The following is a 57,273-nucleotide window of genomic DNA, read 5'->3' as shown; positions in this document are numbered from 1 at the left end:
ATTGTATTTAAAATCAGTCTGTCGCAAGCGGCGCTGTCCATTCCGCCCTACAGCGAGGTACTGAGCTTTGCCGATGAGCAGCTGCAGATTATTCTTAATTTTGGCAATTATCTGTTTCTGCTGAGCGACAGCTTATATATACAGTCTTACCTGCAATCTCTGAAAGTCGCGGCTGTTTCCACATTATTATGTCTGCTGATTGGCTTTCCCATGGCCTGGGCCATTGTTCACTCCAAACCCTCTACCCGCAATGTGCTGCTGATGCTGGTGATATTGCCGTCCTGGACGTCGTTTCTGATCCGCGTTTATGCCTGGATGGGCATACTGGGTAATACCGGCTTTCTTAATAATGCGCTGCTGTGGCTGGGAGCCATTGACGAGCCGCTGCAAATTCTCAACACCAACACCGCCGTTTATATCGGCATTGTGTATGCCTATCTGCCTTTTATGATATTGCCGCTTTATACCGCCTTGATGCGGCTGGACTACTCCCTGGTGGAAGCCGCCGCCGATCTTGGCGCCCGGCCCATGACAACCCTGTTTACGGTGATAGTACCGCTGGTGAAAGGCGGCATTATTGCCGGTGCCATGCTGGTGTTTATTCCGGCGGTGGGGGAGTTTGTGATTCCTGAACTGCTTGGCGGCCCTGATACCCTGTTGATTGGCCGAGTGCTGTGGCAGGAATTCTTTAATAACCGGGACTGGCCGGTAGCCGCGGCGGTGGCCAGTGTGATGCTGTTGCTGCTGATGGTGCCCATTATGTGGTTCCACCGCATTCAACGCCGCGAAATGGAGGGCTGAGCCATGAATATGATTCCTGTCAGCCGCTCTCGTTTGCGGCCCCTGATCCTCTGGCTGGGCTTTGGGTTTTTGTATGCGCCCATGCTGTTGCTGATCATCTACTCCTTTAACAGCTCCCGGCTGGTCACCGTATGGGCGGGCTGGTCCGCCAGATGGTACGGCGAGCTGCTGGCCGACGACATGATGATGCAGGCGGTGGGCTTAAGTCTGACCATTGCCTTTTTTGCCGCCAGTGCGGCCGTGGTACTGGGCACGGTGGCGGGGTTTGTGCTCACCCGCATCGGCCGCTTTCGTGGTGAGGGCGGATTTGCTTTTATGATCACGGCCCCGCTGGTCATGCCTGAGGTGATCACCGGTCTGTCCTTGCTGCTGTTGTTTGTGGCCATGGGGGATCTGGTGGGCTGGCCGGCCCAGCGCGGTATGAGCACCATCTGGATTGCCCATGTGACCTTCTGTACCGCCTATGTGGCGGTGGTGGTCAGCTCCCGTCTGCGTGAGCTGGACCGCTCGCTGGAGGAGGCCGCCATGGATCTGGGCGCGCGGCCGCTCAAGGTATTTTTTGTGATCACCCTGCCCATTATTGCGCCGGCCATTGTTGCCGGCTGGCTGCTGGCATTTACCCTGTCGCTGGACGATCTGGTGATCGCCAGCTTTGTGTCCGGACCCAATGCCACTACCTTGCCCATGGTGGTGTTTTCCAGTGTACGGCTGGGAGTCAGCCCCAAGATCAACGCCCTGGCCACTATTATCATCGTGATAGTGTCGCTGGTGACCTTTATCGGCTGGTGGCTGATGGCCCGGGCCGAAAAGCGCCGGGCACAGGAAGCGGCCGCTGCCCGGGCCGGCTGAGGAGGTTGCCATGGATTTACCCGAGCGACTGAAATGGCTGCGCATCCGGCATGGCCTGACCCAGCGGGAGCTGGCCAAGCGGGCCGGTGTGAGTAACAGCCTGATCTCGCAAATAGAGCAGGCGGCGGTAAATCCGTCGGTGGCGACGTTAAAAAAAGTGCTGGATGGCTTTCCCATCTCCATGGGGGCGTTTTTCAGTCTGGAGCATAACGCCGGCAGGCCCGTTTTCTTTCGCGCCGATGAACTGGTGAAGCTGGGCAGTAATGGCGTCACCATGTGGCTGCTGGGGCCACCGGGCAGTGATCGCAAGCTGGCGCTGCTGCGGGAGCATTATCCGCCCGGTGCCGATACCGGCCCGGAAATGCTCAGTAATGACGCGGAAGAAGCCGGCCTGGTGCTCAGTGGTGAGATTGAAATTACCGTGGGGGAGGAATGCCGCCTGCTTAAGGCCGGTGACGGCTATTACTTTGATACTCATCAGCCACACCGTTTTCGCAACCCGGGTACTCAGGCCTGCGAGCTGATCTCCGCTGCCACACCGCCCACCTTTTAGTTACATGGTCTGGGGCTGGCTGGCAGAAACAATATGCAGCTCCTTGTCGCCAATATTCACGAAACGGTGAGGCTCTGTGCTGTCGAAGTAGTAGCCGTCGCCCGGGCCCAGTTCAAAATGGCGTTCGCCTACTACCAGTAACAGTCTGCCCTCAATCACCACACCGCACTCCTGGCCCGGGTGGCTGATCATGTCCGGGCCGGTATCGGCACCAATGGGCATGGTTTCTCGCAGCAGAGTAATATGCCGGCCCGGAAAACGGCTGCCAATCAGCCGGTAGCTGATATTACCGGTACCACGCTCGGGCTGATCTTCAGCCCGGTACACCACAGGTTTAATGGCATCAGCGGCTTCTTCCTCGGCAAAAAAGTCCGCCAGTGTCATGGGAAAGCCGTCCAGCAGCTTTTTCAAAGAGCCAATGGACGGGCTGACCTGGTTTTTTTCGACCTGGGAAATAAAGCCGTTGGTCACGCCGGAGCGTTTGGCCAGCTCCCGCTGCGACAGTTTAGCCTGCAGGCGAATGGTTTTAAGACGAAGGCCAATATCCATAACGGCGGTGTACTCCCTAAGTTGCAATTGAATCTTTATTATTGCGCAAGCAGAATGTCGCTCCGGCTTCTATAACAAAAGAAGCAACAACAATGAATGCAAGCGGCCGTGTAGTGACCGCATTCTACTCTAAAACAGGTACGCACACAGGGGTTGAACATGGATATCGCAGTACCCAAAGAAATCAAGAATCATGAATACCGGGTGGGGATGACGCCGGGTGGTGTGCGCGAGCTGACCAGAGCCGGGCATACAGTGCGGGTGCAAACCGGTGCCGGCGAGGGCGTGGGGTTCAGTGATGAGCAATATGCCGCCGCCGGGGCCGAGCTGGTGCAGGACGCCGGTGCTTTGTTTGCCGGTGCCGAGCTGATTATTAAGGTAAAAGAGCCACAGCCGGAAGAGTATCAGCGGCTGAGACCCGGTCAGGTACTGTTTACCTATTTGCATCTGGCACCGGATGAAGCTCAGACCAAGGGCCTGCTGGCTTCGGGCTGCACCGCCATTGCCTATGAAACCGTCACCGACGATCACGGCGGTTTGCCGTTGCTGGCCCCCATGAGTGAAGTGGCCGGCCGCATGGCGGTGCAGGCCGGTGCTCACTGCCTTGAGAAAGCGCAAGGCGGACGAGGTGTGTTACTGGGAGGCGTGCCCGGCGTGGTGCCGGCCCGGGTGCTGGTGCTGGGCGGCGGGGTAGTGGGCGTGAACGCGGCCCGGGTGGCCATGGGGCTGGGGGCCGACGTCACTATTTTTGACAGATCCTTGCCCCGGCTCACTCAGCTCGACGCGCTCTATGGCCCGGCCATTAAAACCCAGTATTCCACTGCCGATGCCATTGAGGCCGAGCTGTCACGGGCGGATCTGGTGATTGGTGCCGTGCTGATCCCCGGTGCTTCTGCGCCCAAGCTGGTGACCCGGGATATGCTAAAAAAACTGCCCAAGGGGGCCGTGCTGGTGGATGTGGCCATTGATCAGGGCGGCTGTTTTGAAACCAGCAAGCCCACCACTCATCAGCAGCCTACCTTTGAGCTGGATGGCGTGGTGCACTATTGCGTGGCCAACATGCCCGGCGGTGTGGCCCGCACCTCTACCCTGGCGCTTACCAACGCCACGCTGCCTTTTGTGCAGGCTTTGGCCAACAAGGGCTGGCGCAAGGCCATGCAGGCAGATCCGCATCTGGCCCGCGGGCTGAATATTCACAACGGCAAGCTGGTGTATCAGGCGGTGGCCGAGGCACATAATCTGACTCATCAGCCACTGGAGCAGGTGCTGGCTGAACAGGACTAAGCGGATAAACAGACATGAATGAGCTGGCCGCCGAGTTGTGGCGTGATCATCAGGCACTGGTGCGCCTTGGTATTGCCCTGTTACTGGGTGCCCTGATTGGTATTCAGCGGGGCTGGCAGTGGCGCAAGGCCGAAGCCGGCCAGCGTATTGCCGGCATTCGTACTCACTCGCTGACCGGTCTGCTGGGCGGACTGATGGCGTTGCTCGGACAAAGCACCAGCCATTGGCTGCTGGTGGCAGGACTGGCGAGTGTGGTGGCCATCAGTCTGGTGGCTTACCGGGCTCAGGTGCGCACCATGAATGACTTCAGCATTACCGGCAGCATTGGCCTGCTGCTGACGTTTTGCTTTGGTGCTCTGGCGGTGGTGAACAGTCCGGCCATTGCCGCCACGGCGGCGGTGATCACGGCCTTTATTCTGGATAACAAACAGGAAATTCATGGCCTGCTGCGCAAGCTGCAGGAGCATGAGCTGGACGCCGGCCTTAAACTGCTGCTGATTACGGTGGTGATGCTGCCGCTGCTGCCCAATCAGGCCATGGGGCCGGGTGGCGTGATTAATCCCTTTGAGATCTGGTGGATGGTGGTCTTGATCGCCTCCATTTCCTTTCTGGGTTATTTTGCCATTCGCGTGGGCGGCACTGAAAAAGGGATTTTGTTCACCAGTCTGTTTGCCGGACTCAGCTCCTCTACCGCCCTTACTCTGCACTATTCAAGGCTGTCAAAGGAGTCACCTGTGCTGTCGCCCTTGCTGGCGGCCGGTGTGCTGCTGGCCTGTGGCACCATGTTTCCCCGTATTCTGGTGTATTGTGCATTGATTAATCCGGCCTTGCTGCCCATTTTGTGGTGGCCGGTGCTGGTGATGACCTTGCTGCTTTATGGCCCGGCGGCGGTGATCTGGCACCGGCACAGCGCCGGCGGCAGTGTGGAGCAGCCCAGTCTGAATATGAATCCGCTGGACTTGAAGGCCGCATTGTTGTTTGGCGGTCTTATTCTGTTGATTATGGTGCTGGGAGAATGGCTGAAAAAGGCGCTGGGCAATGCCGGTGTGCTGTTGCTGGCATTGGCATCGGGAGTGACTGATGTGGATGCCATTACCCTGTCGTTAACCCGCATGTCCCAGAGCAGTCTGGATGCGGGAACCGCTGTGCTGGGAATCGTGCTGGCGGCATCGGTCAACAATCTGGTCAAGGCGGGCATGGCAGTCAGCCTGGGTGACAGCGCGCTTGGCCGGCGGGTAGCCTGGCCCATGGGCATCTCCCTGATCGCCGGCCTGCTCACCGCCTGGAGCCTGAACTAAAGCTTTCAGCCGTAAGCTGTCAGCTATAAGTTGTACAGAAGAGGCTGTGGAAATTGCGGTAGTGATGAAGTGATTGTGGTGTCTGAAAAGAAAAAAGCAGCGTTGCCTGATACACGCTGCTTATTAATATTTTATAGCTTATAGCTTATAGCTTATAGCTTATAGCACCGGCCAAAGGCCGGTTTAAGCCGGCAGCAGTTCTTTGTGCAGATCGGCAATGACCTGAGTAGCCTTGTCTTCTTCCACCAGAAAGCAGAAATTATGGGGGCTGGCACCGTAGCAGATCATGCGAATATTCACATCGCCAATGGCCTGGAATACGCGGCTGGCGGTGCCGCCCGACTCGCTCATGCGGTTACCAATCAGTGCCACCAGCGCCAGACCGTCTTCCACTTTCAGATGGCAATGCCGGCCCAGTTCGGTTTTCACTTCCTCGGTCAGCAGCTCGGCACCGGCGTCCAGTGTCAGGGATACGCTGATCTCAGAGGTGGTGATCAAATCCACCGAGATTTTGTGCTTGGCCAGAATCCCGAATACTTCTGCCAGAAAACCGTGAGCCTGAAACATGCTCTGGCTGGTGAGGGTCAGCAGCACCTGATTGCGGCGCAGGGCCAGGGCCCGGAACAGCGGCTGACTGGGGGTGCTGTTGCGAATCCAGGTGCCGCCTTCTTCCGGTGCCCGGCTGGAGCCGACAAACACCGGAATCTGACAGCGTACCGCCGGCTGCAGGGTGGCCGGGTGCAGCACCTTGGCACCAAAGGTGGCCATTTCCGAGGCTTCACTGAAGCTGATTTCAGGAATGGCGCGGGCCTCGCTTACCAGGCGTGGATCCGTGGTGTAAATGCCGGGCACATCGGTCCATATTTGCACCGCTGAGGCGTTCAGGGCTTCGGTCAGCAGAGCGGCGGAAAAATCACTGCCACCCCGGCCAAGGGTAGTGGTGCGGCCATCGGGGGCAGCACCAATAAAGCCCTGAGTGACCACCAGTTGTTTGTCGCACAGGGGCTTGAGTTCTTTTTCCACTTCTGCCTTCAGGGTGACCAGATCCGGGGTGGCGCGGCTGAAGCGGTCGTCGGTGCGCATTACCTTGCGCACATCAAACCAGACTGCATCGGTGCCGCGGCTGCGCAGTAATTCCACAAACAGCTTGGTGGACATCATTTCGCCCTGGGCCACAATCTCATCGCTCAGCGCTTTGGTAGGGCTGATGGCGGCACTGTCAGCCAGCTCACGAATATGGTTGAGAATGTCTTCAATATGCCGGGTGAGCATTTCCGGACGCTGCAGGCTGTCGAGAATGCCTTGCTCAATGGCGGTTAATTGCTGCAGCATCTGTTCCCGCTCGGCCGGACCGTGATTGCCCGATGCCAGTGCTACCAGCAGATTGGTCACGCCGGAGCTGGCACTCAGCACCGCCAGACGAGTGTCGGGGTTTTGTTCAAGAATGGCGGCGCAGCGGCTCATGGCATCGGCGTCGGCAACGCTGGTTCCACCGAATTTGGCTACAACGGTTTGGTTCAAGGCAAGCTCCTTGCTTTGCTTATCAGTTCAAATTACGGGGGAACGGCTGAGAAGACATTGAAAAGGTCATCAGGAAGCACTCCACCCAACAGGTGACAGCCCGAAGGATTCAGCCTTCGCAGCCGACCAAAAGCGCAACGCCCACGCTCTCAATCTCGGCGTTATTCCCCTGACCGGCGATCATCGGAGTGGCGACTCCTGCTGCCGGCTGCCTGAATAACGCGCCTCTTCTTGCTGTATCAGCACATTGTGCTGATGCGGCCCTATAACTACTGATTTATGGCATCACTGTCAATGACGGTGAGGTTAAATCGTTCAGTTAAGCGCTTTAATCATGATTTTGGAGCGGCGTTGAAAGTTATACAGCTTCTGTTTACCCATGGGCAGCGCATTCACATCATCCGGCTTGAAGCCCCGCTCCTGAAACCAGTGAATGGAGCGGGTGGTCAGAATAAACAGCCGGCTCATTCCCCGTTTACGGGCCTGCTCTTCAATTTTTTGCAACAGCATATCGCCCCGGCTGCCCTTGCGGTAATCCGGATGAATGGCCACACAGGCCATTTCTGCCATGCCATCTTCCGGAAACGGATAAAGGGCAGCGCAACCGATAATGGCACCGTCTTTTTCGATAATGGTGAACTGGTCAATTTCCATTTCCAGTTGCTCCCGGGAGCGGCGCACCAGTACCCCTTCTTCTTCCATGGGCCGGATCAGATCAAGAATGCCGCCAATATCATCAATGCGGGCCTGGCGGGCCTGCTCGGCACTGAGGCTGACAATTTGGGTGCCCAGGCCATCACGGGTAAACAGCTCCTGAATAAGCGCGCCGTCTTCCCGGTAGCTCACCAGGTGGCTGCGAGGCACGCCACCGCGGCAGCTGGAAATGGCAGCCCGCAGATAACGGGCTGTGCCAGACAGGCTCTCGCCGTCTTCCAGCAGTTGTTGCAAGTGTGCTTCTGCCTGCTCGGGGAAGAGTTCGGCAATGGCTTCACCGTTTTCATTGAGTACACCGCGCTGAGAGCAAAAGCCGATTAACTTATCGGCCTTGAGCTCAATGGCCAGCCGGCGGGCCAGCTCTTCCGATGACAAATTAAAACTTTCACCGGTCACCGAAAAACCGATAGGGGAGATAAGCACGGTAGCGCCATTGGCCAGCTGATGATGAATGGTATCGGTGTGAATACGGCGCACACGACCAGAATGAATGTAATCCACACCGTCATCCACCCCCAGAGGCTGGGCAATCACAAAGTTGCCGGTCACCACATTGATACGGGCGTTTTGCATGGGGGTGTTTATCAGTCCCATGGACAGACGGGCGGTAATGTCCATCTGCAGGCCGCCGCACACGTCCTTGATCACGCGAAAGCTGGGTTCGTCGGTCACCCTTGTGTGCTTGTGAAATACGCCACTCAGACCCGCTTCGGTCAGGCCACGGTCGATCTGGGGGCGGGCGCCAAACACAATTACCAGCCTCACACCCAGGCTGGTCAGCAGAGCAATATCACTGATGATATTGGGAAAGTTGTCCTGATCGATGGCTTCACCACCGAGCATGATCACAAAGGTAGAGCCACGGTGAAGATTCACATAGGGGCTGGATTGGCGAAACGCCTTGACCAGGGCGGCATCATTTTCGCGCACGGGCTTGTCCTTGCTTGCCTGAAAAACACCGGATTATCATCGTGAAAATTCATGCAAAAAACAAGACTAATTATCCATTTTGTAATGTGTGTGACGGCGTTAGGCTTTACCCGCATGTATCGGGCGGATGGTGGCTTGTTTTAAATGCAAAACTGAGAGCCGTGTCGGGAAACCGGTCTGCGCCGAGGGCTGCCTTTATGTTAGCCTTTTTAAGGGCTTTGCTCGGTCACGAAAAAAGCCTGTAACTATAGTCAAAACAATATAAAAGCGAGAATAACAATGACAAGGAAACTGTGCCTGTTACTGGGCGGCCTGGCGGCATTGGTAAGCGCGCCGGCCTTTGCTGCTGCCACCGGGCAGCTGGATCTGACCAGTACCGGGGTAGGGGTGTTTGCGGTAGGGATCTTTGTGGTGGCTTATTTGCTGGTGATGGGAGAGGAATACCTGCACCTGCGCAAATCCAAACCCGTGCTGGTGGCGGCCGGTGTGATCTGGACCATGATAGGCTGGACCTACATGAACAACGGCATTCCCGGAGTCACGGAAGCCGCTTTTCGTCAGAATTTGCTTGAATATGCAGAATTGCTGCTCTTCCTGCTGGTGGCCATGACCTATATCAATGCCATGGAAGAGCGCAGGCTGTTTGATGCCTTGCGGGCCTGGATGATCCGCAAGGGATTCAGTTACAAATCACTGTTCTGGCTGACCGGCTTTTTATCTTTCTTTATTTCCCCCATTGCCGATAACCTGACCACGGCCCTGCTGATGTGTGCTGTGGTGACCAAGGTGGGTGAAGGTGACAGACGCTTTATCAATTTGTGCTGTGTCAATATTGTTATTGCCGCCAACGCCGGTGGTGCCTTCAGCCCCTTTGGTGATATCACAACGCTGATGGTCTGGCAGGCCGGTATCGTGAAATTTAACGAATTTTTTATTCTGTTCATTCCTTCCCTGGTGAACTATCTGATGCCGGCGCTGGTGATGAATTTCTTTATCGAGAATCGCAAACCGGCCGCACAATACGAAGAAATTGAACTCAAGCGCGGTGCCATTCGCATTGTGATGCTGTTCCTGCTGACCATTGCTTCTGCCGTGGCCTGTCACAGCCTGCTGCACCTGCCGCCGGTGCTGGGCATGATGACTGGCCTGGGTTATCTGCAGTTCTTCGGTTACTTTCTGCGTCGTACCCTGCCGGGCTCACTGGCACGCAAACGCGCCATGGCCCGCAAGCGGGGTGATGATGAAGCCCTGAAACGCCTGGGAAGCGTGGTGCCGTTTGATGTGTTCAACCGGGTGGCCCGGGCCGAGTGGGACACGCTGCTGTTCTTTTATGGTGTGGTCATGTGCGTGGGCGGACTGGGATACATGGGCTACCTGGCACTGGTCTCCGATCTGCTCTATACCAGCTGGGATGCGGTATACGCCAACATTACCCTGGGTGTGCTGTCAGCCATCGTAGATAACATTCCGGTGATGTTTGCCGTGCTGACCATGCAACCGGAAATGTCTCATGGCAACTGGTTGCTGATCACCCTGAGCGCCGGTGTGGGCGGCAGTTTGCTATCTATCGGCTCGGCGGCCGGTGTGGCGCTGATGGGCCAGGCAAGGGGCATGTATACCTTTGCCGGCCATCTTAAATGGACCCCTGTGATTGCGCTGGGCTATGTGGCCAGCATCATGGTGCATTTGTGGCTGAACGCCGACAGTTTCAGTATTTACGGCTGACAGCTGACACGCCCCGCTGAGCGGGGCGTTTTCGTTATAATGGCCACCACAACGTAGTAATCCCCAGCACCAGAAAAATAAGTGCGCTGATACCATGTACCCAGTGCATGGGAATACGCCCGCTGCCTTTGTGGCCGGCCAGCACCACCGGCAGGTTGGCCGCCATCATGCCCAGCGTTGTGCCTGCCACCACCCACCAGAAATCATCGACGAAACGCGCCGCCAGCAGCGTGGTGGCAATTTGGGTCTTGTCGCCGATTTCCGCGATAAAGAACAGAATAAAGGTGGCCATAAAAGGGCCAAGGCGATAAAAGCGGCTGTCGGTATCATCGGCCTTATCCGGAATCATCATCCATGCCGCCATTACAAAAAAGGACGCGGCCAGCAGCCAGCGCAGCCAGTCAGGGTCAAGCCAGCTTTGCAGCCAGACGCCCACAGTACCGGCAAGAGCATGGTTAATCACGGTGGCCAGCAAAATGCCGGCGGCAATCAGCAAAGGTTTTTGATAACGGCAAGCCAGTACCAGCGCCAGCAGTTGGGTTTTGTCACCAATTTCGGCAATGGCTACGGCAAGGGTTGAGGTGGTGAGGGCTTCCAATGTGCTTCCAAAGGGGACAGGCTTGTAATGAGGCCGAATAACAGACGACTGGCCGCCCGTCCCCGGTATTGGCACTCGTCTGTCAAAGGTCTCGTCAAACCGGTCAGGGTCACGGCCGCCATGGTGATTTTGCACCAACTATGTTGACGACCGTCTTCAGGCTGATTGCCCGATAGTGACTACTCCCCCTTGAGCAGGGAATCCGCATTATAGTAATTTGGGCTGCAAGTTCAAGTCTCAGCCGCCCACCTGCTTGACCGTAAAGCCGGCTTTTTCCAGCCACTGCTTGATCTGCTCCAGCCGATCACCCTGAATTTCAATCACCCCTTTTTTAACGGCACCGCCAGTACCCAGCTGTTTTTTCAGCTTTTTGGCCACGTCACCTACTTGATCCGGTGCCAGACCATACACACAAATCACGCCCGCGCCCTTGCGGCCCTTGGTTTCCCGGCGCAGTCGTATTGTGCCATCTTCAGGAAACCGGCCAGCCTGTTGCTGTTTTTCTGACGCCGGCTGCCAGTCCGGATCGGTACTGAATACGATATTACTCATGATTTTTTCTCCAGAATACGTTGCAGCAGTTCACCTTCCAGCAGCGCGCGTTTAACCAGCGCCAGACCGCCGATGGTTTGATCATGCTGAAAGCGGGCTTTCATGACCGGCTGGCCCTGATGAAAGCCGGGCAGAGACTGATGACTGATGGCCTGATTAATAATAGGAAAAACGATATCTTCCGCCTCACACAAGGCCCCGCTCAGCAATACCCGCTGCGGATTAAACAGGTTCACCACGATGGCCAGAGCCTGCCCCAGTCGCTCTGCGGCACGGCGTAAAATGGTCAGTGCCAGATGGTCACCTTCATCAGCGGCCCGGCACAGAGCGTGAATGGACAGGGTCTGATTTGCCAACGAGCTGCGATAGCCCTGGCTCAGCATACGCTTAGCCTGGCGCAGCAGGGCCGCGTCGGCCACCATGGTTTCCAGGCAGCCCACATTGCCACAGTCACAACGCTCACCCAGAGGGTCCATATGAATATGACCCATCTCGGCGACATCCCGGCCCTGGCTTTTGAAAATACGGCCTTCGGTAATAATCCCGGCACCCACGCCGTGGTGTACCCGCACCAGCACCGAGTCGAGACAATCGGCAGAAGCGCCGAAATAATGCTCGGCAAGTGCCTGAGCCCGCGTATCGTTACCAATAAATACCGGCAGTTTAAGCTGATGGCCCAGCTGCGCTGCCAGTGGCACTCCCGCCAGCGGATAGCTGGGGTGATAAACTACCTGTCCATGCTGCGCATCAGTCAGGCCGGGCATAATCACTGCCACCGCAATAATCTGCTTGCCGCTGCCAAACGCCTGCATAAAATCGTCTATATGGCGATGTAATGCCGCCAGCAGATTGGTCGCTTCGCGGCTGGGAAAGGGCAAAAGCCGGCGGCCGAATTCGTCTCCGGCCAGATTATATAAGGTCAGTCTCAGCTCTTCCCGGCCCAGTTTTACCGAAATCAGGTAAAAGGGCTGAGTAACGGTAGCCAGTGATATTGCCCGCCGGCCACCGGTAGAAGCCTGATGCGCCAGCTCCTGAATTAATCCGTGCTCCAGTAACGCGCGGGTGATTTTGGTGACACTGGCGGGTGCCAGATGGCTGAGCTCGGCTATGCGCACGCGGGAGATGGGGCCGGCATGGTCAATGAGCCGGTATACGGCGGCACTGTTTACCTGTTTAACCAGATCCACATTGGCTATTTTTCCGTGAGTCATACTGAAAACCGTCCGTTTACCATGGTGGCGATCACCTGCAGGTTTTGATCAAGCGCCACCAGGTTAGCCAGCCGGCCGGCCTGAAGCAGGCCAATATGCTGCTCAAGTCCGAGTGCACACGCCGGATTGCAGCTGGCCATGGCCAGCGCCTGCTCCAGCGAAAGACCGGCATGTTTTACCAGGTTGCGGACACCTTCTGCCATGGTCAGTGCCGAGCCGCCAAGGGTGCTATTTTCATCCACACACTGACCGTTGCGCACATAAACGGTGGCACCACAAAAGTTAAATTGATCAAACCCTTCAGGAGCACCGGCGGCAGCGGTGGCATCGGTAACCAGACATAAACGCGTGCCCAGCAGGCGGTGAGCAAGGCGAATATTGGCGTAATGTACGTGATGACCGTCGGCAATAATGCCAGCACCCACAGTAAGTGAGTCATACACGGCCCCGACGGCCCCGGGCAGACGACCATTGGCGGTGGGGGTCATGGCATTATAAAGATGAGTCGCAAAGCCGATGCCGGCAGCAAAGCCTGCCATGGCTTCTTCATAGCTGGCTGCGGTGTGTCCCATGGACACCCGAATACCTGCCTTGCTGAGCCGGGTGATGGCCGAATCACGGTTGACCTCGGGTGCCAGGGTCAGCATGGCTATGTCGGCGGCATGTTGGCACAGGAACTCAAGCATGCCGTTATCCAGAGGGCGTATCTGCGCTGCCGGATGTATGCCTCTGCGGGCCAGATTGGTATAAGGCCCTTCCAGATGCAGGCCTGGCACACGATAAGGGTGCCGAGCACGGTATTCACTGACCACCTTTATCGCCTGGCGCATATCCTGATCGGTACTGGTGATCAGGGTCGGTAAAAAACTGGTAGTGCCGGATTTAAGGTTGGTCGCGTGCATGTGGGTCAGGGCAGCGGCACTGATATCATGGTTGAACATAACGCCGCCACAGCCGTTCAGCTGCAGATCAATAAAGCCGGCACACAATAGAGCACCGGGCAGGGTGTGCTGTCTGATACTGCTATCCAGCTCCGCCACGGGCACCAGCCCGTGAACCCGTTCACCCGCAATCACCACAGCGGTGTTCCGGTGCAGCACCTTGCCATCAAAGACAGAATCAGGGGTGAGAGCAAACATCAATCAGACTTCCGGCTGGTTTTCACGTTGTTGAAAATAGCGCAGTGTACCCACTTTCAGCTCCAGCGTGGCTTCATCATCACAGAAAATCAGGCTGTTCGGATGCAGTTGAAGTGCCGATACTGTCCACAGATGGTTTACCGGACCTTCCACCGCTGCCTGCAGCGCTCTTGCCTTGTGAGCTCCGGTAACCAGCAGCACGATTTCTTCTGCTTCCAGCAAATTGGCCACGCCCACCGTCAGAGCGTGACGCGGAACCTGTGCCGGATCATGTTCAAAGAAACGGGCATTTGCCCGGCGGGTAGAATCGGTCAGGGCCATTACCCGGGTGCGTGACGCCAGTGAAGAGGCCGCTTCATTAAACGCAATATGGCCGTCACTGCCCACACCTCCCAAAAACAGATGTACCGGCCCGAATTGCGTCATCTTTTGCTCATAACGACGACATTCGGTCTGCAGATCTTCCGCCATGCCATTCAAAAGGTTGATATTTTCGGGCGCAATATCAAGGTGCTGAAACAAGTTGTCATGCATAAAGAAATGATAACTTTGCGGATGCGTTTGGGGCAGACCGGCATATTCATCCATATTAAAGGTCACCACATGGCGAAAGCTGACTTCACCGGCCCGGTGCAGACGTACCAGCTCCCGGTAGGTGTCCAGCGGCGTGCTGCCGGTGGGCAGCCCCAGCACAAAGGGCCTGTCTGCTGTTGGTGCAAAGCCATTGATACGATCGGCAATATAGCGGGCCGCGCGGCGGCCCAGTTGTTCAGGAGTGGCCAGAGGGATCAGGCGCATGTTCAAACCTTTAGTGATGATGTTGTTTCTATCATAAAAAAACTGTCGTTTTCTTACCATGGGCCATTGGTCTGTCACAGCCTGATTCAGGAGCGCACCATGAAATGTCTGGGATATCTGCAAACCCTTGGCAAGGCACTGATGCTGCCCATTGCCACGTTGCCGGTGGCGGCGCTGCTGCTGCGGCTGGGGCAACCGGATCTGCTGAGTATACCTTTTATGGCAGCGGCAGGCGGTGCCATTTTTGACCAGTTGCCGCTGCTGTTCGGGTTGGGCATAGCAGTGGGGCTGGCGCGGGATGATGCCGGTGCGGCGGCGTTGGCGGGTGCTGTGGGTTATTTTGTGCTGACCGGTGCCGCCGTCACCATTAATGAAGATCTTAACCTGTCGTTTTTTGGTGGCATTATCGCCGGTATTATTGCCGGCCACAGCTATAACCGCTTTCAGGGAGTCAGGCTGCCGGAGTATCTTGGTTTTTTTGGCGGCAAACGGCTGGTTCCCATCATGACAGGATTATTCTGTTTGCTGGCCGCTGTTGTGGCGGGCTATGTCTGGCCTTATGTACAACAAGGGATAGATGCGTTTGGTCAGGCTGTCGCCAGTTCCGGCCCGGCGGGGCAGTTTGCTTATGGTGCACTGAACCGGGCGCTGATCCCGGTAGGGTTGCATCATGTGCTTAATTCGCTGTTCTGGTTTGGACTTGATGAGTGCGTCAAGGTCAGCTACGAAGCGGCCGGCAGCCTGCATAATATCTGTCTGGCACCCGCACTGGCAGAAAACCTGAGTGTGGGCGGTGCCGTGCCCGGCATTAATAGCGGTGAAATTACTCAGATCGCCACTGAGATGACCCGGGGTGATCTGAATCGTTTTTTTGCCGGTGATCCCACCGCCGGTGTGTTTATGGCCGGTTTTTTCCCGGTCATGATGTTCGGGCTGCCGGCGGCGGCACTGGCCATGATATTGGCCGCCCCTGAAGGTAACCGCGCCAGGGCCGCAGGCCTGCTGCTGTCGGTGGCGCTCACCTCTTTTCTCACCGGTATTACCGAGCCGCTGGAATTTACCTTTATGTTTCTGGCTCCGCTGCTCTATGGCCTGCACGCGCTGCTGACCGGTTTGTCTTTGGTGGCAGCCAACTGGCTGGGCACATTGCACGGCTTTGGTTTTTCTGCCGGCCTGTTTGATCTGATACTGAACTGGGGACTGGCGACCCACCCCTGGCGGCTGCTGGCTCTGGGACTGGCCACCGGCGTGGTTTACTTTTGTTTATTTTATATGCTGATCCGTACGCTCAACCTGGCCACTCCCGGCCGTGAGCCGGAAGCTGTGGTCTCATTCACTGAGCCTGATGCACATCAGGCAGATGATACCGACGCCTTTATTGCCGCGCTGGGCGGAGCCGAAAACCTTGAGCATATCGACGCCTGTATTACCCGGTTGCGGCTTACAGTGGCAGACAGCAGCCTGGTTAACGAGCAGGCATTGCGTGCGCTTGGGGCCAGGGGAGTGGTGCACCTGGGTGATCATGGGCTTCAGGTGGTCCTGGGTGCCAGAGCAGAGACGCTAGCAGCAGCACTGCGAAAGCGAAAAAAATGATCTTTTCAGGGGGTTTGCGCGCTCGTGTATACGAGACGCGTTAAAAGTCATGCAAACTGGCGGATTATCTCGCTTTGATGAGAATAATGTTTGTAAAAATACAAGATGTTACCCCGGGGGCTGTGAACTTTGGCGATAAAAAAGGTTCTGGCCCGTTCGACACTCCTTTTATCCCGGGTTATGCACAGCAACGGAAAGCCTTGTCTGCCAAGGGGTAGACAGGGTTATCCACGTTTTCTGTGGATAAGGTTGTGGATTTCATGATTGAAACCAGTGAGAAGCCAGACAGGACGCGGCTTTCAATTGAACCGGTAAAAAAACAGACAGAAAATAAGTGCTGTAAAATCAATGGATTAAAAAATGCAACAGAAAAAACCCGCTCGGTTTGTAAACACCGGCGAGCCATGGAGCAAAAAAACCAACATGTGATTTTTGCTCGAGCAGAATTGTTGATAAGTAGAATAAGTCAAGTGCCGGGAAGGCAAAAGATGGCTCCCCCTGCTGGACTTGAACCAGCGACATACGGATTAACAGTCCGCCGTTCTACCGACTGAACTAAGGGGGAATCTCGTGAAGAGGCCGCGAATGATACGCCCCTGATTGTTCCGGGTCAAGTCCCAAGAGACTTTTTAGTATTAGCGCCGTTTTTTGCCTGAAACCCGTTTCTGAGGGTACACTTTACCGGCATTCGAGGAGGCAGGGTCCATGAGTAAAACGTTTCAACTGGTCAGTGATTATCAGCCCGGGGGCGATCAGCCCACTGCCATTGCCAGGCTGCTGGATGGAATAGAATCGGGGCTGGCGCATCAGACCTTGCTGGGGGTAACCGGCTCGGGCAAGACTTTCACCATGGCCAATGTGATTGCCACGCTCAACCGGCCTACCATGGTGCTGGCACCCAATAAAACGCTGGCAGCTCAGTTGTATGGTGAGATGAAGGAGTTCTTTCCACATAACTCGGTGGAGTATTTCGTCTCTTATTATGATTACTACCAGCCTGAAGCCTACGTGCCCACCACAGATACCTTTATCGAGAAAGATGCATCCATCAATGATCATATCGAGCAGATGCGTCTGTCGGCGACCAAAGCGCTGATGGAGCGGCGTGATGTCATTATTGTGGCCTCGGTGTCTGCCATTTATGGTCTGGGGGATCCCCAGTCTTACCTGAGCATGATGCTGCACCTGCGTACCGGCGATGTGTTGGATCAGCGAGACATGCTGCGCCGGCTGGCCGAGCTGCAATACAGCCGCAACGATGCCGCGTTTCAGCGCGGCACATTCAGAGTGCGGGGGGAAGTCATTGATATTTTTCCGGCAGAGTCGGACGATCAGGCAGTAAGAGTAGAGTTGTTTGATGATGAAATTGAGCGCATCAGTCTGTTTGATCCCCTGACCGGTACTGTATTGCAAACGGTGGCCCGGTTTACCATCTATCCCAAAACCCACTATGTCACACCACGGGAAACCCTGCTGGAAGCCATAGAGCATATAAAAGCGGAGCTTAATGAGCGCAAGGCTCAGCTGATTTCTGCCAACAAGCTGCTGGAAGAGCAGCGTATCAGCCAGCGTACCCAGTTTGATATAGAAATGATTCAGGAGCTGGGTTATTGCTCCGGCATTGAAAACTACTCCCGCTACCTGTCAGGCAGGGCGGAAGGCGAGCCGCCGCCCACCTTGTTTGACTATCTGCCTGATGACGGCCTGCTGATTATTGATGAGTCTCACGTGACCGTGCCGCAGATTGGTGGCATGTATAAAGGGGATCGTTCCCGCAAGGAAACCCTGGTGGAATATGGTTTCCGGCTGCCGTCGGCGCTGGACAACCGGCCGTTGCGCTTTGAAGAATTTGAAGCCCTGATGCCGCAGACCGTTTTTGTCTCGGCCACTCCCGGCCCTTATGAGCTCGACAAGTCCGGTAATGATATTGCTGAGCAGGTGGTGCGTCCTACCGGTCTGCTGGATCCTGAACTTGAAGTCCGGCCGGTGGCTACTCAGGTGGATGATTTGCTGTCGGAAGCCCGGCTGCGCATAGAAAAAGGGGAACGGGTGCTGGTGACCACCCTTACCAAGCGCATGGCGGAAGATCTCACCGAATACCTGAACGAACACGGCGTAAAAGTTCGCTATCTGCATTCTGATATTGATACGGTAGAGCGCATGGAGATCATTCGCGATCTGCGCCTGGGCGAGTTTGATGTGCTGGTGGGCATTAACCTGCTGCGGGAAGGTCTGGATATGCCGGAAGTGTCACTGGTGGCCATTCTCGATGCCGACAAGGAAGGCTTCTTGCGCTCCGAGCGCTCGCTGATCCAGACCATAGGCCGGGCTGCCCGTAACCTCAACGGCAAGGCCATTCTCTATGCCGACCGGGTAACCCGCTCCATGGCCGCAGCCATAGGGGAAACAGAGCGTCGCCGGGCCAAACAGCAGGCCTTTAACGCGGAGCATGGCATAGTGCCCAAGGGCCTGAACAAGCGTATTACCGATGTGATGGATCTGGATGGCACCAAACGAGTGGGCTCAAAACGAGCGAAAGAGAAAACGACGTTGCCTGAACACCTGCCCAGTGCCAAAGAGCTCAGTCATCAAATCAATGAGCTGGAGCAGCAAATGCTGGCGCACGCCCAGAATCTGGAGTTTGAACAGGCTGCCGAAGTGCGGGATCGCATTCATGTACTCAGGGAGCAGCTGATAAGAAGCTGAGCCAGAGACGAAAAAGCCGCCTTGAATAAGGCGGCTTTTTTTATCGTGGAGTACCCTGGTTATGCCAGCATGGAACGCATCATCCAGGCGGCTTTTTCATGAACTGTCTGGCGGTCGGTCAGCATGCCTGCAGTCGGCTCGTCTCCGGCTTCCTGAGCGGTTTTGGTCGCTTCAATCAGGGTAGAGATAAGCAGCTCATTATCGGCAACCAGCTCTTTGAGCATGTCGCTGGCGGTGGGAATGTTCTGATTTTCCTTTATCTTTGCCAGCTCAACAAATTTGGTATAGGTGCCCGGTGCATATTCGCCCAGTGCACGAATGCGCTCGGCAATATCATCCAGGGCGGCCCACATGTCCTGATATTGCTCTTCAAACAGCAAGTGCAGCTGACGAAAGTTGGGACCCTCAACGTTCCAGTGATAGTTGTGAGTCTTGAGATAAAGGACATAAGTGTCAGCAAGAACGTGAGACAGGGCAGTGGCACAGGCTTTTCTGGAATGGTCAGTCATGAACTATCCTCCTATGGTTGAGCATTCAGGCTAGTAAAGTTAGCTCCGGATATCAACAGGCTGCAAAGCAATAAGTTTCATATGAACTCTATTGTTGGAATGTGCTCCCGGCCTGATAGGCGGCGGTATCCCACAGAGGTACGGTTGACATGGAGTGCTTGTAACTGCCGCTGGTTTCCTTGGTGCTGTAGGCGATATAAAGCAGGCTCTGACTGGTGTCATCGTAGATACGGCGAATTTTCAGACTCTTCAGAAAAATACTCTTTGATTTCTTGAAGACGATTTCACCGCTTTTTGAACGGTCGATGCCAGCTATCATGGCCGGCGTGATTTCTCCCGTCTGCCGGCAACTGATAGACATGTCTGACGGATCTGCCAGATCCAGATCTGCCACTATATTGGACATATGACAGGTGACGCCGGGCACTTCCGGATCGGTCAGCACCTCGATTTTGATGTCTTTGGTGGTAAACAAGCCCAATGACACATCACCCACTTCGTTGTTATCACAGCCAGCCAGGCCCGCAGCCAGCGCCAGTACAGCCAGATATCTGTATTTCATCAATGCCCTTCCTCGGTTAACAATATCGCTAATCCCCAACCCCCAATCCCTCACGTTCACAGCCAGCCTTTGCGCTTGAAGAAGTAATAGGTGCCGCAGGCCGACAGCAGCATCAGCACCAGCGACATCGGGTAACCGTATTTCAGCGCCAGCTCGGGCATAAACGCAAAGTTCATGCCGTAGATGCTGGCAATCAGGGTGGGCGGCAGAAACACCACGGCGGCCACCGAGAAAATCTTGATCACCTTGCTCTGCTCCAGGCTGGTAAAACCCATGGCCGCTTCCAGCTGAAAGTTGATTTTGTCGAACAGGAACTGGGTGTGCGGCAGCAGAGATTCAATATCATACAGCAGCTCATCTATCCATTTGCGCTGCTCGTCACCGGCCTGCTTGCGCAGGGTGCGACGAATAAAACGCAGCGCGCGCCGGGTGTCGTACAAGGCCAGACGAATATGGCCATTACCGTCTTCCTGCAGCATCAGGTTCGACATGGTCTGGCGTAAGTCTTCCACATGAAGCACTTCCTTGGCGGTGTCTTCCAGGGTTTTATAGCCGTCTTCAATCAGGTCAGAGATGTACTCGATTTTCAGCTGAAAAATTTCCAGCAATAAATCGAGGGCATCTTCCACTTCCAGCCGGTCCTGGCGCATATAATGGCGCAGCAGCCGCATCAGGCCCAGATCGTCCTCGCGAAAGCTGATCAGCATGTTCTGACGCAGCGTAAACAGCACGTTAATGCCGTCAATTTCCTTGCCCATGCGCTGAGGAAACAAAGAGTGAATGTGCAGGCCATCCTTGTCCCGGTAAAAACGGGCCGAGGCCTCTATGTCGTCCAGCTCGTCCAGCTCGGGCACTTCCTCCACAAACAGTTGCTGCATCCAGCTTTGCTCTTGCTCGTCGGGCTTGTGAATATCCAGCCAGAGGGTATTGGGCGGCGGCCTGTCTGTCAGGCTCAGAGGCTGAATTTCCAGGGACTTACCATTCAGGATATAGGCTGTGATCATGCAACACTCCAACCAGTCATGCTTGTCTGCACTATATAGAGCCGGGCTGTACTTGTCAGGTTACGAATGCCAGTGACACCGTCAATTGCGGTCTTTTCCATCAAAGACTCAAATGACTTGAGACGCTGGCGGGTTTATAATCATGATATTCGTCTTGCGCCCTTCCGGAGTCTGCGTGGTGAAAGTGATTTTTGTTGCATTGCTGACAATGCTTGCCTTGCCGGTCTCTGCTGCCATGGAGCTGAAGGCCAGGCAAACCGTGGATGTGTATGGCTCGGCGGCGCTGCAGCCCAGCCTGGCAGACGTAGATTACCGTATGTCCTGGCAGCTGAGTGGTGAACAGCTTGAACAAGGCTGTGTGCCGTCTCAGGTACTGGTGTCATTGACTGCAACCGTGACCGAGCCACTGGAATGGCCGCAAACACCGGAGTGGCAGAACTACCGGCTGGCACTGACCGCCTATGAGCGTCTGGTGCGCGAGCGTGCCCTGCTGGCTGCGGAATGGCTAGAGCGCTCCCTGTTCGATATTGCTCCTCAGGTTAGCTGTACGCAACTGCACCGGGTCGCCGACAACGTGGGTTACCACCAGCTTGGCATCGCACAGGGGCTGCTCCAGGAATTTCAGCGTCAGCACGAATTTGGCCGTCAGCTCGGCCTTATCCGCCCGGCGCAATAAGCCCCCCCTTCGGGGAGCTGTAAGCCGTCAGCTATAAGCCGTAAGTTGTTTTGAGTGTGTTGCCGGTGTGGTGTTGTGCCTGCAAAAACTGCGTTTATTGCAAATGCGGCTCTTGCTCGGCACTCCACTCCGGCCAGCTGACAGCTTATAGCTCACAGCTTTATAAAGGTTTTCCTTTCAGCAATTTACGCAGCCAGTGGCGGTTGGGATTAAGGGCATCCAGCACCGGTTGCCCGAGCGGCAGGGGCTCATTCAGGATTTGTGATGCCAGCAGCTCTGCCAGCAAAGGGGCTGAACACATGCCCCGCGAGCCCAGTCCCGACAACACATAAAGCCCTTCATGATCCGCCGCCAGCGGGAACGCCTGACCGGCGCGTCTTGGCATGTCGGCATAATCCGTCAGCTGAGCATCTTTATCGGGTGCACTGCCGGCTAAAGGCAGGTGATCCCGGCAGGCGGCACGAATACCCACCCGGCCTTCATCCGGAGAGGCCGCAAGTTCGCCCAGGACGGGCAGAGTGGCTGTCAGTTTGGCCAGGTTATCGGCTTCGTCTTCCGCGCGGTAATCCAGTCCGGCATCACGTCTGTTATAGCTGGCACCCACACAATGCAGGCCCTGCCAGGCGGGAGTGAGATAACCTTCATAACACACCACGGTTTTCAGTTTTTCCAGCACGGGGGTTGTGGGCTGGTGATTGACCTGCCCCCGTACCGGATAGAGAGCAAGGCCTTCGGTTTGCTTAAGCTCGGTCAGGGCATGAGCATTGGCCAGCACCACATTATCGGCACTGAAGGTGTGACCGTGTTCAGTCTGTACTTGCCAGCCGTCATGATTGCGTTCAAGACCGGTTACTCTGGTATTAAAATGGCAGGCAATATCACCGGCATCCGCCAGCAGGGCGGCAGTGAGCTCGTGAGGGCACACCCAGCCTCCCAGCGGATAGGCCACGCCGCTCAGGTTGGCCTTTATGCCGGCAGTATTGTTCATTTCTTCGGCTGACAGTGGCTGCACCAGCTCAGGCGGAAAGCCTCCGGCCATCAGTTTGTCGATTTTACTGCTGCTTTTGTCATCGTGGGCCAGTTGCACCACGCCGCACCAGTCATGGGTAAAGGGCTGGCGCTGTGCCAGCCGGTCAAGCGTACGCCGGCCATATAAAAAGGCGGGCAGATAAAACTGGCTCAGGGTGTCATGATCACCGTTCAGCAGCGGATAAATGGCTCCCTGACGATTACCGGAAGCTCCTTGTGCCGGCGCGCCGGCCTGCTCCAGCAGCGTCACCTTTTGCCCCCGGCGGGCAAGCTGGCGGGCCAGGGCCGCACCGGCCACACCGGCACCGATTATCAGGGTATGCTCACCCTGCCCGGGCCTGCGCCAGTACCAGGGGGCAGGGCAGGGCAGGCGGGTGTCAGTTCGTCGAAAGCCTGCCAGCATTTCCCGCTTGCGGCCAAAGCCCTTGACCCGCTTCACGTCAAAGCCGGCTTCAATCAGCCCGCGGCGTACGAAACCGGCAGAGGTAAAGGTGGCCAGTGTTGCGCCGTTACGGGCCAGCCGGGCCAGCTGGGTGAACAGCTCAGGGGTCCACATCTCCGGATTTTTGCCAGGTGCAAAGCCGTCCAGATACCAGGCATCGACCCGGCCGGCGAGGCCGGCATCCATTTGTGGCAGCATCTCGGCCACATCTCCCAGCCATAAATCCAGGCAGACATCGTCGGCAAGCTGCAATCTGTGACAGCCGTCAACCAGTACCGGATATTCAGCTAACATATGTTCGCTTAAAATGGTAAGCTCTGGCCATTGGCGCAGGGCGAGTTGCAGATCGTCGCGGGAGAGCGGAAATTTCTCCACGCTGATGAAGTGCAACCGGCGTGTTTTACCCTGAGGATGTTGCCGTTTGTAGTCGGTGAACGCCTTCCAGGTTGCCAGAAAATTCAGGCCGGTTCCGAAGCCGGTTTCAGCCACCACGAACAGCTCGCGGTCGTGGTGGACGAAGCGTTGTGGCAGGCCGTTGTTACCAAGAAACACATAACGGGTTTCTTCCAGGCCGTTATCGTTGGAAAAATAGACATCGTCAAAGGCGGTGGCGACCGGGGTTCCCTGGTCATTCCAGTCGAGACGGGCGGTGGTAATAAAACGGTGAGACACTGAGCGCTCCGGGGCCGCAAAAAACGGTCATTTTATGTGAAAGCTGACCAGTTTGACCATGATTTATGGTTAGAATTGGCACCAAATCGAAACAGTAGGAACGATAGATGAGAAGAGCAGTCATTACCGGTATCGGTGTGGTCTCCAGCATTGGCAACAACAAGGAAGAGGTACTTGAGTCTCTCAAGGGCGGCCGCTCCGGCATCACTTTTTCCCAGCAATTTGCCGATCATAAGCTGCGCAGTCAGGTCTGGGGCAACATCAAACTGAACCCGGCCGAACACATCGATCGTAAAGTGATGCGCTTTATGGGCGACGCTGCCGCGTTTGCCTATCTGTCCATGGAACAGGCCATTGCCGATGCCGGTCTGGATGAAAGCCAGGTGTCTAATGAGCGCACCGGTCTGGTGACCGGCTCCGGCGGTGCCTCTTCCAAAAATCAGATTGAAGCCTGCGATATTCTGCGGGAAAAAGGTGTGCGTCGTGTCGGCCCTTATATGGTGCCGCGCACCATGTCGTCCACCACCTCCGCCTGTCTGGCGACGCCCTTCAAGATCAAGGGCATTAACTACACCATCAGCTCTGCCTGTGCCACCTCTGCGCACTGCATTGGTCACGCGCTGGAGCAAATTCAGCTGGGCAAGCAGGACATCGTCTTTGCCGGCGGCGGTGAAGAAGTGGACTGGACCTTGGCCCTGCAGTTTGACGCCATGGGCGCCCTGTCCAGCAAATATAACGACACCCCCGAGCTGGCGTCCCGTACTTACGACGCCGGCCGCGACGGCTTTGTTATCTCCGGTGGCGGCGGCATTGTGGTCGTTGAAGAGCTGGAGCACGCGCTGGCCCGTGGCGCTCATATCTATGCCGAAATCACCGGTTACGGTGCCACTTCAGACGGCTACGACATGGTAGCACCGTCTGGTGAAGGCGCGGTACGCTGCATGAAGCAGGCCATGGCCACGGCCCCGGCCCCGGTGCAATACATCAACACCCACGGCACCTCCACCCCGGTGGGTGATGTAAAAGAGCTGGAAGCCATCAACAGCCTGTTTGGCGACCATGCGCCCTACATCTCTGCCACCAAGGCCATGACCGGTCACGCCCTGGGTGCCGCCGGTGTGCATGAGGCCGTTTACTCTCTGCTGATGCTGGAGCACGGCTTTATTGCGCCGAGCATCAACATTACCGAGCTGGATGAAAAGGCGCAGAACCTGCCCATCGTGACCGAGTACAAGGAAGCCGAGCTGGACACCGTCATGTCCAACAGCTTTGGTTTCGGCGGCACCAACGCCAGCCTGGTGTTCAGCAAATATAAGGCCTGAACTGCCCGGTGATCAAAAAAAGCGCCTTCGGGCGCTTTTTTTATGCCTGCTGCCTGAGAGGGCGAAGCATCAGTACGGTTGCACTCCGCCGACACGCTTCGGTCAATGGCATTCAGCATTAAAGCCCGCTGCGAACATACTTAATGTTCGGTCGAGCTTCACTGCTTCATCACGGCGAGCAAGCTAGCCCCATGGACGCTCGTCAAATTCCATCCCTGGAATTTGACGGTCGGCTACGGCAATCCCCACTGCTGCTTCGAGCGACATCGGCGTTGCCCGCGTTAACGGCAGGTTGGTACGGGTCCCAACATGCCGGCGATCAGATGCACTTTTTTGTTTTACTTACAGCTTAAAGCTCAGCTAGCTGCTTTCAGGCGATGCCAACCGCCGGTCCAGCACCACAAAGCTCCAGGCACCGGCTGCGCCAAACAGCAGCCCCAGCACGCTGCTGGCCAGAATATCTGCCGGCCAGTGCAGGCCCAGCAGCAGACGGGAATAACACACTGCCACCGCCCAGCCTGCCAGAGTCAGCATCATCCATACCGGTTTACGCCGGTAGCCCAGCATCAGGCAAAAAAAGCCGGCAATGGTCATGGCAGCAATCGAATGCCCGGACGGAAACGAATAGTTCACTTCTTCCTGCCAATGGTGCTTGAGCCAGTCCGGAATCTGGTTATCGCTGACCCGGCTGAGGCTTTGCTGTAACTCATGCTCACGCTCGGCTTCCGGACTGGCATAAAAACGGCGGCTGTCTGCCAGCTTGTCCTGCTGTACCAGCCACAGCACATAGGGCCTGGGCTCCTTGAAATACAGCTTGGCCACCGTTTTGGTCACAAAGGCACTGCCCAGCGCCGCAAACAGACAGAAGAAAAACACCAGCAGCTGACGTGGCTGGCTGCGCCAGCGGTGCAGGATCAGCGCGCTCAGGGCAAGCAGGGTAAAACCTATGCCCAGCTTGCCCACCGTCAGCGTCATGGCGTAAGCAAGCAGAGCAGGGGGCTCATCAAGATCCAGCAGCGGAAACCAGTGCAAATCCCACTGCCAGGCCAGGCTGGCCAGTGCCACGGGCACAATCAGCAACACAATAACAAACAACAGCAAACGCAAGTTCATGAAGCGAATCTCATAACAACAAGGCAGCGAAGCAGCAAGGTAGCAGTGAAGCGGTTGCAATGACAGAGTACAATAACGCTGTATTTAACAAGGAGATAGTCATGAAAGTGCTGGCCGATGAGAATATGCCCTTTGTTCGGGAGCTGTTTGGTGATTGGGCTGAGGTCATTACGCGTCCCGGTCGTACCATGGTACCGGCTGACTTGCATGATACCGATGCGCTGCTGGTGCGCTCAGTGACGCAGGTAAATGCGCATTTGCTGGAGCAAGCCAATAAACTGACGTTCGTCGGCACCGCCACCATTGGCTGTGACCATATCGACACGCAACTGCTGGCGCAGCGCGGCATTGCCTTTGCCAGTGCCCCGGGCTGCAACAAGGTGGCGGTAGGTGACTATGTGATGGCAGCCCTGCTGCGGGTAGCGGCTCATAAAAACTGGCAGCTGGCGGATAAAACCCTGGCAGTGATCGGGGCCGGCAACACCGGCTCGGAGGTGGCTCGCCGGGCGGAAGGGCTGGGCATGAAAGTGCTGCGCTGTGATCCGCCCAAGGCCGCAGCCGGTGCGGCAGGACTTGTCAATTATGACCAGGCGCTGAGCGCTGATATCATCAGCTATCATGTGCCCATTACTCATCAGGGCCCTTATGCAACTCATCATCTGCTGAATGCCGCTCATATTGCTGCCCTTGATGAAAATCAGGTACTGATCAATGCCTGCCGTGGTGATGTCTGGAATAATCAGGCACTGCTTACGCGCCAGCAGGGTGCCAGGCCGCTGACCCTGGTCATGGATGTATGGGAGCATGAGCCGGCCGTGCTGGCAGCGCTGGTCCCTTATGTGCTGATCGCCACGCCGCATATTGCCGGCTATAGTCTGGAAGGTAAGGCAAGGGGCACTTTTGCGCTCTATCGTGCTCTGTGTCAGCATATTGGCCGTGCCGAGCAACACAGTATCGCCAGTCTGCTGCCCGCACCGGATATCAGCGCTGTGAGCCTGACGCGCGCACCCAGTCAGCATCAGCTTGCGCAGCTGGTCCGGCTGGTGTACGACATAGCGCATGACGATAGCGGCTTTCGTCGTGGTCTGGCCACGGGCGCACCGGATTTTTTTGATGCATTACGCAAACATTATGCAGAGCGCCGGGAGCTGGGCTCACTGATATTGCAGGGCGTCGGTCTTGATGAGCGCCTCGGATTCAAGGTGCCGGCACAGGCGGCCGATAAGCATAACTAGAATAAGCCGACAGATAAGTTCCTATTGGCACTGTTTTTTTCTACACTTGTGCCATGGTCAGCCGGACCGTCAGGGTTGCCGGCCAGAGTCAGAACAAGGGATACCAATAAGATAATGAGAAGATGCCGACCACCGCTTTATTCCGTGCTGGCCCTGTGGCTGTCCTTTACTCTTTCGGCCACGGCACAGGAATTTTATATTGAGTTACGCGGGCCAGAAACACGCGAGGCACCTTCCGTTCAGGTTTCTTCGCCGTTACCCGCTCAGGCCCGTCGTTATGGCCCCGTGCGCACCACAGACACACTCTGGTCCATTGCCGCCCAGCATACTCAAGCCCCTGCCACGGTACAGCAGACCATGGTGGCGCTGTATTACCTGAATCCCGGTGCCTTTGTCCGGGGCAATATCAATTATCTGCAGCGGGGCGCAACCCTGACGCTGCCCACACTCAGCCAGGCACAGCAGCGTACCCCCCGTGAAGCAGAAGCCGAGTTTCGCCGTTTAAGTCGTCAGGGTAACCGCACCGTTACCCGGGCACCGGCACCTGCCGCACAGGCCAAACCAGCACAGGCCAAACCAGCACAAGCCAGGCCAGCACCCAGACCGGAGCCGGCAGCAGAGCCCGTACCAGCTCCTGCGGTGGCCACACCGCCTGCCGCAGCCAAGCCCGAACCCACACCGGCCTCCAATGGCCTGAGTGAACCCAGAGCGGTGCAGCCTGCCGCAGTCGCGACACCGCCCCGGTCAGCGTCCGCTGTTTCCGGGCAGCCTGCTTCCGTGTCTGAAGCACCTGCAGACAGCAGTGCCGGGCAAGCCGAACAAACGGCCCTGGCCAGATTGCAGGCCCAGTTGCTGGATGAGCTGCGTGAACAAGTCGCCATGTCCAACGAACAGCTGGCCGAGCTGTCCGATAATAATCAGGCCTTGCGCAACCGCCTGGGGCAGCTGACTGCAGAAGTCAATGAGCTGAAACTGACCAGAGCAGACACGGCGGCTCAGCCGGCTGCTGACGCAGACAAGGGTTGGTTAAGCCAGCTGCTGAAGCAGCCGCTGAACCTGGCTATTTTACTGACCTTGCCGGCGCTTTTGCTGCTGGCACTCTTTACATTGTGGTGGCGTCGCCGTACCAGGCAAGAGCTCGCAGAGCAGGATCACACATCGGAACAGATGCTGGATGAAGACACCAATGACTTTGATGACATCTTTGCCGTCGATCTTCCTGCAGATGAGCCCCATCCTGCTGCCTCGGAGCAGCCCGAGGTAAAAGCCGAACCTGAAATTGATGAAGATGCCTTTGCTCGTTTTCTGGAAGAACAGCAGCAGCTGGAAGCACAAGAGGCAGCTGACGAGACGACCGCCGAGCAGCAGGAAGAAGCCCTGTTCGATGATATGGCACAGGCCGGACAGCCAGAGCCGCTGCTGGATGATGAAACCATTGAGCCGGAGCCACAAGAGCTGCGTTTTGACGATGATGCCGCTGCTGCAGAAGACATACTGTTTGAGGATGAAACAACGGCTGATCGGGAAGAGGTGTTCTTTGATGATGAGGCGGTCACGCCTGAGCCGGAGCAGACAGCACCGCCAGCACTCGACGAACCATTGGATGAAGCCCTGTTTGACCTTGGTGACGACGAGCCACAGCCGGCTTCGGCCAGCGAAGCACCTGAATCACTGGCTGAGCAGGGCGCGGTAAACAAGGCTGCCGACGAGTTTGACGACATTCTGGCCGGCACCCTGGCCGAGCAGGAAGCCGATGCGCTGTCTGCCATGCAGTCAGACAGCCGTTCCTTTGCCGACGAGCGAGAGCCCATGGTGCGTCAGGAGCTGGACGACTATGCCGACCTGCTGGGTAACAGTCAGGACGTTGATATCGATGCTGATGAAGGCGGCATGGGCGCCAAGCTGGATCTGGCCCGAGCCTATATTGAAATTGACGACATCGACAGTGCCCGTGAACTGCTGAACGAAGCGCTGGAAAAAGGCAGTGAGCAACATCAGAATGATGCCCGCAAACTGTTGCAACGGCTCGACAGACGCTAAGCCAGGGCGGTTTTCTTGTTCACTACCGGCCGCTTGCGGCCGGTTCTTCATTTTGCTGTGGCAACGGTTATAATTAGCCTCTTTTTTTCTTGGAACTGAATATGCGCATCGCCCTTGGCATAGAGTATGACGGCAGCCGCTATTACGGCTGGCAACGGCAGCGGGAAGTTCCCAGTGTCCAGGAAGAGGTAGAAAAAGCCCTTTCAAAGATTGCCGATCACCCCATAGAGGTACAATGTGCCGGCCGTACTGACGCCGGTGTGCACGGTACGGCACAGGTGGTGCATTTCGACACGCACGCCATTCGCCCCGACGGGGCCTGGACCTTAGGCATGAATGCCAACCTGCCGCCGGACATTGCCGTGCGCTGGGTCAAAGCGGTGCCTGATGAATTTCATGCCCGCTTCAGCGCCAGCGCCCGTCGCTACCGGTATATTATTTTCAATCATAATATGCGCCCGGCCATTCACGGTGCCGGGGTCAGCCATTATGCCGGTCATATCGACGCCGCTAAAATGCACGAGGCGGGTCAGTGCCTGCTGGGTGAGCGGGATTTCAGTGCCTTTCGCGCCGTACAGTGTCAGTCCAAAAGCCCCTGGCGCAATATTATGCACCTTAACGTACAGCGTTTTGGCCACTATATTGTGCTCGATATCAAGGCCAATGCCTTTTTGCATCATATGGTGCGCAATATCACCGGCACCCTGCTCAAGGTGGGCATGGGCGAAGCCGATGCGGCCTGGGTAAAGCAGGTACTGGAAGGGCGGGACCGCAACCTGGCCGGGGTGACGGCCAAGGCCGGTGGCCTCTATCTGGTGGAAGTGGATTACCCCGCAGAGTACGCGCTGCCGAAGACCATTCCGGGGCCCTTGTGGCTGCCCGACCAACTTTAATTTTTATCAACCCGCAGCCGAATATATGATTTAATGAACGCTGCGTGACAACCACGAACAATGATTAAGGATTTCCATGAGCTGGCTTGAGAAAATTCTCCCCAAGAACAAGAACATCGGCGTACGTCGCCATAATATTCCGGAAGGAGTCTGGACCAAGTGCACCAACTGCGAGCAGGTGCTTTACCGTGCCGAGCTGGAGCGTAATCTGGAAGTCTGCCCCAAGTGTGATCACCACATGCGCATCAGTGCCCGTGATCGTCTCGACAAGTTCCTGGATCAGGACGGCCGCGAAGAGCTGGGCAGCGAGCTGGAGCCGCAGGACATTCTCAAGTTCAAGGATTCCAAGCGTTACAAGGATCGCATTTCTGCCGCCCAGAAGAGCAGCAATGAAAAAGACGCCATGGTGGTCATGAAAGGCACACTGCGTGGTCTGCCGGTGGTGGCCTGCTCCTTTGAGTTTGCCTTTATGGGCGGCTCCATGGCCTCTGTGGTAGGTGCCCGCTTTGTTAAGGCGGTAGAAGCCTGCCTGGAAGAAAACCGCGCTCTGGTGTGCTTCTCTGCTTCCGGCGGTGCCCGCATGCAGGAAGCCCTGATGTCGCTGATGCAGATGGCCAAAACCAGTGCGGCGCTGAACCGTCTGTCTGAAGCCGGTCTGCCTTATATCTCGGTGCTGACCGACCCTACTATGGGTGGCGTGTCTGCCAGTCTGGCCATGCTGGGTGATGTGAACGTGGGTGAGCCCAAAGCGCTGATCGGCTTTGCCGGCCCTCGCGTGATTGAGCAGACGGTGCGTGAAAAACTGCCTGAAGGTTTTCAGCGCAGTGAATTCCTGCTGGAGCACGGTGCCATTGACATGATCATCGATCGCCGGGAAATGCGTGATCGGCTCGCCGGTCTGCTGGGCAAGCTGATGAACCAGGAGCCGCTGGAAATCTGATGCCGATGCCTCGCACCCTGGCAGACTGGCTGACCCTGCTGGAAGGCCTGAACATGGCCCGCATTGAGCTGGGCCTGGAGCGTATGCAGCGCGTGGCCGGCCGGCTGGGACTGCTGAGCCTGCCCTCTTATGTGATTACGGTAGGCGGCACCAACGGTAAGGGCTCCACCTGTGCCTTGCTTGAAAGCATGCTGATGGCCGGGGGGATGACGGTAGGAGTGTACTCTTCGCCTCACCTGCTGGATTACCGGGAGCGGGTGCGTATCAACGGTGACTTTGCTGATGAACAGGCGTTCTGTGATGCCTTTGCTGCAGTAGAAGAAGCCCGGGGTGATACTGCGCTCACCTATTTCGAATTTGGCACCCTGGCGGCACTCTGGCTGTTTCGCGCCAAGTGCCCTGATGTGGTGTTGCTGGAAGTGGGACTGGGCGGCCGGCTTGATGCCACCAATGTGGTGGACTCGGATCAGGCGGTGATCACCACCATAGCGCTGGATCATACTGACTGGCTGGGCTCGGACCGCGACGTCATTGGTTATGAAAAAGCCGGCATACTGCGTGCCGGCAAACCGGCGGTGTGTGGTGATCCCAACCCGCCAGCCAGTATTGCCGAGCAGGCCAGGCAAAAGGGCACCCCCATGGCCTTCAGTGGCCGTGACTTTCACTGGCAGCAGCAGGGCGACAGCTGGTCGTTCACCATGGCCGGCAAACAGTTTGACGGCCTGCCGGTGCCGGGCCTGCCGCTGATGAACGCCGCCACGGCGCTGGCTGTTCTGGCTGCCTCTCCCTTCAGGTTATCTGTTGATGCCATTGCTACCGGTTTGCGTCAGGCAAGCCTGGCAGGCCGGCTGACCGAGCTGTCGCCCGGCTTGTGGCTGGATGTGGCCCACAACCCTGAGTCGGCAACCTATCTGGCGTCCCGTCTTGCTGAAGGGCAGGGCAGCATTCATGCGGTGGTGGGCATGCTCAAAGACAAGGATATAAGCGCCACCCTGGCGGCACTGACACCCTTGGTCAGCCACTGGTATCCGGCGACGCTGGCAGGCCCGCGTGGTGCTGATGGCAGTGAGCTGTCGGCATTGCTGAATCACGCCGCTTACTTTGAGTCGGTAACCGCAGCGCTGACGGCGGCACTGGCAGCCAGAGCCGAGGGCGAACGTGTGGTGGTATTTGGTTCATTCTTTACCGTGGCCGAGGCCCTGGCCTGGCACCGGACTCAGCAGAAGGAGCTTTAACGTGGCAACCCAGTTTCAGCATCGTCTGGTAGGGACCATTATTCTGGTGGCACTGGGTGTCATTTTTTTACCCGACCTGCTGGATGGCAAGCAGCCACCCATGCCGGAAGAAGTGGTATCCATTCCGCTCCGTCCTGAGCTGGAGCCGGTGCAGCCGGTAATAACACCACCCGAACCGGCCAGAGCAAAAACCTGGACCATGGAAACGGTACAGGAAGCACCGGCCACGCCGCCCAGACCAGCACCTCAGCCACAGCCAGAAGTGGCTCAGGCACCGGTTTCAAAACCCGCACCCAAAGCAGAGCCGGCACCGACTCCCAAACCCGAGCCCAGACCGGCCCCAGTGGTTAAACCCGAACCTCAGCCTGTGGCACCGGCTGGCGGCGGTTATGTTGCTCAACTGGGCGCGTTTCGTAATGCCGACAACGTCAATGCCCTGGTGGCCAAGCTCAGGGCGGCGGGCTATCGTGTGAATACGACCCCGTCTGTGCCGCGTCAGGGAGAGCTTAACCGGGTCTGGATCGGTCCCGATGCCAAAGCGCGCCTTGAACAGCAGCTTCCTGCTCTGGAACGGCTCACCGGCCTCAAAGGCAAGGTACTGGCCAAATAAAACACTCCGGCGAAAGCCGGAGCATTTTATTTTAGATACACTTCACTGGTTTGGGCAGGCCTGCCAGCTTGGTGGCCTGCTTGGCCGGCCCTTTAGGAAACAGCCGGTAAAGATAACGGCTGTTTCCCTTGTCTTCACCCAGCTCCTTGGCCATGGCCTTTACCAGTGCCCGAATGGCCGGCGAGGTGTTGTACTTCAGATAAAACGCCCGCACAAAATGAATGACTTCCAGATGCTCATCGGTCAGGGTGATGCCTTCCTGCTCTGCCAGCAGCGCCACCATGGCCGGCTGCCAGTCTTCATGATGTTTCAGATAACCCTGTGCGTCGGTCTCGACGGACCTGCCTTCAAATTCAAACATGATGTCTCCTCGTATCGGACACCATTTTACTCAAAGGACACATTTCACTCCATGACAATGCCGATCTTACTCAAAGCAGCAGTGGGGATTACCGAAGCCGACCGTCAAATGCCATGGATGGCATTTGCCGAGCGTCCCATGGATGGGCTTGAAGCGTGTCGGCGGAGTGTAACCGCACTGATGCTTCTTCTGGCTTACAGCTTTCACACATCCTTTGCCAGCTGATACAAATCGTTGACCAGCAGCACCATATTATTGTGCAGCTGGCGCGCCAGTATGTCCTGCTCCTGCTCATTGTCGCCGGCCATGACCGGCAACGGCAGCTGCGGAGGCAAAGGGGTGTGGCTGTCGAGGGCACTGGCTGCGGCACACAGGCGCTGGTTCAGCTCACCGGTCAGTGCCACAGGCAAACTCAGGCCCTGATCCCGGTGTGCACCCAGGGTAGACAAATAAGACAGGAGTGCATGGTTGCGGTAGGCAATTTCAAAACACAGGTTGAGCCAGTGCTTTGAGACCGGCTCCACCCGAATGTTCTGCCAGGCCTGAGCCAGCTTGTTATCAGCCAGATGCGCCTGCTTGCGGGCCAGCCGGTAGGCCAGATTATCCCGGCTGTCGTGCTGATGAGTGATGGCGGCCAGATAAGCTGCATTGGCCCGCATGGCCTCTGCCAGCAGCTGAGGCAGATGCCGGCGCTGCCAGTCGGGCCAGATATACCAGACGGCCACAAACGCCAGGGCACAGCCTGTCAGCGTATCAAACAGCCGGGGCAGCAGCACAGGTGTGCGTGCTGCCTCCTGCAGACTTGCCCCTTGCAGGTTAAAGGCCAGCAACACAAACAGCGTAATAAAAAACACCGCCCAGCTGTAATTGATGCGTACCTGGGTAAAAAAGATAAAAGCACACAGCAGCAGCATAAACAGCTGGCTTTCCACGGCCGGAAACAGCCAGAGCAGGGGCACGCTGGCCACGATACCCGCCAGGGTGCCAAGGGTCCGCTCGCTCAGACGCTGGCGGGTGGCACTGAAACTGGGCTGGCACACAAACAGGCTGGTCAGCAATATCCAGTAACCCCGCTCCAGCTCAAGAGTGGCAATCAGGCCGTAACCCAGCGCAAAGCACAGGCTCAGGCGAACACCATGACGGAACAAAATGGCATTGGGGTTCAGCAAGGCCTTCAGTCGCTCTCCCAGCGGCTGAGAAGGCGGTCTTGCCAGCTCGGCCCGCTGACTGTCTGCCGGCATTGCGCCTGCGGTCAGTTCTTTTGCCCGTAATAATGTGTCATACACATGCTGCATGTTCCGGGTTAAAAACCGCAGCGGGCTCATCAGCTCGGAAGAATAGTGCCGTCGCAAGTGGCTGTAATCGAGCTGATCCTTTAATGCCGACAGCTCCCAGCCAATGCGTTTGTCGAGAACATAAGGCTTGTGGGTGAGAATGGCTAGCCCCAGCCGGTAACAGGCCTCACCAAGCTCCGCCAGCAGCACCTGATAGCCGGTCAGCACTTCGGCCTGATCCAGCGCCTGGTTCAGCTGGCTATAGGAATAATGGCTGGAAGCAGCCCGTTCGTGCATGCTCTGCACCAGTAAATACAGCTCCAGCAGCCGGGCCAGCTCGTCATCAGGCTGCCTGCCCTTTAACCGCCGGTTCAGCATCTGTTTGGTCAGCTCCAGACTGTTGACCAGCTGAATATTGACCTGCGCCAGCTGGTGGCGAAGGCCCTGATGCAGTTCGTTGGGGCTGTCAAAAAAACGCGATTTGGCCAGCAGATAGCGGGACAGGGCAAAATAACACTGAGCCAGCTGTTCATGCACGGGTTTATAGGGCATGAGCAGCAATATCAGCCATGAACACAGTCCGTACCAGGCGGCACCAGCGGTCAGCCATACTGGCTGATACCAGAAGTGGGGGCTGTCGATATGTCCTTGCATGGCATAGATGGATACCAGCAGAACCCCAAAACCCAGCTTGCCCGCGGCCTGTCCCCAGGCACCGGCCAGAATGAGGCAGAAGGTCGCCAGTACCAGTACGGGACCAAACAGCCAGGGTGAGTCAATAAGGGCGGTGACGCCGGTGACGGCCACAAAAAAGCACAACAGGCCTGCCAGCAGTTGCACCAGCCTTGGCCCGGGTCTGTGATCAATCTCGCTCAGGGCGCCGGCCATGGCTCCCAGGCTGAGGGTCACGGCCACCGGCACCTGATCCAGCCACCAGCCTCCCAGCAGCAAACTGGCCATGGCCAGCATCACTTTAAGAGCAAAAAAGAAATGGCTGTCAGTAAAAATGCGTCTCAGCCACAGGCTGAAAGAAGGCATGGCGTTTCTCGTAAAAAAGGCGGCTTGCGCCGCCTTGTGAACCGTTTTTGTATGATGAGCTTAGTCGCGGCTCATGCCCAGCAGCTGCAGCAGGCTCAGGAAAATATTAAAGATAGACACATACAGCGTTACTGTGGCTGAAATATAGTTCTGCTCGCCGCCGTGAATAATGGCGCTGGTCTGCATCAGGATGGCACCGGATGAGAACAGAATGAACAGCGCGCTCAGGGCCAGGCTCAGGGCCGGCAGCGCCAGGAAAATATTGGCCACAAAGCCCACCAGAATCACCACAAAACCGGCCATCATCATGCCGCCCAGGAACGACATGTCTTTCTTGGTGGTCAGTACATAGGCAGACAAGGACAGGAAGGTGAGCGCAGTACCACCCAGTGCCAGCATCACGGTTTCAGCACCCGAGCTGGTGCTCAGGTAGTGATTAAGAATGGGGCCTATGGTGTAACCGGTAAACGCAGTAAAGGCAAAAATAAATAACAGACCCAGGCTGCTGTTGCGGTTACGCTCGGTCAGAAACATCAGGCCGTAAAAACCCACCAGAGTGATGATAAGACCGGGGTGGGGCAGGTTCATCATGGCGCTGATGCCCGCCGACAAAGACGCCACCACCAGGGTCATGCCCAGCAGCATATAGGTATTACGCAATACCTTGTTGGTTTCCAGCGCACCACCCTGTGTGCGAGAAAGTGTGTTGTTGTAACGCATGATCCAGACTCCTTAGGTATCTGACTCAAAAAGACATCAATAAATTTACTCTATTCTGGACATATTATGACCCGAATGTCGAGCCTTCCGTTTCACTGCTCCATGAATGTTTGCCGGTTTATTGGACACTTGAGCAGAATAACACAGATAACAGTTTACAAGGATTTTAAGCCCCAGTAGTATTAGCGCCCGTCAGGAGGGGTGGCAGAGTGGTTGAATGCACCGGTCTTGAAAACCGGCATAGGTTAATAGCCTATCGTGGGTTCAAATCCCACCTCCTCCGCCATATCGGAAAGCCCGCTGCAAACGCAGCGGGCTTTTTGCTTTGTCTTCTCCATACATGTACTCGTTTGCAGGCAACGGCGGTGTTGCATCAAGCAGTAGTGGGGATTGCCAAAGCCGACCATTAAATGCCATGGATGGCATTTTCGAGCGTTACAAGGAGGTACTTGAAGCGTGTCGGCGGAGTGCAACCGCACTGATGCTTGGCGGCGTACTCTCTTTTGCTTTCAGCCCTGCGGATATCACCATGAACATATTGCTCGACCATGCCGACTTTTGTGTCATCAACAAACCCGCCGGCATTGGCATGCATCAGCAAAATGATGAGCCCGGCCTGGTGCGCCTGCTCAGCGAGCAACAGGGCGAAGCCCTTTATCCGGTACACCGCCTCGACAAAATGACCACGGGCGTGCTGCTGCTGGCCCGCAACCCCGAGGCCAACCGGCTGCTCAGTGCCCAGTTTGCCGAACGCAACACCCAAAAACGCTACCTCGCCTTCAGTGATCGCAAGCCCGCCAAAAAGCAGGGACTGATCAAGGGCGGCATGGAAAAATCCCGTAACGGCAGCTGGAAGCTGACCCGCAACACCAATCATCTCGCCATAACCCGTTTTCACAGCACCTCACTGGCTCCCGGCCTCAGAGGTTTTGTGCTCAGCCCCGAAACCGGCCGCACTCATCAGCTCAGGGTGGCCCTGAAAAGCATTGGCTGCCCCATTATCGGCGACGCCCGCTATGGCGGCACTGCCGCCGACAGAGGCTACCTGCACGCCTGGCAGCTCACCTTTCACTGGCAGGGCCAGCCCGTTACCGTGACCGCGCCCGCCACCGAAGGCGAGCTGTTTCACCAGTGGTACAGCACACTGGCAGACTGGGCGAGCGCCTGCACTTTTTAAATAACGGGAGTAGGGAATGGGGAGTAGGGAGCAGGGAGCAGGCAGTTCCCCGAAGCAGCAGTGGGGATTGCCGAAGCCGACCGTCAAATTCCAGGGATGGAATTTGCCGAGCGTCCCATGGATGGGCCTGAAGCGTGTCGGCGGAGTGCAACCGCACTGCTACTTCGCCCGCTATGGTAACTGTAAGTAAACGTCGTTGGTTACGGTCTCAATGGTATCTGTTTAAAGCGGGAGACTTTCTATGCGTTACTGGATTATGGGTGGCGGCGGTATTGGTCGTGCGCTGGCGGCAACGTGTGCGGAGCGGGGCGACGAGGTCAGTCTGTTCAGCCGTACCGACCCCGGGCTGCCCGGCGTTAGCTGGCATTGCCTCGATAACACCGACGAAGCCGCCATGACGGCCCTGTGCAACACCTTGCCGCTGCCCGAGCGTGTTATCAATACGGTGGGCACACTGCACAGTGAGCATCATCAGCCGGAAAAACGCATTGAGCAGCTGCAACAGGACGCGCTGCTGGAGCACATGCGTATCAATACCTGGCCCACACTGGCGCTGGCCAGATTATTATCCGCCCGCATGGAGCGGCGTCAGCCGCTGTTGCTTACCGCACTGTCGGCGCGGGTAGGCAGCATCAGTGATAACCGCGGCGGCGGCTGGTACAGCTACCGCATCAGCAAGGCAGCGCTGAACATGGCCATCAAAAATCTTGGCATAGAATGGAGCCGGCGCTTTCCGGCTGCCTGTGTAGCAGGGCTGCACCCGGGCACCGTCGCCACCGGGCTGTCAGCCCCGTTTCGTGCCGGCCTGGCTCATGGCCAGCTGCAATCACCGGAGCAGGCAGCACAGCATCTGCTCACTGTCATCGACAGTCTCACACCCGGGCAGTCGGGGCGCGTGTTTGCCTGGGACGGCCGGGAAATTATTCCCTGAGCAATGGTTTTTAACCGGTATTCATCACGTTAAGGTGTTTTTTGCCTTGCTCCATTCACAAAAAACACCCAGCCTGTTTAAGTAACGGTTTCATCTCGATTGGCTAACAGGTGATGTCATGCTCACTCTGACTACGCAAGACATAAAAATGGGCCAGACACTGGCCACCAAAGAGGCGGCCATTATGGCGCTGGCCCAGTGGCTGGAGCAGGAAGGTCATGTCGGTGCCGGTTATGCAGCCGGCATGCTGGCCAGAGAAGCCCAGACCGCCACCTATCTGGGGCAGGGCATTGCCATTCCCCATGGCACTCAGGACAGCCGCCACCTGGTGAAAAAAACCGGCATCAAGGCGCTGCATCTGCCTGAAGGCATCGACTGGGGCGATGGTGAGAAAGCTTATCTGGTACTGGGTATCGCCGCCGGATCCGATGAGCACCTTGAGCTGCTGCGTCAGCTGACCCGAGCGCTGCAGCGGGACGACCTGGCCGGGCAGGTGCGTTCGGCCACACACAGTGAAGACATTCTGGCGCTGCTGCAGCCTTCTGCAGCCGATAACACTCCCATGCTCAGCTGGCAGTCCGATATGCTGCAGTTGCAGCAGCCCGCCGACACCATGGATGAGTTGCTGGCGCAGGCCGCCAGCGCGCTTGAACTGCAACATGAACGAAATGCTTTGCAGCAGAGCCTGCTGCATCTGGGGCAGGGCTGGTGGCTCTGTCAGGTACCCGCTGCCGGCCCGGCAAAGGCTGCCATTCTGACCACACCGGCGCTTATCCATCAGGGGCACAAGGTCTGTGGCCTGCTGGCGCTGAAAACCCATGGCGGCAGCCATAAACAGCTGCTGGCACAGCTGGCCGACTGGCTGGTGGCGGGGCAGGCGGCCAGTCTGGCCAGCCTGAACAGTGCCCATGAGCTGGCGCAGGCACTGAATAACGGCCCTGTTGCGGAAGGTGAGCATCGGCTGGTGGTCACCATTCATAACGAGCAGGGATTGCATGCCCGTCCCGGTGCCTTGCTGGTGCAGGCTGCCAAGCAGTTCGAGGCAACCATTCAGGTACGCAACCTCGACGGCGACAATCAGCCGGTCAATGCCAAAAGTCTGATGAAGCTTATCAGCCTTGGCGTACGGCCCGGCCACCGGCTTCAGTTTGTTGCCAGCGGCACCGATGCCGAGGCGGCACTCAGCGAACTTGAAACCGCCGTTAACAGCGGACTGGGAGAAGGGGTGACGTCGCCGCATTCGGCTCAGCAAGTGCCATGCACCGGGGCTCCGGCCGATCCCGGCGCTCCCTGGCAAGGGGTGGCGGCCTCACCGGGCATTGCTATCGGGCCGCTTTATGTAGAAATGCCGGTCAATTTTGATTACGCCGATGTGGCCTGTGATGCTGCCGCCGAGCAACAGCGGCTGACGCAGGCGCTGCAGCAGGCAGATCAAAGCCTGGCACTGGCAGCGCAGCAAAGCGGTGCACAGGCCCGGGACATCTTATCCATGCACCGGGAATTACTCAGCGATCCCGGCCTGCAAGAAGGCACCCGGCAGCGTCTTGAAACGGGGGCTTCGGCCCCGGCGGCCTGGTGGGCAGAAATTGACTCGGCAGCAGCCGTACAGGCGGCCAGCAGTAACCCCATGCTGGCCGAGCGGGCCGCCGATATCAGAGACATTGGCCGGCGGGTCATGGCCATTTTGTGTAACACTGCCTTACCGGAACCACCCTCAACTCCCTATATCTGGGTAGCAGAAGATATAGGCCCGTCTGATGTGGTGAACATGAACACAGAGCGGGTGCTCGGTCTGGTCACAGCCGGTGGTGGTGCTTCATCGCACAGTGCCATTCTGGCCAGATCCCTTGGCATACCGGCATTGGTGGCCATGGGCAAAGGTGTAATGACATTAGACTCGGGCACACCGGCCATTCTCAATGGTGACAGCGGCACCTTGCTGGTGGATCCCGACAAACATCTGCTGGCCGAGGCAGAGCAGGCGCAACAGCGCGAGCGTGAACTGGCGGAGCGAGCCTGGCAACAGCGGGAGCAGCCCGCCGTTACCACAGACGGCCATCGCATAGAAATTGCAGCCAACCTGGGAAATACGGCCGATACGGCAGCGGCGGTGGCCGCCGGCGCCGAAGGCGTGGGGCTGCTGCGCACCGAGTTTGTTTTTATGGAGCAAGGCCGTGAGCCAAGTCTGCAGCAGCAGGTGGCGCAATATCAGCAGGCCTTCAGTGCGCTGGCAGGCCGGCCGCTGGTAGCGCGCACCCTTGATGTGGGCGGCGACAAGCCGCTGCCATACTGGCCCTTACCCAAAGAAGATAACCCCTTTCTGGGCGTGCGCGGCATTCGCCTGTGCATGCAAAGACCTGAGCTGCTGGAAACCCAGCTGCGGGCGCTGCTTACCGCCGCCGGCAGCGAGCCGCTGCGCATTATGTTTCCCATGGTGGCGGATATCGCCGAGTGGCGCTTTGGCAAAGCGCTGTTTGATAACCTCCAGGCCGAGATCGGAGCACCGAATGTGCAGCTGGGCATGATGGTGGAAGTGCCGTCGGCGGCGCTGAATGCCGCCCGGTTTGCCAAAGAGGCCGATTTTTTCAGCATAGGCACCAATGATCTCACTCAGTACACACTGGCGGCCGACAGAGGTAATGGTGCCCTGGCGTCCTTGTCCGATGGCCTGCACCCGGCGGTGCTCAGGCTGATGGCCATGACGGTGGAGGCGGCCCATGCCGAAGGCAAATGGGTGGGCATGTGTGGTGAGCTGGGGGCCGATCCTCAGGCGCTGCCGATATTACTCGGGCTGGGTCTTGATGAAATCTCGGTCAGTCCCAAACGGCTGCCGCGGGTCAAGGCCCGGGTGCGTGAGTTCAGCCTGAGCCAGTGCAAACAACTGGCCGCCCGCGCCCTTACGGCAGACAGTGCCGGAGCCGTGCGGGCACTGACAGGAGCAACACCATGAGTGTACTGACCCTTACCCTGAATCCGGCGCTGGATTTAACCGTGTCATTGGCCCGGCTGACGGCCGGTCAGGTCAATGTGGCCCAGTCCGGGCATCTGGGGCCGGCAGGCAAGGGCATTAATGTGGCCCGGGTGCTCAGTGAGCTGGGGCACCGCCCCGTGGTCAGCGGTTTTCTTGGCAGGGACAATGAGTCAGCTTTTTGCACCCTGTTTGAACAGCACGGCATGCAGGATGAATTTATACGCGTGGCCGGCAATACCCGGATTAATGTCAAAGTCAGCGAACAGGACGGCCGTATCACTGATATTAATCTGCCCGGGCTCAGCCCTCACCCGGCAGACGTTGCCCGGCTGCAGAGCACACTGACAGACCTGTCCGGACGCTGTCAGTATCTGATAGTAGCCGGCAGCCTGCCTGCCGGCGTCAGCCCCGGCTGGCTTGAACAGCTGCTCACCCAATGGCGACAGCAGGGCAAAGATGTGTGGCTGGATACCAGCGGTGAGGCACTGAAAACCGGCGTGCAGGCATTGCCTGGCCTGATTAAACCCAATCTTGATGAGCTGGCCCAGCTGGCAGGCCGTCGCATTCAGAATGAACAGGCCCTGATCAGCTGTGCCCGTCAGCTTCAGCAAAGCGGTATCAAGGACGTCGTGGTGTCGGCCGGCGCTGACGGCGTTTACTGGTTTGGCAGTGAAGGAGACTGGCGGGGCCGGGTGCCGGCAGTCAATATCGTCAGCACTGTGGGGGCCGGTGACTCACTGGTGGCCGGCCTGTGTGCCGGCAGACTGGAAGGCCTGAAGGCCCCCGACAATCTGCGCCGGGCCATGGCGCTGTCACTGATGGCCGTTACTCAGATAGGGGTAGGTATTTACTGCAACGATACCTTTGCCGGTTTTCAGCAAGCGATTCAGATAACCCCTTTTGATCATGGGAGCCGTACATGAACATTCTGATCATCACCGCCTGTCCCAGTGGCATGGCAAGCAGTTACATGGCGGCCCGTTTGCTGGAGCAGGCTGCGCATGAACTGGGCTGGCAGGCATGGGTGGAATGTCACAGCCCGCTGGTGCCCGGCAAGGCCTTTACCCGTGAGCAGATTGATGCTGCTGAACTGGTGGTGGTGGCTGCCAGTACCGAGCCGGACTTGTCCCGTTTTGCCGGCAAGGCCGGTTTTATCGACACGCTGCAGCCGGCACTGAACGATCCCAAAGGCTGGTTGCAGCAGGCCGCTGCGCAGGCTGCCCCGCTGTCAGCGCCGGTCACCTCATCTTCAGCCCGGCCCGCCCGGCTGGTGGCCATTACTGCCTGCCCTACCGGTGTGGCCCATACTTTTATGGCGGCAGAGGCCCTGACCAATACCGCCGAGCAGCTCGGGCACCACATTAAGGTAGAAACACAAGGCTCGGTTGGTGCGCAAAATGCGCTTAGTGCCGATGATATTGCCCAGGCCGACTGTGTCATCGTGGCCGCCGACATAGATGTTAATCTCAGCCGCTTTAACGGCAAGCGGCTGTACCGCACCAGTACGGGCGCTGCGCTGAAAAAGCCGGAGCAAACCATAGCGGCGGCATTAAGTGAGGCCAGCATCTGGCAGGGCAGCCAGTCGCAAGGTGCTGCTCCTCAGGATGAAAAAGCTCCCGGGCCGTATCAGCACCTGCTCACCGGTGTGTCTTTTATGCTGCCCATGGTGGTGGCCGGCGGCCTGATTATTGCGCTGTCTTTTATTTTTGGCATAGAAGCGTTTAAAGAAGAAGGCACCCTGGCAGCCGCACTGATGCAAATTGGCGGTGACGCCGCCTTTGCCCTCATGATACCGGTGCTGGCGGGTTACATTGCCTATTCCATTGCCGACCGGCCCGGTATCGCTCCCGGCATGATTGGCGGCATGCTGGCCAGCTCTCTCGGGGCCGGCTTTATCGGCGGTATTATTGCCGGCTTTCTGGCGGGTTACAGTGCCCGCACGCTGGCCCGGCATATTCCCATGCCCCACAGTCTGGAGTCATTAAAGCCCATACTGGTGATTCCGCTGTTTGCCAGTCTGTTTACCGGTCTGGTCATGATTTATGTGGTAGGTGGCCCTGTGGCCGGCATCATGGCGGTCATGACCGAATTTCTGAATAACATGGGCTCGGCCAATGCGGTGCTGCTGGGCATTATTATTGGTGCCATGATGTGCTTTGACATGGGCGGCCCGGTCAATAAGGCAGCCTATGCCTTTTCCGTGGGGCTTTTGGCTTCCCAAACCTATGGTCCCATGGCAGCGGCCATGGCCGCGGGCATGGTGCCGGCACTGGGCATGGGCATTGCCACCTTTCTGGCGCGCAGCAAATTCAATCCTGCCGAGCGGGAAGCGGGCAAGGCGTCCTTTGTGCTGGGGCTGTGTTTTATTTCCGAAGGGGCCATTCCTTTTGCCGCCCGGGATCCGTTACGGGTGATCCCCAGCTGCATGGCGGGCGGTGCCCTGACCGGCGCTCTGTCCATGCTGTTCGGTGCCAAACTGCTGGCCCCTCACGGGGGTGTCTTTGTGTTTTTCATTCCCAATGCCATTAGTCAGCTGGGCTGGTATGTGGCGGCTATTACCGCCGGAGCCGTGCTCAGCGGAGTCATTTATTCCGTGGTTAAACGAAGTGATGCTCACATGCTGGCCCCGGCAGACACCCGCTGACGCAGGCCTGTTGTTTGTGTGAGTTAAATCAACTTTTAAAGGTGTTTTGTTCAACTTTTGTCAACTTATTGGTCTCTTGTGTTGGTTTTGTGTGGTTTTTTGAAGCATTTTGCGGAATTGGTTGCTACTCTTGCCGCCCTTGATTAAACCGCAAGAACTGTGAATAAGGAGTATTCAGCCATGAATGCGAGTGAGAAAAAGTGGTCACTCACCACGCGTGTGCTGGTGGGCATGGGCACAGGGGTGCTGGCAGGATTTATTATCCGCAGCCTGTTTGCTGATGTGGCACTGGTGCAGAACTACCTGGTGGATGGCCTGTTTCTGGTAGGCGGAAAAATCTTTATTGCCAGCCTTAATATGCTGGTGGTACCGCTGATCTTTGTGTCTCTGGTGTGTGGCACCAGCTCACTGAAAGACATCTCTACCCTGGGCCGGCTCGGGGGCAAAACCCTGGCGTTTTATATGTTCACGACCGCCGTGGCCATTACTCTGGCACTGGTCATGGGTGAGGTATTCCGGCCCGGTGACGGAGCCGACCTGGTATCGGCCAGCACCTTTGCTGCCCGCGAAGCGCCATCCCTGGCAGACGTCATCATCAATATGTTCCCCACCAACCCCATTAATGCCATGGCCGAAGGCAATACCCTGCAGATCATCGTGTTTGCGGTCCTGTTTGGTATTGCCATCAGCCTGGCAGGTAAACCCGGAGAGCGTATTGCTGAGCTGTTTACTGATCTCAACGAAGTGATCATGAAGCTGGTCGCGCTGCTGATGAACCTGGCACCCTACGGCGTTTTCTGTCTGATGGCTCAGTTGTTTACTTCTCTGGGTCTGGACGCCATTGTTAATCTGCTGGAGTACTTCCTGGTGCTGGCAGGGGCCTTGCTGCTGCACGCACTGGTCACTTACTCGGTGCTGTTCAAGGTGTTTACCGGCCTGAGCCCGCTGACCTTTCTGAAGAAAATGGAAGACGCCGTCATGTTTGCGTTTTCCACCGCCTCGTCCAACGCCACCATTCCGGTCACCCTGGAAACGGCTACCCGCCGTATGGGCGTGGAAAACCGGGTTGCGTCCTTTACCGTGCCGCTGGGTGCCACCATTAATATGGACGGCACCGCCATTATGCAGGGGGTGGCCACTGCCTTTATTGCCCAGGCGTTTAATATCGATTTGTCATTTAATGATTATCTGATGGTGATCATGACCGCGACGCTGGCTTCCATCGGCACCGCCGGTGTGCCCGGTGTGGGCATGGTGATGCTGGCCATGGTGCTGAATCAGGTAGGGCTGCCGGTAGAAGGGATTGCGCTGATTATTGGTGTGGACCGTTTGCTCGACATGATCCGTACTGCAGTGAATATTACCGGTGATGCGGTTGTGACCTGCATTGTGGGCAAGAGTGAAGGGGCCATGGATCTGGAACGCTTTCACGACCCGCATGCCGGTGAAAAAGAAGAAGAAGTGCATTTATCGTAGAGCACTTTGGTCATTCCGGCCTGTGAGCCGGAATCCATTTGCAGACAACATCCTGGTTTGAAAAATGGACTCCGGCCTTTGCGCCGGAATCCTAATCAGTCCTGCTCTTTCAGCATATGGCCCAGCTTGCCGGCCTTGGTATCGAGGTAATGCTCATTGAACGGGTTGCGGCCTTCTTCCAGCGGCAGACGTTCGCTCACCTTGATGCCAAAGTTTTCCATCGCTTTTACCTTGCGCGGATTATTGGTCATCAGTTTCAGCCCGGTGACACCCAGGCTGCGCAGCATATCGGCACAAATGGTGTAGTCACGCATATCGGCGGCAAAGCCCAGCTCCACGTTGGCTTCAACGGTGTCCTTGCCCTGATCCTGCAGATGATAAGCATGAATCTTATTCAGCAGGCCAATGCCACGGCCTTCCTGGCGTACATACAGCAGCACGCCCCGGCCTTCCTTGGCAATGCGTTCCAGCGCCGCCTGTAACTGAAAGCCACAATCACAACGCAGACTGAACAGGGCGTCTCCGGTCAGACATTCGGAATGAATGCGCGCCAGCACCGGTGCTCCATCTTCCACATTTCCCATTACCAGAGCGGCATGATCCTTGCCGGTTCCCTTTTCTTCAAACCCGACCAGGGTAAAGGTGCCCCAGGGTGTTGGCAATTTGGAGTTTGCCATACGGGTAACACTGCTCATGGCCTTCCTCTTTTGGTTATTTATCAATAAAAAATGGTGGTTATTGTAAAGCGGAAGGGGCAGCAGGTATAGGTTCAATACGGCGGTAATGTCTTTGGCTTCTTAACTTGGTTATAATGCCGCCCGCGCGACAGCCGCCCTTGCGGTCTGTCCGGACTCATGATTTACCGGAGGATGTATGTCTGAACAAGCTCCCGTCATTACCGTAGATGGCCCGGGCGGCGCCGGCAAAGGCACCCTGTGCCAGCTGCTGGCCGAACAACTGGAGTGGCACCTGCTCGATTCCGGCGCTATCTACCGGGTGCTGGCGCTGGCCGCACTGCACCACAATGTGGAACTGAATGACGAAGCGGGGCTGATGCCTCTGGCAGCACATCTTGATGTGCAGTTTCCTGCCGAAAGCGGCGAAATCCGCGTTATCCTGGAAGGCGAAGACGTCTCCCGTGCCATTCGCACTCAGGAAGTGGCCGACGCAGCCAGCAAGGTGGCGGCGTTTCCCCGTGTGCGCGAGGCACTGCTGCGCCGCCAGCGCGCCTTTCGTGCCAGGCCCGGTCTGATTGCCGACGGCCGCGACATGGGCACAGTGGTGTTCCCCGATGCCGAGGTCAAAATCTTTCTTGATGCCAGTGCCGAAGAGCGGGCCAGCCGGCGCTATAAGCAGTTGCAAGACAAGGGTTTTGATGTTAGCTTTGACCGCCTTTTAAGCGAAATACAGGAGCGTGACGACCGGGACAGAAACCGGGCCGTGGCGCCTCTCAAGGCGGCTGACGATGCGTTAATTATCGACTCCACCAGCCTTTCCATCACAGATGTGCTGGACAGGGTGCTGAGTCATACTAAGGTTAAACTTGGCCGTTAAGCCATTTGGCAATGCCGCCCTCAGGGAAGAAGGGCGGAATGTGTTAGTCACCCCACGTGCGCCGGAATGCCCCGTGGATGTTCAACTCAAACAGTGTGTATTCATTAATCATATGACTGAATCTTTTGCTCAACTCTTTGAAGAGTCTCTGAAAGAACTCGAAACCCGTCCGGGCTCCATCGTTAAAGGTACTGTTGTTGCCATTGAAAACGGCATCGTACTGGTTGACGCCGGTCTGAAATCCGAGTCTGCCATTCCTGCCGAGCAGTTCAAAAATGCTCAGGGCGAGCTGGAAATCAGCGTTGGCGACGAAGTAGACGTAGCGCTGGACGCCGTGGAAGACGGCTTCGGTGAGACTCAGCTGTCCCGTGAAAAAGCCAAGCGTCACGAAGCCTGGCTGCAGCTGGAAAAAGCCTACGAAGACGAAGAAACCGTAACCGGTGTGATCAACGGCAAGGTTAAAGGCGGTTTCACCGTAGAAGTGAACAGCATTCGCGCCTTCCTGCCCGGCTCTCTGGTAGACGTGCGTCCGGTTCGCGACACCACTCACCTGGAAGGCAAAGAGCTTGAGTTCAAGGTCATCAAGCTGGACCAGAAGCGCAACAACGTGGTTGTTTCCCGTCGTGCCGTGATCGAAACCGAAAACAGCGCCGAGCGCGAGCAGCTGCTCGAAAACCTGCAGGAAGGCCAGGAAGTTAAAGGTATCGTTAAGAACCTGACCGACTACGGTGCTTTCGTGGACCTGGGCGGCGTAGACGGCCTGCTGCACATCACCGACATGGCCTGGAAGCGCGTTAAGCATCCTTCCGAGATCGTGAACGTTGGCGACGAAATCAACGTTAAAGTCCTGAAGTTCGACCGCGAGCGCACCCGTGTGTCTCTGGGTCTGAAGCAGCTGGGCGAAGATCCGTGGGTAGATATCGCCAACCGTTATCCGGAAGGCACCCGTCTGGCCGGCCGCGTGACCAACCTGACCGACTATGGCTGCTTCGTTGAAATCGAAGAAGGCGTAGAAGGCCTGGTACACGTATCCGAAATGGACTGGACCAACAAGAACATCCACCCGTCCAAAGTGGTTTCTGTGGGCGACAACGTAGATGTAATGGTTCTGGACATCGACGAAGAGCGTCGTCGTATCTCTCTGGGTCTGAAACAGTGCAAGTCCAACCCGTGGCAGCTGTTTGCTGAAACCCACAACAAGGGCGACCGCGTTTCCGGCAAGATCAAGTCCATCACCGACTTCGGTATCTTCATTGGTCTGGACGGTGGCATCGACGGTCTGGTTCACCTGTCCGACATTTCCTGGAACGCCAACGGTGACGAAGCCGTTCGTGAGTTCAAGAAAGGCGAAGAAATTGAAGCCGTTGTTCTGCAGGTTGACCCTGAGCGTGAGCGCATCAGCCTGGGCGTGAAGCAAATCGACGAAGATCCTTTCAATAAGTACCTGTCTGACAACAAGAAAGGTGCTATCGTTAAGGGTACCATCACTGCCGTTGACGCCAAGGGTGCCGTGGTTGAGCTGGAAGAAGGCGTGGAAGGTTACATCCGCGTTGCCGACATCTCTCGCGACCGCATCGAAGACGCCTCCACCGTACTGAACGCCGGTGAAGAAGTTGAAGCTCGTTACATGGGCATCGATCGCAAAAACCGCACCATCAGCCTGTCTATCCGTGCGAAAGACGAAGCTGAAGAGAAAGCTGCTATCGATACTCTGAACCAGCAAGACGAAGTGGTTGGTCTGAGTGCAATGGCCGAAGCATTCAAGGCGGCCAAAGGCGAATAAGCCAAGCCGTTATTGAACAAAGGGGCCTTTATGGCCCCTTTTTGTTATATATTTCGGAGACTGAATCATGACAAAATCCGATCTCATTGAACGCCTTTCTGAGCAATATCCCCATTTGTCTGCCAAAGAAGTTGAAAGTGCCATCAAGGAAATTCTTGAGCAAATGGCGTCAACACTGCAAACAGGTGACCGTATCGAAATTCGCGGCTTTGGCAGCTTTTCATTGCATTATCGTGCTCCCCGCCAGGGGCGTAATCCTAAAACCGGTGAAAAAGTTGAGCTTAACGGCAAATACGTTCCTCACTTCAAACCGGGTAAGGAATTACGCGAGCGGGTAAACCCGGCCTGAGGTCACTTTTCCTGTCGGCTGCGGTAGCGTCGCCGGTGGTTTTTCGGGATAATGCCAAACACTCAAAAAATCAGGATGTTGAGAGGGTAAAGTGAAAATAATCTTTGGCCTGATAATGCTGGCGATCCTTTTTGCCGTGGGGCTGACACTGGGCTCCCAGAACGACCAGCTGGTACATGTTAATTATCTGCTGGCTCAGGGTGATTACCGGCTGTCTTCATTGTTGGCAGTGGTGTTTGTGGCTGGTTTTTTGCTGGGCTGGCTGGTATTTGGTCTGGTGATGCTGCGTCTTAAAATGACCAACAAAGGGCTGAATAAAAAAGTAGAACGTCAGCACCGCGAACTGGAAGAGCTCAGAGCACTCCCGGTTAAGGAATAATACACTTCATGCTGGAATTGTTGTTTCTGCTGCTTCCGGTAGCGGCGGCTTATGGCTGGTATATGGGTCGCCGAAGTGTTCGCCAGGATACACAGAAACAATCCAGTCAGTTCTCCCGGCAATATGTTGCCGGGCTGAACTTTTTACTTTCCGATGAGCCCGACAAAGCGGTTGATCTCTTTATTCAGCTGTTGCAGGTTGACAGCGAAACCATAGAAACTCATCTGGCACTGGGCAACCTGTTTCGCTCCCGTGGTGAAGTAGACAGGGCCATTCGTATTCATCAGAACCTGATTGCCCGCACCAGCCTCTCTCTGGAACAACGCCATCTTGCCATGCTGGAGCTGGCCCGGGATTTCTTTGCCGCCGGCCTGCTGGATCGCGCCGAGCAAATATTAACAGAGTTAAAAGAAGATCCTGATTACGAGCAGGATGCCCTCGAGCTGCTGCTCACCCTTTATCAGCAGTTGCGTGACTGGGAGCAGGCCATTACGGTGGCAGGCCGGCTGAGAAAGCAGCAGGGCAACAAGGCCCTGATACCCATGGCGCATTTTTACTGTGAACTGGCAGAGCAAAAACAAAAGCGGCAAGACAGCAAAGGGGCCATCAGCGATTTTAAAAAAGCGCTGAAAGCCGATTCGGGCTGTGTTCGTGCCAGTATGGGGCTGGGTAAATTATATATGGCCGCAGGTAACCTGAGTCAGGCGGCCAGTGTTCTGCAAGAGGTGGCGCAGCAGGATAAAAGCTTTATCAGTGAAATTCTTTCAGATCTTCAGCACTGTTATCATCAGTTGCAACAGGATGACACCCTGACCGCCTTGCTTGAGCAATGGACAGCACAAGACGCTGGTGCCAGTGAAGTACTGATGCTGGCAGACCGCATAGCCGTTCGCGACGGCCAGGCCAGTGCCGAGCAACTGGTGTTATCCCATTTACAGCGCCATCCCACCATGAAAGGTTTTTACCGGCTGATGTCTTATCATGCCGATAATGCCGGTCAGGGCCAGGCCAGGGCCAGCCTGGAAATGCTTAAAGCCCTGGTGGCCGAACAGATAAAAGCCAAGCCCAGTCACCGTTGCGGCCATTGTGGCTTTTCTGTGCACAGCCTGTTCTGGCAATGTCCGTCCTGCAAGCAATGGGGCACCATCAAGCCGGTGCGCGGCCTGGACGGCGAATGATTTAAAGCAGGGAATAGGGACTGGGGAATAGGGAGCAGGGACTGGTAGTTGGCGATAAGCGCAGCGAATTCACAACATTGCGGCACGAATAAACAGATTCCGGCTCGGGGGCCGGAATGACCAAATGTAAAAACCGAAGGTAATTAACTCATGCAAACATCACACAACCGCGATCCCAAAGTGCTGATCGCCCTCGACTTTGCCGACGAGCAGCAGGCGAAAGCGCTGGTGGCGCAACTGGATCCGGCTCAGTGCCGGCTGAAAGTGGGTAAGGAAATGTTCACCCTGTTCGGCCCTGAATTTGTTCGTCACCTCACCGGGCAGGGCTTTGATGTCTTTCTTGACCTCAAGTTTCACGATATTCCCAACACCGTTGCCAAGGCCGTGGCCGCAGCCGCTGAGCTGGGCGTATGGATGGTGAATGTGCACGCCAGTGGCGGCAGCCGCATGATGGAAGCGGCCAAAGCGGCCCTGGCCCCTTACGGTGACAAGGCCCCCTTGCTGATTGCGGTGACAGTGCTGACCAGCATGACCGCCGACGAGCTTAATCAGACCGGCGTGCTGCGCTCTCCGGCAGAGCAGGTACTGGCCCTGGCCCGGCTCACACAAGCAGCCGGCCTAGACGGCGTGGTGTGCTCCGCACAGGAAGCCAGCCTGCTCAAGAGTGAGCTTGGCCCCGATTTTAAACTGATCACCCCGGGCATTCGTCCGGCGGGCAGTGATGCCGGTGATCAGCGCCGCATCATGACGCCTGAGCTGGCCTTGAAGGCGGGCAGTGACTATCTGGTTATCGGCCGGCCCATCACTCAGGCTGCGGATCCTGCCGCCGCCCTGAGCGCCATTAACGCCAGTCTGCATGGCTGAGCCTGTCTCACCCGGCCTGAGTCAGGCCGGGCTGCTGCGTATTATTCAAACCCCCATGCCCTATGGCAAATATCGCGGACAGCCGCTGCTGCGGCTGCCACTGGCCTATTTATGCTGGATGGAACGCCAGGGCTGGCCAGAAGGGCCGCTGGGGGCTGAGCTGGCGCTGGTGTATGAGCTTAAACACAACGGGCTCGATCAGCCGCTTTACCGCTTATTACCCAAATAAAAAGAGGGCCTGCCGGCCCTCTTTTCAATAACAAGTATGCATTACTTTTTAATCAGATAATCTTGCAGAGATTTACCCTGGGTCTCAATACCTTCTTTGATAACTGAGGGCATACGACCCTGGCCGGTCCAGGTTTTACGCTCGCCGTTATCATGATATTCATATTTGGGCGGACGCTTGGCACGAGGTGCGCCAACTTTCTTGGCAGCAGGCTCAACGGCCTCAAGCAGCTCGCTTAAATCAATGCCATCGGCGGCCAGCATATCGGCATATTCTTTCAGTTTGCGCTCTTTTTCTGCGGCTTTGGCACGGTCTTCGGCTTCAGATTCACGGCGCTCTTCAACCACAGTGGTCAGTTTGTTAAGACCTTCTTCCAGTTGTTCCAGAGTAAGCTCGCGAGAGGTAGCGCGCAGGCTGCGAATATTAAGCAGCGTTTTCAAAAAATCGGACATTGTGTTCACCTGTAGCTTGTTTGTTTTTTTAATAAATTAAATTTACAGCCAGAATTGCATGGTTGCAAGTTAATTGGCATTAAAAAGACTGAACAATACAATCATAAAACAACAATGGTTGCAAAATGCAAAATAATTCTTTTAGCGCGACTCACATTAAATCCTTACATTTCATAAGCAGAAAGGTAAGGCCTAAAGAAGTTAAACCCACTCTATCAACAACAGACACACTTTGCAGGCAAGGTTTATCAAATGTAGATAATAACGACATTAAGCCAACATAAATGCAACAAAACAGATGAATGTGTTGATCTTTACGCCCGAGCCAGTAAAATTCGCCAACTTACCTGCGTAGAGGCGCAGTGCTTATCAGTAAGCCGGAACAGGGTGATACCAATGACGCCGGCCAAAAGGAAGCGCTGCCGAAGCTGTGGTTTTTATCACCGAATCACGGTTGGGATCAGTACCTAAAGGGCTGATACTGTCACAATTATTGATTGTGATGCGCTACTGCTGGGAAAGAAAGGATAAGACTGTGTCGGTTTCCTGCTCCTGGTGGTTTTTTCATTACTTAACATTCAGGTGTCGCTGTGGAAGCTCATCCGTTTATTCAGACTGTCTGGTCCGTATTACCCCCGCTTATTGCCATTTTACTGGCCATTGCCACCCGCAAGGTGTTGCTTTCGCTGGGCCTTGGCATTGTATTGGCCAGCCTGCTGCTGGAGCAATTTAATCCCCTCAATTCCTTGTCTCATCTTGGTATCAAGGTGCAGTCTTTGTTCTGGGATGAAGGCACCCTGAATGAATGGAATGTGAATATTCTGCTTTTTCTGTTATTGCTGGGCTGCATTATCAGTATGCTGAGCCGTGCCGGTGCAACCCACGCCTTTGCAGAATGGGCGCAGGCCCGTATTAAAAGCCGCCGTCAGGCCAAAGCCATGACCGGTCTGCTGGTGTTTGTGTTTTTCATTGATGATTACTTTCACAGTTTATCGGTAGGCACCATTTGCCGTCCGGTCACCGATCGCTTTGGTATATCCCGTGCCAAGCTGGCCTATTTGCTGGATTCTACCGCCGCGCCCGTGTGTGTATTGATGCCGGTGTCTTCCTGGGGAGCCTATATCATAGCGCTGGTTGGCGGTATTCTGGCCGGCTATGGCGTAACCGGACAAAGTCCGCTGGCAGCATTCATCACCATGGGTGCCATGAACTTTTACGCCATTTTTACCCTGCTGATGGTCATTCTGGTGATTCGTGGCGGCTGGGATCTGGGCCTGATGCAGCGCCATGAAGCACAGGCGTTGCGTGGTGAGCTGTTTGACAGCAGCAAAGGCACGCCGCCGGGCGTACACGATCATGAGGTAGCCGGTGGCCGGGTCACTGATCTGTTGTTTGCCATTGGCGGTCTCACACTGGTGACCGTGGCCGGCCTGCTCTGGACCGGTGCCACGGCGCTGAGTGAGGCAGGAGAGGCGTTCAGCCTGCTGGGTGCACTGGAAAATACCAATGTGGGCCGCGCTCTGGTGGCAGGTGGTGTGGCCGGGCTGCTGATTTGTGCCATCAGCCTGGTGCGTGAGCGCACCACCGGCAAAGACTGGCTGCATACCCTGCTGGTGGGCGTGAAAGGCATGCTGCCGGCCATTTATATTCTGTTGTTTGCCTGGACCATTGCCGGCCTTATCAGTGAGCTGGAAACCGGCAAATATCTGGCGTCTCTGGTGCAACAGAACCTGCCGATTTATCTGTTGCCGGCCATTTTGTTTATTCTGGCGGGTATTATGGCCTTTGCCACCGGCACCAGCTGGGGCACCTTTGGTGTTATGTTGCCCATTGCGGCCGACATGACCATGGCCATCGATACCGGCATGCTGCTGCCGGGCATGGCCGCGGTCATGGCCGGTGCGGTGTTTGGCGACCACTGCTCGCCTATCTCTGACACCACTATACTGTCGTCTACCGGCGCGTCCTGTCATCATATCGATCATGTGATGACACAGCTGCCTTATGCGCTGTCGATGGCGGTGGTCAGCATTGCCGGCTTTCTGGCGCTGGGAGTAACGGCCAGCATGCTGGCTGGTCTGATGGCCTCTGCCATTATGTTTATGGTTGTGCTGGGGTTCTGGGCCTTGCGCCGGCGCTAGCGCTCAGCGGGAGGCCTCCCGCTGGTTACTCCAGCTGATGGCCTCTTCATAATAGCGGGCATTGACATCCGGCTGCAGACCAATAAAGTCGAGCCGTTTTTGCAGATTAGTCCAGTTGGCTCTTTCATGATCCTGAATAAGACCCAGTAAAAAGCCCAGCTCACCCTTGCCATGTTCCAGTGCCTGTTTTGCCTCATCAGAAATAGGCAGCTGAGGCAATATATCGGCTACCGGACGCTCAAGCAGCACATCCAGCAATGAAAACAAACCGCAGATAAAGGCATCATGGGCGAGGGCAGGACTCAACCGGCCAGCCAGCAGCTCACACCAGCGGGCCCGAATAATGGACAAACGATATAATTCACGGTTTTTATTTTTGCTGATATAGGCTGTCATCACCATGGCGGTAAACCGTTTCAGCTGCTCCTGACCCAGATATACCAGCGCATAACGTAAATTTTCTATGCTCTGGCGTTTATAGCCCATATGCAGGCTGTTGACATACCGCAATACATTATAAGTCAGTGGCAGATCCCGGCTGAACAGCGCTGTCAGCTTGTCATAATCAATCTGTGGCTCACTGACGGCTTTCAGCAGTTCAAAGGCAGTGATTTCATCCGTGGTCAGCAGCCGGCGTTTAATCACCTGTGGCTGCTGAAAATAATATCCCTGAAAATACTCAAAACCGACAGCACGGGCAGACTCAAATTCGTCTAATGTTTCTACTTTTTCTGCAATAAAGCGCAGCTCAGGATAATCACTGGCCTGTTCAATAATGCGCCGGCAGTCAGCCAATGGCAACTGACGCAAATCCAGCTTGATAAAGTTCACATAAGGAAAAAACGAACTCCAGCCATGCCCGGGAACATGATCATCCAGCGCCACCTTAATGCCGGCGCGGCGAAGTTGTTTTACTTGTTCCAGCAGTTCGGGAGTGGGGCGGGCATCTTCCAGAATTTCAATCACCATATTCTGATGTTTCTGCCCTATCGTCAGCCCTTCTGCCAGCAGAGAGTCAGGAAAATTAACAAAGCACATGGCAGAGCCCACCAGGTCGTCAATTTTCTCACTTAAAAACTGCTCGGCAATCAGCCGCCGGGTAGCCTGCTCAGAGCTGATATCAGGAAACCGGTTTTCCAGGCCAAGACGAAACAACAGCTCATAGCCCAGCGGATTGCCATTCACATCCAGAATGGCCTGGCGTGCGACGAAACTGTATGCGTTCATGAAACAACCAATATGAAAAATAATCCGGTAATATACCGTAATCGACCACAGTGAAACAAACCTTCAGCACAAAAACAAAAGCGCCCGAAGGCGCTTTGATTATAAATGCGGGCGTAATGAAGATTAAAACTGGTAGTTCATTTGCAGGCCCATCAGGTAGGCATCACCGCCGGAGGTAAAAGCAAAGCCGTCTTCCACCACATCCACCTTGCCGCCATCCAGAAAGGCAAAGGCGGCATCCACACTCAGGTTCTGACTCACGGCATAGGTGGCCCCCAGTGTGTACCAGGTGCGATCCACATCGGGAATGGAAATGCTGCGGGTGGCTTCCGGTACCGGTGACTGGTCGTACGCCAGGCCGCCGCGCAGGGTCCACTGATCATTCAGCTGATGGGTAAGCCCCGCACTGACCCGCCAGCTGTTATTGAATTTTTCGGGCTTTTCAAACAGGGTGCCGCCATCACTGCCCAGCGCTTTCAGCTCTTCAAAGCTGCTCCACTGAGTCCACATAATGCCGTAATGCACCGCCCAGGCTGGATCTACCTGATGAAAGCCCGACAACTCGGCAATGGCCGGCAGGGTTAAATCCAGCTTGCCGGGAACTGTTTGACCTGCCGAGGAAGTACCTGCGTATTTTCCTTCGAGTGTTAAGTCCACTTCAGAGCGGTAGGTCAGGGCCCAGCGGTTATGCTCATCGGCTTCCAGCATCAGACCAATATTCCAGCCATAACCCCAGTCATCCCCGGTTAGTCTTGCTGCCTCTGATGTCGGGCCGGTTAAACCGGTTTGCTGAGCAACATAATTTTGAGCAGCGGTGACATTACCGCCAAACGCGGGGTTTTGTAGCGCCTGGTCCACAAGGCCGTTATACAGCACGCCGGCATGCCGGATCAGCTCCGCATCCGCATACACCGCGTTAAAACCGGCACCTAAAGAAATATGCTCGTTTGCTTTGAAGGCAATATTTGGGTTGATATTAATGGTGGTGAGCGCGGTTTTACCCGCTACCGGCCCGGCATAATGGTTATCCTGATAGGTGGTGGACAGGCCATAGTTGGTAAAAATGCCCAGCCCTGCCGCCCATTGCTCATTAATGGGTTGCACATAATAGAAAAACGGCACCACCGCATCGTCGGCAATATCATCAGAGCGGGTTGGCAGACCCTGAGACTGTCCTAGTGCCGCAGTCGGTCCTTTACCTTCCACATCCACTTCCGGATTCACATAAACCGCACCTGCCGACAGCGACGAGCGGTCAAACAGTGTCATGGCTGCCGGATTACGCCCCAGCACGGACGCGTTTTCGGCGGCGGCACCTTCACCGGCATAAGCCCGGCCTAACCCTGTGGTGCTTTGCTCCGCCAGCTGAAACGCCGCAGCCTGAGCCTGTCCGGTGGCCATGGTCACGGCGGCTGCCAGCAC

50 protein-coding genes, 2 tRNA genes and 3 riboswitches (2 of these 55 cut by a window edge) are annotated in these 57,273 nt (G+C 56.4%); of the genes, 31 read left to right on the top strand and 21 right to left on the bottom strand.

The annotated features are described in order from the left end of the window. The 3 genes in view from potH to R0I78_RS08625 are tightly spaced (at most 10 nt apart) and all read left to right on the top strand, a layout consistent with a single transcriptional unit that may run on beyond the window. Positions 1-801, top strand: the 3' portion of a protein-coding gene (potH, locus tag R0I78_RS08635; protein ID WP_019934870.1) for a putrescine ABC transporter permease PotH. Its footprint begins 90 nt before the window's first position; the window shows 801 of its 891 coding nt (coding positions 91-891); the start codon falls outside the window, past its left edge; it ends in the stop codon at positions 799-801. A gap of 3 nt (positions 802-804) precedes the next feature. Next, a complete protein-coding gene (gene potI / locus R0I78_RS08630; protein ID WP_317075052.1) occupies positions 805-1,650 on the top strand; it encodes a putrescine ABC transporter permease PotI in 846 nt (281 codons plus the stop codon). 10 nt (positions 1,651-1,660) lie between these two features. Further along, complete coding sequence (locus tag R0I78_RS08625; RefSeq protein ID WP_317075051.1) at positions 1,661-2,203, top strand: cupin domain-containing protein; 543 nt, start codon at positions 1,661-1,663, stop codon at positions 2,201-2,203. On the opposite strand, the gene R0I78_RS08620 is transcribed toward R0I78_RS08625, so the two are convergent. After that, positions 2,204-2,752 (bottom strand): cupin domain-containing protein, encoded by a 549-nt coding sequence (locus tag R0I78_RS08620; protein WP_317075050.1) that lies wholly within the window; start codon positions 2,750-2,752, stop codon positions 2,204-2,206. It lies immediately after the preceding gene. 159 nt (positions 2,753-2,911) lie between these two features. Between R0I78_RS08620 and ald the strand changes: the two genes are divergently transcribed. Together ald and R0I78_RS08610 are read left to right on the top strand one after the other, a co-directional pair. Next, positions 2,912-4,036, top strand: a complete 1,125-nt coding sequence (gene ald, locus R0I78_RS08615) for an alanine dehydrogenase (RefSeq protein WP_317075049.1) — start codon at positions 2,912-2,914, stop codon at positions 4,034-4,036. Positions 4,037-4,050: 14 nt separating this feature from the next. Then, positions 4,051-5,334 carry a DUF4010 domain-containing protein gene (locus tag R0I78_RS08610; protein ID WP_317075048.1) on the top strand — a complete coding sequence of 428 codons (1,284 nt, stop codon included), beginning with the start codon at positions 4,051-4,053 and terminating at the stop codon, positions 5,332-5,334. A gap of 183 nt (positions 5,335-5,517) precedes the next feature. Here R0I78_RS08610 and lysC read toward each other — a convergent pair whose 3' ends face one another. After that, positions 5,518-6,855: a lysine-sensitive aspartokinase 3 gene (gene lysC / locus R0I78_RS08605; protein ID WP_317075047.1), complete on the bottom strand. Its 1,338-nt coding sequence runs from the start codon at positions 6,853-6,855 to the stop codon at positions 5,518-5,520. A 66-nt stretch (positions 6,856-6,921) separates the two neighbouring features. Then, positions 6,922-7,093: riboswitch (Lysine riboswitch) on the bottom strand. Positions 7,094-7,170: 77 nt separating this feature from the next. After that, positions 7,171-8,499, bottom strand: coding sequence for an amino-acid N-acetyltransferase (gene argA, locus R0I78_RS08600; protein WP_019934863.1), 1,329 nt, complete (start codon positions 8,497-8,499; stop codon positions 7,171-7,173). Between the two features lie 279 nt (positions 8,500-8,778). On the opposite strand from argA, the gene nhaD reads away from it, so the two are divergent. Beyond that, on the top strand, positions 8,779-10,224 hold the full coding sequence (nhaD, locus tag R0I78_RS08595) for a sodium:proton antiporter NhaD (RefSeq protein WP_317075046.1): 1,446 nt from the start codon (positions 8,779-8,781) through the stop codon (positions 10,222-10,224). Positions 10,225-10,258: 34 nt separating this feature from the next. Here the strand turns inward: nhaD and R0I78_RS08590 are convergent, their stop codons facing one another. The 5 genes from R0I78_RS08590 to nagB all read right to left on the bottom strand — a co-directional run bounded on the left by R0I78_RS08590 (position 10,259) and on the right by nagB (position 14,522). Beyond that, the gene (locus R0I78_RS08590; protein ID WP_019934861.1) at positions 10,259-10,822 is read right to left on the bottom strand and encodes a TMEM165/GDT1 family protein; all 564 of its coding nucleotides are present in this window, start codon (positions 10,820-10,822) and stop codon (positions 10,259-10,261) included. Between the two features lie 25 nt (positions 10,823-10,847). After that, positions 10,848-11,022, bottom strand: a riboswitch (yybP-ykoY riboswitch). Between the two features lie 37 nt (positions 11,023-11,059). Beyond that, positions 11,060-11,374, bottom strand: coding sequence for a stress response translation initiation inhibitor YciH (locus R0I78_RS08585; protein WP_317075045.1), 315 nt, complete (start codon positions 11,372-11,374; stop codon positions 11,060-11,062). Continuing rightward, on the bottom strand, positions 11,371-12,585 hold the full coding sequence (locus R0I78_RS08580; protein ID WP_317075044.1) for an ROK family transcriptional regulator: 1,215 nt from the start codon (positions 12,583-12,585) through the stop codon (positions 11,371-11,373). The genes R0I78_RS08585 and R0I78_RS08580 overlap by 4 nt, the downstream gene beginning before the upstream one ends. Continuing rightward, a complete protein-coding gene (nagA, locus tag R0I78_RS08575; RefSeq protein ID WP_317075043.1) occupies positions 12,582-13,724 on the bottom strand; it encodes an N-acetylglucosamine-6-phosphate deacetylase in 1,143 nt (380 codons plus the stop codon). The genes R0I78_RS08580 and nagA overlap by 4 nt, the downstream gene beginning before the upstream one ends. 3 nt (positions 13,725-13,727) lie before the next feature. Further along, positions 13,728-14,522, bottom strand: coding sequence for a glucosamine-6-phosphate deaminase (gene nagB, locus R0I78_RS08570; RefSeq protein ID WP_317075042.1), 795 nt, complete (start codon positions 14,520-14,522; stop codon positions 13,728-13,730). Positions 14,523-14,621: 99 nt separating this feature from the next. Between nagB and nagE the strand changes: the two genes are divergently transcribed. Further along, positions 14,622-16,115 carry an N-acetylglucosamine-specific PTS transporter subunit IIBC gene (gene nagE / locus R0I78_RS08565; RefSeq protein ID WP_317075041.1) on the top strand — a complete coding sequence of 498 codons (1,494 nt, stop codon included), beginning with the start codon at positions 14,622-14,624 and terminating at the stop codon, positions 16,113-16,115. A gap of 489 nt (positions 16,116-16,604) precedes the next feature. On the opposite strand, the gene R0I78_RS08560 is transcribed toward nagE, so the two are convergent. Next, positions 16,605-16,680, bottom strand: a tRNA-Asn gene (locus R0I78_RS08560). A gap of 140 nt (positions 16,681-16,820) precedes the next feature. On the opposite strand from R0I78_RS08560, the gene uvrB reads away from it, so the two are divergent. Then, on the top strand, positions 16,821-18,821 hold the full coding sequence (gene uvrB / locus R0I78_RS08555; RefSeq protein ID WP_019934855.1) for an excinuclease ABC subunit UvrB: 2,001 nt from the start codon (positions 16,821-16,823) through the stop codon (positions 18,819-18,821). A gap of 59 nt (positions 18,822-18,880) precedes the next feature. On the opposite strand, the gene R0I78_RS08550 is transcribed toward uvrB, so the two are convergent. From R0I78_RS08550 to corA, 3 genes are all read right to left on the bottom strand, one after another. After that, on the bottom strand, positions 18,881-19,330 hold the full coding sequence (locus tag R0I78_RS08550; protein WP_019934854.1) for a Dps family protein: 450 nt from the start codon (positions 19,328-19,330) through the stop codon (positions 18,881-18,883). 88 nt (positions 19,331-19,418) lie between these two features. Then, positions 19,419-19,892: a CreA family protein gene (locus tag R0I78_RS08545; protein ID WP_019934853.1), complete on the bottom strand. Its 474-nt coding sequence runs from the start codon at positions 19,890-19,892 to the stop codon at positions 19,419-19,421. Positions 19,893-19,948: 56 nt separating this feature from the next. Further along, positions 19,949-20,896 carry a magnesium/cobalt transporter CorA gene (corA, locus tag R0I78_RS08540; RefSeq protein WP_019934852.1) on the bottom strand — a complete coding sequence of 316 codons (948 nt, stop codon included), beginning with the start codon at positions 20,894-20,896 and terminating at the stop codon, positions 19,949-19,951. Positions 20,897-21,074: 178 nt separating this feature from the next. On the opposite strand from corA, the gene R0I78_RS08535 reads away from it, so the two are divergent. Further along, a complete protein-coding gene (locus R0I78_RS08535; protein ID WP_317075040.1) occupies positions 21,075-21,572 on the top strand; it encodes a DUF922 domain-containing protein in 498 nt (165 codons plus the stop codon). Between the two features lie 160 nt (positions 21,573-21,732). Here the strand turns inward: R0I78_RS08535 and mnmC are convergent, their stop codons facing one another. Then, positions 21,733-23,715, bottom strand: coding sequence for a bifunctional tRNA (5-methylaminomethyl-2-thiouridine)(34)-methyltransferase MnmD/FAD-dependent 5-carboxymethylaminomethyl-2-thiouridine(34) oxidoreductase MnmC (gene mnmC / locus R0I78_RS08530; RefSeq protein WP_317075039.1), 1,983 nt, complete (start codon positions 23,713-23,715; stop codon positions 21,733-21,735). A 107-nt stretch (positions 23,716-23,822) separates the two neighbouring features. Between mnmC and fabB the strand changes: the two genes are divergently transcribed. Continuing rightward, positions 23,823-25,037 carry a beta-ketoacyl-ACP synthase I gene (gene fabB / locus R0I78_RS08525; protein WP_019934849.1) on the top strand — a complete coding sequence of 405 codons (1,215 nt, stop codon included), beginning with the start codon at positions 23,823-23,825 and terminating at the stop codon, positions 25,035-25,037. A gap of 360 nt (positions 25,038-25,397) precedes the next feature. On the opposite strand, the gene R0I78_RS08520 is transcribed toward fabB, so the two are convergent. After that, positions 25,398-26,150 (bottom strand): phosphatase PAP2 family protein, encoded by a 753-nt coding sequence (locus R0I78_RS08520; RefSeq protein WP_019934848.1) that lies wholly within the window; start codon positions 26,148-26,150, stop codon positions 25,398-25,400. 101 nt (positions 26,151-26,251) lie between these two features. Between R0I78_RS08520 and R0I78_RS08515 the strand changes: the two genes are divergently transcribed. The 6 genes from R0I78_RS08515 (at position 26,252) to dedD (ending at position 33,103) form a co-directional block, all read left to right on the top strand. Next, positions 26,252-27,385 carry a 4-phosphoerythronate dehydrogenase gene (locus tag R0I78_RS08515; protein ID WP_317075038.1) on the top strand — a complete coding sequence of 378 codons (1,134 nt, stop codon included), beginning with the start codon at positions 26,252-26,254 and terminating at the stop codon, positions 27,383-27,385. Positions 27,386-27,499: 114 nt separating this feature from the next. Further along, positions 27,500-29,425, top strand: a complete 1,926-nt coding sequence (locus tag R0I78_RS08510) for a FimV/HubP family polar landmark protein (protein ID WP_317075037.1) — start codon at positions 27,500-27,502, stop codon at positions 29,423-29,425. A gap of 101 nt (positions 29,426-29,526) precedes the next feature. Beyond that, on the top strand, positions 29,527-30,318 hold the full coding sequence (gene truA / locus R0I78_RS08505) for a tRNA pseudouridine(38-40) synthase TruA (protein ID WP_019934845.1): 792 nt from the start codon (positions 29,527-29,529) through the stop codon (positions 30,316-30,318). 76 nt (positions 30,319-30,394) lie between these two features. Continuing rightward, positions 30,395-31,258, top strand: coding sequence for an acetyl-CoA carboxylase, carboxyltransferase subunit beta (gene accD / locus R0I78_RS08500; RefSeq protein ID WP_019934844.1), 864 nt, complete (start codon positions 30,395-30,397; stop codon positions 31,256-31,258). Then, on the top strand, positions 31,258-32,493 hold the full coding sequence (gene folC / locus R0I78_RS08495) for a bifunctional tetrahydrofolate synthase/dihydrofolate synthase (RefSeq protein ID WP_317075036.1): 1,236 nt from the start codon (positions 31,258-31,260) through the stop codon (positions 32,491-32,493). The genes accD and folC overlap by 1 nt, the downstream gene beginning before the upstream one ends. A 1-nt stretch (position 32,494) precedes the next feature. Next, positions 32,495-33,103, top strand: coding sequence for a cell division protein DedD (gene dedD, locus R0I78_RS08490; protein WP_317075035.1), 609 nt, complete (start codon positions 32,495-32,497; stop codon positions 33,101-33,103). Positions 33,104-33,134: 31 nt separating this feature from the next. Here the strand turns inward: dedD and R0I78_RS08485 are convergent, their stop codons facing one another. The 3 genes from R0I78_RS08485 to R0I78_RS08475 form a co-directional block, all read right to left on the bottom strand. Continuing rightward, the gene (locus tag R0I78_RS08485) at positions 33,135-33,464 is read right to left on the bottom strand and encodes a TusE/DsrC/DsvC family sulfur relay protein (RefSeq protein WP_019934841.1); all 330 of its coding nucleotides are present in this window, start codon (positions 33,462-33,464) and stop codon (positions 33,135-33,137) included. A gap of 203 nt (positions 33,465-33,667) precedes the next feature. After that, positions 33,668-35,776, bottom strand: coding sequence for a YccS family putative transporter (gene yccS, locus R0I78_RS08480; RefSeq protein WP_317075034.1), 2,109 nt, complete (start codon positions 35,774-35,776; stop codon positions 33,668-33,670). A 60-nt stretch (positions 35,777-35,836) separates the two neighbouring features. After that, positions 35,837-36,496 (bottom strand): Bax inhibitor-1/YccA family protein, encoded by a 660-nt coding sequence (locus tag R0I78_RS08475; RefSeq protein ID WP_019934839.1) that lies wholly within the window; start codon positions 36,494-36,496, stop codon positions 35,837-35,839. 195 nt (positions 36,497-36,691) lie between these two features. Here R0I78_RS08475 and R0I78_RS08470 point away from each other — a divergent pair. The 7 genes from R0I78_RS08470 to R0I78_RS08440 all read left to right on the top strand — a co-directional run bounded on the left by R0I78_RS08470 (position 36,692) and on the right by R0I78_RS08440 (position 45,695). Beyond that, positions 36,692-36,782 (top strand) — tRNA-Ser (locus R0I78_RS08470). A gap of 243 nt (positions 36,783-37,025) precedes the next feature. Then, the gene (locus R0I78_RS08465; protein WP_317075033.1) at positions 37,026-37,673 is read left to right on the top strand and encodes a TIGR01621 family pseudouridine synthase; all 648 of its coding nucleotides are present in this window, start codon (positions 37,026-37,028) and stop codon (positions 37,671-37,673) included. A 241-nt stretch (positions 37,674-37,914) separates the two neighbouring features. Beyond that, a complete protein-coding gene (locus tag R0I78_RS08460; protein ID WP_317075032.1) occupies positions 37,915-38,604 on the top strand; it encodes an SDR family NAD(P)-dependent oxidoreductase in 690 nt (229 codons plus the stop codon). A gap of 118 nt (positions 38,605-38,722) precedes the next feature. Then, positions 38,723-41,554 carry a phosphoenolpyruvate--protein phosphotransferase gene (ptsP, locus tag R0I78_RS08455; RefSeq protein ID WP_317075031.1) on the top strand — a complete coding sequence of 944 codons (2,832 nt, stop codon included), beginning with the start codon at positions 38,723-38,725 and terminating at the stop codon, positions 41,552-41,554. Beyond that, the gene (gene pfkB, locus R0I78_RS08450; protein WP_317075030.1) at positions 41,551-42,498 is read left to right on the top strand and encodes a 1-phosphofructokinase; all 948 of its coding nucleotides are present in this window, start codon (positions 41,551-41,553) and stop codon (positions 42,496-42,498) included. Before ptsP ends, pfkB begins: the two co-directional genes overlap by 4 nt. Beyond that, positions 42,495-44,219 carry a PTS fructose-like transporter subunit IIB gene (locus R0I78_RS08445; RefSeq protein ID WP_317075029.1) on the top strand — a complete coding sequence of 575 codons (1,725 nt, stop codon included), beginning with the start codon at positions 42,495-42,497 and terminating at the stop codon, positions 44,217-44,219. Before pfkB ends, R0I78_RS08445 begins: the two co-directional genes overlap by 4 nt. A 180-nt stretch (positions 44,220-44,399) precedes the next feature. Beyond that, positions 44,400-45,695, top strand: a complete 1,296-nt coding sequence (locus R0I78_RS08440; protein WP_019934834.1) for a dicarboxylate/amino acid:cation symporter — start codon at positions 44,400-44,402, stop codon at positions 45,693-45,695. A gap of 95 nt (positions 45,696-45,790) precedes the next feature. Here the strand turns inward: R0I78_RS08440 and ribA are convergent, their stop codons facing one another. After that, positions 45,791-46,390, bottom strand: coding sequence for a GTP cyclohydrolase II (ribA, locus tag R0I78_RS08435; protein ID WP_019934833.1), 600 nt, complete (start codon positions 46,388-46,390; stop codon positions 45,791-45,793). Between the two features lie 178 nt (positions 46,391-46,568). Between ribA and cmk the strand changes: the two genes are divergently transcribed. The 7 genes from cmk (at position 46,569) to R0I78_RS08400 (ending at position 52,031) form a co-directional block, all read left to right on the top strand. After that, positions 46,569-47,249, top strand: coding sequence for a (d)CMP kinase (gene cmk, locus R0I78_RS08430; RefSeq protein ID WP_019934832.1), 681 nt, complete (start codon positions 46,569-46,571; stop codon positions 47,247-47,249). A 112-nt stretch (positions 47,250-47,361) separates the two neighbouring features. Then, positions 47,362-49,032, top strand: a complete 1,671-nt coding sequence (gene rpsA / locus R0I78_RS08425; RefSeq protein ID WP_026344808.1) for a 30S ribosomal protein S1 — start codon at positions 47,362-47,364, stop codon at positions 49,030-49,032. 67 nt (positions 49,033-49,099) lie between these two features. Continuing rightward, positions 49,100-49,381: an integration host factor subunit beta gene (gene ihfB, locus R0I78_RS08420; RefSeq protein ID WP_019934830.1), complete on the top strand. Its 282-nt coding sequence runs from the start codon at positions 49,100-49,102 to the stop codon at positions 49,379-49,381. 91 nt (positions 49,382-49,472) lie between these two features. Then, a complete protein-coding gene (locus R0I78_RS08415; protein ID WP_019934829.1) occupies positions 49,473-49,760 on the top strand; it encodes a LapA family protein in 288 nt (95 codons plus the stop codon). Positions 49,761-49,768: 8 nt separating this feature from the next. Further along, entirely contained in the window at positions 49,769-50,938 is a 1,170-nt protein-coding gene (gene lapB, locus R0I78_RS08410; RefSeq protein ID WP_019934828.1) for a lipopolysaccharide assembly protein LapB, read from the top strand. Between the two features lie 150 nt (positions 50,939-51,088). Continuing rightward, positions 51,089-51,802 (top strand): orotidine-5'-phosphate decarboxylase, encoded by a 714-nt coding sequence (gene pyrF / locus R0I78_RS08405; protein ID WP_019934827.1) that lies wholly within the window; start codon positions 51,089-51,091, stop codon positions 51,800-51,802. Next, entirely contained in the window at positions 51,795-52,031 is a 237-nt protein-coding gene (locus R0I78_RS08400; RefSeq protein ID WP_019934826.1) for a DUF3820 family protein, read from the top strand. The genes pyrF and R0I78_RS08400 overlap by 8 nt, the downstream gene beginning before the upstream one ends. 41 nt (positions 52,032-52,072) lie before the next feature. On the opposite strand, the gene R0I78_RS08395 is transcribed toward R0I78_RS08400, so the two are convergent. Beyond that, positions 52,073-52,483: an H-NS family nucleoid-associated regulatory protein gene (locus R0I78_RS08395; RefSeq protein WP_019934825.1), complete on the bottom strand. Its 411-nt coding sequence runs from the start codon at positions 52,481-52,483 to the stop codon at positions 52,073-52,075. Positions 52,484-52,827: 344 nt separating this feature from the next. Then, a riboswitch (Lysine riboswitch) is annotated at positions 52,828-53,001 on the top strand. Positions 53,002-53,073: 72 nt separating this feature from the next. On the opposite strand from R0I78_RS08395, the gene R0I78_RS08390 reads away from it, so the two are divergent. Continuing rightward, entirely contained in the window at positions 53,074-54,624 is a 1,551-nt protein-coding gene (locus R0I78_RS08390; RefSeq protein WP_317075028.1) for a Na+/H+ antiporter NhaC family protein, read from the top strand. A 3-nt stretch (positions 54,625-54,627) separates the two neighbouring features. Here the strand turns inward: R0I78_RS08390 and R0I78_RS08385 are convergent, their stop codons facing one another. After that, the gene (locus tag R0I78_RS08385) at positions 54,628-55,851 is read right to left on the bottom strand and encodes an EAL and HDOD domain-containing protein (RefSeq protein WP_317075027.1); all 1,224 of its coding nucleotides are present in this window, start codon (positions 55,849-55,851) and stop codon (positions 54,628-54,630) included. Between the two features lie 123 nt (positions 55,852-55,974). Then, positions 55,975-57,273 carry the 3' portion of an outer membrane protein transport protein gene (locus R0I78_RS08380; protein ID WP_317075026.1) on the bottom strand. The gene runs 27 nt beyond the window's last position, so 1,299 of the gene's 1,326 nt are visible here — the last part of the coding sequence; its start codon lies off the right edge, out of view — the gene reads right to left on this strand; its stop codon occupies positions 55,975-55,977.

The organism is Oceanimonas sp. CAM02, assembly GCF_032842915.1.
GTDB lineage: Bacteria > Pseudomonadota > Gammaproteobacteria > Enterobacterales > Aeromonadaceae > Oceanimonas > Oceanimonas smirnovii.
Note: the sequence above shows the minus strand (reverse complement) of the source record. Positions and strands in the feature narration are given on the sequence as shown.

What these genes read in the sequence shown, in the direction of transcription:
- potI (WP_317075052.1), top strand. Translation starts at nt 805, where the DNA reads ATGAATATGATTCCTGTCAGCCGCTCTCGTTTGCGGCCCCTGATCCTC.
- R0I78_RS08625 (WP_317075051.1), top strand. Translation starts at nt 1,661, where the DNA reads ATGGATTTACCCGAGCGACTGAAATGGCTGCGCATCCGGCATGGCCTG.
- R0I78_RS08620 (WP_317075050.1), bottom strand. Translation starts at nt 2,752, where the DNA reads ATGGATATTGGCCTTCGTCTTAAAACCATTCGCCTGCAGGCTAAACTG.
- ald (WP_317075049.1), top strand. Translation starts at nt 2,912, where the DNA reads ATGGATATCGCAGTACCCAAAGAAATCAAGAATCATGAATACCGGGTG.
- R0I78_RS08610 (WP_317075048.1), top strand. Translation starts at nt 4,051, where the DNA reads ATGAATGAGCTGGCCGCCGAGTTGTGGCGTGATCATCAGGCACTGGTG.
- nhaD (WP_317075046.1), top strand. Translation starts at nt 8,779, where the DNA reads ATGACAAGGAAACTGTGCCTGTTACTGGGCGGCCTGGCGGCATTGGTA.
- R0I78_RS08585 (WP_317075045.1), bottom strand. Translation starts at nt 11,374, where the DNA reads ATGAGTAATATCGTATTCAGTACCGATCCGGACTGGCAGCCGGCGTCA.
- R0I78_RS08580 (WP_317075044.1), bottom strand. Translation starts at nt 12,585, where the DNA reads ATGACTCACGGAAAAATAGCCAATGTGGATCTGGTTAAACAGGTAAAC.
- nagA (WP_317075043.1), bottom strand. Translation starts at nt 13,724, where the DNA reads ATGTTTGCTCTCACCCCTGATTCTGTCTTTGATGGCAAGGTGCTGCAC.
- nagB (WP_317075042.1), bottom strand. Translation starts at nt 14,522, where the DNA reads ATGCGCCTGATCCCTCTGGCCACTCCTGAACAACTGGGCCGCCGCGCG.
- nagE (WP_317075041.1), top strand. Translation starts at nt 14,622, where the DNA reads ATGAAATGTCTGGGATATCTGCAAACCCTTGGCAAGGCACTGATGCTG.
- uvrB (WP_019934855.1), top strand. Translation starts at nt 16,821, where the DNA reads ATGAGTAAAACGTTTCAACTGGTCAGTGATTATCAGCCCGGGGGCGAT.
- R0I78_RS08550 (WP_019934854.1), bottom strand. Translation starts at nt 19,330, where the DNA reads ATGACTGACCATTCCAGAAAAGCCTGTGCCACTGCCCTGTCTCACGTT.
- R0I78_RS08545 (WP_019934853.1), bottom strand. Translation starts at nt 19,892, where the DNA reads ATGAAATACAGATATCTGGCTGTACTGGCGCTGGCTGCGGGCCTGGCT.
- corA (WP_019934852.1), bottom strand. Translation starts at nt 20,896, where the DNA reads ATGATCACAGCCTATATCCTGAATGGTAAGTCCCTGGAAATTCAGCCT.
- fabB (WP_019934849.1), top strand. Translation starts at nt 23,823, where the DNA reads ATGAGAAGAGCAGTCATTACCGGTATCGGTGTGGTCTCCAGCATTGGC.
- R0I78_RS08520 (WP_019934848.1), bottom strand. Translation starts at nt 26,150, where the DNA reads ATGAACTTGCGTTTGCTGTTGTTTGTTATTGTGTTGCTGATTGTGCCC.
- R0I78_RS08515 (WP_317075038.1), top strand. Translation starts at nt 26,252, where the DNA reads ATGAAAGTGCTGGCCGATGAGAATATGCCCTTTGTTCGGGAGCTGTTT.
- R0I78_RS08510 (WP_317075037.1), top strand. Translation starts at nt 27,500, where the DNA reads ATGAGAAGATGCCGACCACCGCTTTATTCCGTGCTGGCCCTGTGGCTG.
- truA (WP_019934845.1), top strand. Translation starts at nt 29,527, where the DNA reads ATGCGCATCGCCCTTGGCATAGAGTATGACGGCAGCCGCTATTACGGC.
- accD (WP_019934844.1), top strand. Translation starts at nt 30,395, where the DNA reads ATGAGCTGGCTTGAGAAAATTCTCCCCAAGAACAAGAACATCGGCGTA.
- folC (WP_317075036.1), top strand. Translation starts at nt 31,258, where the DNA reads ATGCCGATGCCTCGCACCCTGGCAGACTGGCTGACCCTGCTGGAAGGC.
- R0I78_RS08485 (WP_019934841.1), bottom strand. Translation starts at nt 33,464, where the DNA reads ATGTTTGAATTTGAAGGCAGGTCCGTCGAGACCGACGCACAGGGTTAT.
- yccS (WP_317075034.1), bottom strand. Translation starts at nt 35,776, where the DNA reads ATGCCTTCTTTCAGCCTGTGGCTGAGACGCATTTTTACTGACAGCCAT.
- R0I78_RS08475 (WP_019934839.1), bottom strand. Translation starts at nt 36,496, where the DNA reads ATGCGTTACAACAACACACTTTCTCGCACACAGGGTGGTGCGCTGGAA.
- R0I78_RS08465 (WP_317075033.1), top strand. Translation starts at nt 37,026, where the DNA reads ATGAACATATTGCTCGACCATGCCGACTTTTGTGTCATCAACAAACCC.
- R0I78_RS08460 (WP_317075032.1), top strand. Translation starts at nt 37,915, where the DNA reads ATGCGTTACTGGATTATGGGTGGCGGCGGTATTGGTCGTGCGCTGGCG.
- ptsP (WP_317075031.1), top strand. Translation starts at nt 38,723, where the DNA reads ATGCTCACTCTGACTACGCAAGACATAAAAATGGGCCAGACACTGGCC.
- pfkB (WP_317075030.1), top strand. Translation starts at nt 41,551, where the DNA reads ATGAGTGTACTGACCCTTACCCTGAATCCGGCGCTGGATTTAACCGTG.
- R0I78_RS08445 (WP_317075029.1), top strand. Translation starts at nt 42,495, where the DNA reads ATGAACATTCTGATCATCACCGCCTGTCCCAGTGGCATGGCAAGCAGT.
- R0I78_RS08440 (WP_019934834.1), top strand. Translation starts at nt 44,400, where the DNA reads ATGAATGCGAGTGAGAAAAAGTGGTCACTCACCACGCGTGTGCTGGTG.
- ribA (WP_019934833.1), bottom strand. Translation starts at nt 46,390, where the DNA reads ATGAGCAGTGTTACCCGTATGGCAAACTCCAAATTGCCAACACCCTGG.
- cmk (WP_019934832.1), top strand. Translation starts at nt 46,569, where the DNA reads ATGTCTGAACAAGCTCCCGTCATTACCGTAGATGGCCCGGGCGGCGCC.
- rpsA (WP_026344808.1), top strand. Translation starts at nt 47,362, where the DNA reads ATGACTGAATCTTTTGCTCAACTCTTTGAAGAGTCTCTGAAAGAACTC.
- ihfB (WP_019934830.1), top strand. Translation starts at nt 49,100, where the DNA reads ATGACAAAATCCGATCTCATTGAACGCCTTTCTGAGCAATATCCCCAT.
- lapB (WP_019934828.1), top strand. Translation starts at nt 49,769, where the DNA reads ATGCTGGAATTGTTGTTTCTGCTGCTTCCGGTAGCGGCGGCTTATGGC.
- pyrF (WP_019934827.1), top strand. Translation starts at nt 51,089, where the DNA reads ATGCAAACATCACACAACCGCGATCCCAAAGTGCTGATCGCCCTCGAC.
- R0I78_RS08400 (WP_019934826.1), top strand. Translation starts at nt 51,795, where the DNA reads ATGGCTGAGCCTGTCTCACCCGGCCTGAGTCAGGCCGGGCTGCTGCGT.
- R0I78_RS08395 (WP_019934825.1), bottom strand. Translation starts at nt 52,483, where the DNA reads ATGTCCGATTTTTTGAAAACGCTGCTTAATATTCGCAGCCTGCGCGCT.
- R0I78_RS08385 (WP_317075027.1), bottom strand. Translation starts at nt 55,851, where the DNA reads ATGAACGCATACAGTTTCGTCGCACGCCAGGCCATTCTGGATGTGAAT.